Origin of the sequence: Halobacillus sp. BAB-2008 (assembly GCF_000328325.1) — a bacterium.
Lineage (GTDB): Bacteria > Bacillota > Bacilli > Bacillales > Halobacillaceae > Halobacillus.
Genome location: NZ_ANPF01000034.1, coordinates 1 through 45,809, shown reverse-complemented (window position 1 = coordinate 45,809; position 45,809 = coordinate 1). Strand labels below are relative to the sequence as shown.

General features: G+C 44.0%; 61 protein-coding genes and 1 tRNA gene. 58 read left to right on the top strand and 4 right to left on the bottom strand.

From position 1 onward, the window contains the following. From D479_RS09075 to rpsI, 44 genes are all read left to right on the top strand, one after another. The coding region (locus D479_RS09075; protein ID WP_008636075.1) for a DNA-directed RNA polymerase subunit beta at positions 1-1,861 on the top strand (1,861 nt) is incomplete at its 5' end. Between the two features lie 71 nt (positions 1,862-1,932). Continuing rightward, positions 1,933-5,544, top strand: a complete 3,612-nt coding sequence (gene rpoC, locus D479_RS09070) for a DNA-directed RNA polymerase subunit beta' (protein WP_008636073.1) — start codon at positions 1,933-1,935, stop codon at positions 5,542-5,544. A 139-nt stretch (positions 5,545-5,683) separates the two neighbouring features. Next, positions 5,684-5,935, top strand: a complete 252-nt coding sequence (locus tag D479_RS09065) for a 50S ribosomal protein L7ae-like protein (protein WP_008636072.1) — start codon at positions 5,684-5,686, stop codon at positions 5,933-5,935. 91 nt (positions 5,936-6,026) lie between these two features. Beyond that, the gene (gene rpsL / locus D479_RS09060) at positions 6,027-6,446 is read left to right on the top strand and encodes a 30S ribosomal protein S12 (RefSeq protein ID WP_008636071.1); all 420 of its coding nucleotides are present in this window, start codon (positions 6,027-6,029) and stop codon (positions 6,444-6,446) included. Between the two features lie 52 nt (positions 6,447-6,498). Then, positions 6,499-6,969 carry a 30S ribosomal protein S7 gene (gene rpsG, locus D479_RS09055; RefSeq protein WP_008636070.1) on the top strand — a complete coding sequence of 157 codons (471 nt, stop codon included), beginning with the start codon at positions 6,499-6,501 and terminating at the stop codon, positions 6,967-6,969. Between the two features lie 42 nt (positions 6,970-7,011). Further along, entirely contained in the window at positions 7,012-9,090 is a 2,079-nt protein-coding gene (gene fusA / locus D479_RS09050) for an elongation factor G (protein ID WP_008636069.1), read from the top strand. A gap of 118 nt (positions 9,091-9,208) precedes the next feature. Next, entirely contained in the window at positions 9,209-10,399 is a 1,191-nt protein-coding gene (gene tuf / locus D479_RS09045; RefSeq protein WP_008636068.1) for an elongation factor Tu, read from the top strand. Between the two features lie 309 nt (positions 10,400-10,708). Beyond that, on the top strand, positions 10,709-11,017 hold the full coding sequence (gene rpsJ / locus D479_RS09040; RefSeq protein WP_008636067.1) for a 30S ribosomal protein S10: 309 nt from the start codon (positions 10,709-10,711) through the stop codon (positions 11,015-11,017). A gap of 32 nt (positions 11,018-11,049) precedes the next feature. Then, entirely contained in the window at positions 11,050-11,685 is a 636-nt protein-coding gene (gene rplC, locus D479_RS09035; protein WP_008636065.1) for a 50S ribosomal protein L3, read from the top strand. Between the two features lie 21 nt (positions 11,686-11,706). Next, complete coding sequence (rplD, locus tag D479_RS09030; protein ID WP_008636064.1) at positions 11,707-12,330, top strand: 50S ribosomal protein L4; 624 nt, start codon at positions 11,707-11,709, stop codon at positions 12,328-12,330. Next, positions 12,330-12,617, top strand: coding sequence for a 50S ribosomal protein L23 (rplW, locus tag D479_RS09025; RefSeq protein WP_008636063.1), 288 nt, complete (start codon positions 12,330-12,332; stop codon positions 12,615-12,617). Before rplD ends, rplW begins: the two co-directional genes overlap by 1 nt. A 34-nt stretch (positions 12,618-12,651) precedes the next feature. Beyond that, a complete protein-coding gene (gene rplB / locus D479_RS09020) occupies positions 12,652-13,485 on the top strand; it encodes a 50S ribosomal protein L2 (RefSeq protein WP_008636062.1) in 834 nt (277 codons plus the stop codon). 57 nt (positions 13,486-13,542) lie between these two features. Then, positions 13,543-13,821, top strand: coding sequence for a 30S ribosomal protein S19 (rpsS, locus tag D479_RS09015; RefSeq protein ID WP_008636061.1), 279 nt, complete (start codon positions 13,543-13,545; stop codon positions 13,819-13,821). 20 nt (positions 13,822-13,841) lie between these two features. Further along, a complete protein-coding gene (rplV, locus tag D479_RS09010) occupies positions 13,842-14,183 on the top strand; it encodes a 50S ribosomal protein L22 (protein WP_008636060.1) in 342 nt (113 codons plus the stop codon). Between the two features lie 3 nt (positions 14,184-14,186). After that, on the top strand, positions 14,187-14,828 hold the full coding sequence (gene rpsC, locus D479_RS09005) for a 30S ribosomal protein S3 (RefSeq protein WP_008636059.1): 642 nt from the start codon (positions 14,187-14,189) through the stop codon (positions 14,826-14,828). Positions 14,829-14,846: 18 nt separating this feature from the next. Then, complete coding sequence (gene rplP, locus D479_RS09000) at positions 14,847-15,281, top strand: 50S ribosomal protein L16 (RefSeq protein WP_008636056.1); 435 nt, start codon at positions 14,847-14,849, stop codon at positions 15,279-15,281. After that, positions 15,271-15,471 carry a 50S ribosomal protein L29 gene (rpmC, locus tag D479_RS08995; protein WP_008636054.1) on the top strand — a complete coding sequence of 67 codons (201 nt, stop codon included), beginning with the start codon at positions 15,271-15,273 and terminating at the stop codon, positions 15,469-15,471. Before rplP ends, rpmC begins: the two co-directional genes overlap by 11 nt. Before the next feature lie 24 nt (positions 15,472-15,495). After that, entirely contained in the window at positions 15,496-15,759 is a 264-nt protein-coding gene (gene rpsQ, locus D479_RS08990; RefSeq protein WP_008636053.1) for a 30S ribosomal protein S17, read from the top strand. A gap of 42 nt (positions 15,760-15,801) precedes the next feature. Continuing rightward, on the top strand, positions 15,802-16,170 hold the full coding sequence (rplN, locus tag D479_RS08985; RefSeq protein WP_008636052.1) for a 50S ribosomal protein L14: 369 nt from the start codon (positions 15,802-15,804) through the stop codon (positions 16,168-16,170). Between the two features lie 39 nt (positions 16,171-16,209). Further along, positions 16,210-16,521, top strand: a complete 312-nt coding sequence (gene rplX / locus D479_RS08980) for a 50S ribosomal protein L24 (protein ID WP_008636051.1) — start codon at positions 16,210-16,212, stop codon at positions 16,519-16,521. A gap of 26 nt (positions 16,522-16,547) precedes the next feature. Further along, positions 16,548-17,087, top strand: a complete 540-nt coding sequence (rplE, locus tag D479_RS08975) for a 50S ribosomal protein L5 (RefSeq protein ID WP_008636050.1) — start codon at positions 16,548-16,550, stop codon at positions 17,085-17,087. A gap of 26 nt (positions 17,088-17,113) precedes the next feature. After that, positions 17,114-17,299: a type Z 30S ribosomal protein S14 gene (locus D479_RS08970; protein WP_008636049.1), complete on the top strand. Its 186-nt coding sequence runs from the start codon at positions 17,114-17,116 to the stop codon at positions 17,297-17,299. Between the two features lie 30 nt (positions 17,300-17,329). Then, positions 17,330-17,728: a 30S ribosomal protein S8 gene (gene rpsH / locus D479_RS08965; protein WP_008636048.1), complete on the top strand. Its 399-nt coding sequence runs from the start codon at positions 17,330-17,332 to the stop codon at positions 17,726-17,728. A gap of 30 nt (positions 17,729-17,758) precedes the next feature. Then, on the top strand, positions 17,759-18,295 hold the full coding sequence (gene rplF, locus D479_RS08960) for a 50S ribosomal protein L6 (RefSeq protein ID WP_008636046.1): 537 nt from the start codon (positions 17,759-17,761) through the stop codon (positions 18,293-18,295). 34 nt (positions 18,296-18,329) lie between these two features. Beyond that, the gene (gene rplR, locus D479_RS08955; RefSeq protein ID WP_008636044.1) at positions 18,330-18,692 is read left to right on the top strand and encodes a 50S ribosomal protein L18; all 363 of its coding nucleotides are present in this window, start codon (positions 18,330-18,332) and stop codon (positions 18,690-18,692) included. Positions 18,693-18,715: 23 nt separating this feature from the next. After that, positions 18,716-19,210, top strand: a complete 495-nt coding sequence (gene rpsE, locus D479_RS08950) for a 30S ribosomal protein S5 (RefSeq protein WP_201276727.1) — start codon at positions 18,716-18,718, stop codon at positions 19,208-19,210. Positions 19,211-19,228: 18 nt separating this feature from the next. Then, entirely contained in the window at positions 19,229-19,411 is a 183-nt protein-coding gene (rpmD, locus tag D479_RS08945) for a 50S ribosomal protein L30 (RefSeq protein WP_008636039.1), read from the top strand. A 30-nt stretch (positions 19,412-19,441) separates the two neighbouring features. Then, positions 19,442-19,882, top strand: a complete 441-nt coding sequence (gene rplO / locus D479_RS08940; RefSeq protein ID WP_008636038.1) for a 50S ribosomal protein L15 — start codon at positions 19,442-19,444, stop codon at positions 19,880-19,882. Next, complete coding sequence (gene secY / locus D479_RS08935; RefSeq protein ID WP_008636035.1) at positions 19,882-21,174, top strand: preprotein translocase subunit SecY; 1,293 nt, start codon at positions 19,882-19,884, stop codon at positions 21,172-21,174. Before rplO ends, secY begins: the two co-directional genes overlap by 1 nt. Before the next feature lie 42 nt (positions 21,175-21,216). Next, positions 21,217-21,870, top strand: a complete 654-nt coding sequence (locus D479_RS08930) for an adenylate kinase (RefSeq protein ID WP_008636033.1) — start codon at positions 21,217-21,219, stop codon at positions 21,868-21,870. Continuing rightward, positions 21,867-22,613: a type I methionyl aminopeptidase gene (gene map / locus D479_RS08925; protein ID WP_008636031.1), complete on the top strand. Its 747-nt coding sequence runs from the start codon at positions 21,867-21,869 to the stop codon at positions 22,611-22,613. Before D479_RS08930 ends, map begins: the two co-directional genes overlap by 4 nt. Positions 22,614-22,629: 16 nt before the next feature. After that, a complete protein-coding gene (locus tag D479_RS08920; RefSeq protein ID WP_008636028.1) occupies positions 22,630-22,965 on the top strand; it encodes a KOW domain-containing RNA-binding protein in 336 nt (111 codons plus the stop codon). After that, on the top strand, positions 22,943-23,161 hold the full coding sequence (infA, locus tag D479_RS08915) for a translation initiation factor IF-1 (RefSeq protein ID WP_008636026.1): 219 nt from the start codon (positions 22,943-22,945) through the stop codon (positions 23,159-23,161). The genes D479_RS08920 and infA overlap by 23 nt, the downstream gene beginning before the upstream one ends. A 28-nt stretch (positions 23,162-23,189) precedes the next feature. Beyond that, positions 23,190-23,303 (top strand): 50S ribosomal protein L36, encoded by a 114-nt coding sequence (rpmJ, locus tag D479_RS08910; protein WP_002509257.1) that lies wholly within the window; start codon positions 23,190-23,192, stop codon positions 23,301-23,303. Between the two features lie 23 nt (positions 23,304-23,326). After that, the gene (gene rpsM, locus D479_RS08905; RefSeq protein WP_008635973.1) at positions 23,327-23,692 is read left to right on the top strand and encodes a 30S ribosomal protein S13; all 366 of its coding nucleotides are present in this window, start codon (positions 23,327-23,329) and stop codon (positions 23,690-23,692) included. Positions 23,693-23,722: 30 nt separating this feature from the next. Continuing rightward, positions 23,723-24,118, top strand: coding sequence for a 30S ribosomal protein S11 (rpsK, locus tag D479_RS08900; protein ID WP_008635972.1), 396 nt, complete (start codon positions 23,723-23,725; stop codon positions 24,116-24,118). A 179-nt stretch (positions 24,119-24,297) separates the two neighbouring features. Then, positions 24,298-25,242: a DNA-directed RNA polymerase subunit alpha gene (locus D479_RS08895; RefSeq protein WP_008635970.1), complete on the top strand. Its 945-nt coding sequence runs from the start codon at positions 24,298-24,300 to the stop codon at positions 25,240-25,242. A 45-nt stretch (positions 25,243-25,287) separates the two neighbouring features. Beyond that, complete coding sequence (rplQ, locus tag D479_RS08890) at positions 25,288-25,644, top strand: 50S ribosomal protein L17 (RefSeq protein ID WP_008635969.1); 357 nt, start codon at positions 25,288-25,290, stop codon at positions 25,642-25,644. A gap of 177 nt (positions 25,645-25,821) precedes the next feature. After that, on the top strand, positions 25,822-26,661 hold the full coding sequence (locus D479_RS08885; RefSeq protein ID WP_008635967.1) for an energy-coupling factor ABC transporter ATP-binding protein: 840 nt from the start codon (positions 25,822-25,824) through the stop codon (positions 26,659-26,661). Then, entirely contained in the window at positions 26,637-27,509 is an 873-nt protein-coding gene (locus tag D479_RS08880) for an energy-coupling factor ABC transporter ATP-binding protein (protein ID WP_008635965.1), read from the top strand. Before D479_RS08885 ends, D479_RS08880 begins: the two co-directional genes overlap by 25 nt. Continuing rightward, a complete protein-coding gene (locus D479_RS08875; RefSeq protein ID WP_008635963.1) occupies positions 27,502-28,299 on the top strand; it encodes an energy-coupling factor transporter transmembrane protein EcfT in 798 nt (265 codons plus the stop codon). Before D479_RS08880 ends, D479_RS08875 begins: the two co-directional genes overlap by 8 nt. Before the next feature lie 17 nt (positions 28,300-28,316). Further along, positions 28,317-29,060: a tRNA pseudouridine(38-40) synthase TruA gene (truA, locus tag D479_RS08870; protein WP_008635960.1), complete on the top strand. Its 744-nt coding sequence runs from the start codon at positions 28,317-28,319 to the stop codon at positions 29,058-29,060. 189 nt (positions 29,061-29,249) lie between these two features. Next, a complete protein-coding gene (gene rplM / locus D479_RS08865) occupies positions 29,250-29,687 on the top strand; it encodes a 50S ribosomal protein L13 (RefSeq protein ID WP_008635959.1) in 438 nt (145 codons plus the stop codon). Between the two features lie 19 nt (positions 29,688-29,706). Further along, complete coding sequence (gene rpsI / locus D479_RS08860; protein WP_008635956.1) at positions 29,707-30,099, top strand: 30S ribosomal protein S9; 393 nt, start codon at positions 29,707-29,709, stop codon at positions 30,097-30,099. 100 nt (positions 30,100-30,199) lie between these two features. Here rpsI and D479_RS08855 read toward each other — a convergent pair whose 3' ends face one another. Next, positions 30,200-31,378 carry a site-specific integrase gene (locus tag D479_RS08855; protein WP_008635955.1) on the bottom strand — a complete coding sequence of 393 codons (1,179 nt, stop codon included), beginning with the start codon at positions 31,376-31,378 and terminating at the stop codon, positions 30,200-30,202. Between the two features lie 53 nt (positions 31,379-31,431). Continuing rightward, complete coding sequence (locus D479_RS08850; protein WP_008635952.1) at positions 31,432-31,947, bottom strand: helix-turn-helix transcriptional regulator; 516 nt, start codon at positions 31,945-31,947, stop codon at positions 31,432-31,434. A 154-nt stretch (positions 31,948-32,101) separates the two neighbouring features. Between D479_RS08850 and D479_RS08845 the strand changes: the two genes are divergently transcribed. Beyond that, positions 32,102-32,377 carry a hypothetical protein gene (locus D479_RS08845; protein WP_008635950.1) on the top strand — a complete coding sequence of 92 codons (276 nt, stop codon included), beginning with the start codon at positions 32,102-32,104 and terminating at the stop codon, positions 32,375-32,377. Positions 32,378-32,613: 236 nt separating this feature from the next. Here D479_RS08845 and D479_RS19890 read toward each other — a convergent pair whose 3' ends face one another. Then, positions 32,614-33,564 (bottom strand): endonuclease NucS domain-containing protein, encoded by a 951-nt coding sequence (locus D479_RS19890; RefSeq protein WP_008635949.1) that lies wholly within the window; start codon positions 33,562-33,564, stop codon positions 32,614-32,616. A 512-nt stretch (positions 33,565-34,076) separates the two neighbouring features. Between D479_RS19890 and D479_RS08835 the strand changes: the two genes are divergently transcribed. From D479_RS08835 to D479_RS08775, 12 genes are all read left to right on the top strand, one after another. Next, positions 34,077-34,490, top strand: a complete 414-nt coding sequence (locus D479_RS08835) for a hypothetical protein (RefSeq protein WP_008635948.1) — start codon at positions 34,077-34,079, stop codon at positions 34,488-34,490. A gap of 142 nt (positions 34,491-34,632) precedes the next feature. After that, the gene (locus D479_RS08830) at positions 34,633-34,893 is read left to right on the top strand and encodes a hypothetical protein (protein ID WP_039871189.1); all 261 of its coding nucleotides are present in this window, start codon (positions 34,633-34,635) and stop codon (positions 34,891-34,893) included. A 375-nt stretch (positions 34,894-35,268) separates the two neighbouring features. After that, positions 35,269-36,237 carry a S8 family peptidase gene (locus D479_RS08825; RefSeq protein WP_008635946.1) on the top strand — a complete coding sequence of 323 codons (969 nt, stop codon included), beginning with the start codon at positions 35,269-35,271 and terminating at the stop codon, positions 36,235-36,237. A 387-nt stretch (positions 36,238-36,624) separates the two neighbouring features. Next, complete coding sequence (locus D479_RS08815; protein WP_008635944.1) at positions 36,625-37,119, top strand: sigma-70 family RNA polymerase sigma factor; 495 nt, start codon at positions 36,625-36,627, stop codon at positions 37,117-37,119. Positions 37,120-37,125: 6 nt separating this feature from the next. After that, positions 37,126-37,290, top strand: a complete 165-nt coding sequence (locus tag D479_RS20180) for a YvrJ family protein (RefSeq protein WP_081594801.1) — start codon at positions 37,126-37,128, stop codon at positions 37,288-37,290. Positions 37,291-37,304: 14 nt separating this feature from the next. Further along, entirely contained in the window at positions 37,305-37,550 is a 246-nt protein-coding gene (locus tag D479_RS08810; RefSeq protein ID WP_008635943.1) for a helix-turn-helix domain-containing protein, read from the top strand. A 3-nt stretch (positions 37,551-37,553) separates the two neighbouring features. Continuing rightward, on the top strand, positions 37,554-37,811 hold the full coding sequence (locus D479_RS08805) for a glutaredoxin family protein (RefSeq protein ID WP_008635941.1): 258 nt from the start codon (positions 37,554-37,556) through the stop codon (positions 37,809-37,811). A 27-nt stretch (positions 37,812-37,838) separates the two neighbouring features. Beyond that, positions 37,839-37,910, top strand: a tRNA-Cys gene (locus tag D479_RS08800). A 120-nt stretch (positions 37,911-38,030) separates the two neighbouring features. Further along, positions 38,031-40,046: an ABC transporter permease gene (locus D479_RS08795; RefSeq protein WP_008635939.1), complete on the top strand. Its 2,016-nt coding sequence runs from the start codon at positions 38,031-38,033 to the stop codon at positions 40,044-40,046. A gap of 229 nt (positions 40,047-40,275) precedes the next feature. Then, a complete protein-coding gene (locus D479_RS08790) occupies positions 40,276-40,668 on the top strand; it encodes a hypothetical protein (protein WP_008635936.1) in 393 nt (130 codons plus the stop codon). Positions 40,669-40,746: 78 nt separating this feature from the next. Further along, positions 40,747-41,589 carry an ABC transporter ATP-binding protein gene (locus tag D479_RS08785; RefSeq protein ID WP_008635934.1) on the top strand — a complete coding sequence of 281 codons (843 nt, stop codon included), beginning with the start codon at positions 40,747-40,749 and terminating at the stop codon, positions 41,587-41,589. Positions 41,590-42,290: 701 nt separating this feature from the next. After that, complete coding sequence (locus D479_RS08775; RefSeq protein ID WP_008635931.1) at positions 42,291-43,055, top strand: hypothetical protein; 765 nt, start codon at positions 42,291-42,293, stop codon at positions 43,053-43,055. A 49-nt stretch (positions 43,056-43,104) separates the two neighbouring features. Here D479_RS08775 and D479_RS08770 read toward each other — a convergent pair whose 3' ends face one another. After that, positions 43,105-43,407 (bottom strand): hypothetical protein, encoded by a 303-nt coding sequence (locus D479_RS08770; RefSeq protein ID WP_008635929.1) that lies wholly within the window; start codon positions 43,405-43,407, stop codon positions 43,105-43,107. Between the two features lie 333 nt (positions 43,408-43,740). Between D479_RS08770 and D479_RS20460 the strand changes: the two genes are divergently transcribed. Next, positions 43,741-44,043 (top strand): hypothetical protein, encoded by a 303-nt coding sequence (locus D479_RS20460; RefSeq protein WP_152413358.1) that lies wholly within the window; start codon positions 43,741-43,743, stop codon positions 44,041-44,043. The last annotated feature ends 1,766 nt before the right edge of the window (positions 44,044-45,809 follow it).

Genomic DNA, 45,809 nt, shown 5'->3' with positions numbered 1-45,809 from the left:
TACGAACAAAGTAACCGACCAAATTGATTACCTTACTGCTGATGAAGAAGATAACTACGTCGTAGCACAAGCTAACGCGAAGCTTGGTGATGACGGAAGTTTCATGGACGAAGAAGTTATTTCCCGTTTCCGTGGGGAGAACACGGTCGTAAGCCGTGATCGTATTGATTACATGGATGTATCACCTAAGCAGGTTGTATCTGCAGCGACGGCTTGTATTCCTTTCTTGGAAAACGATGACTCCAACCGTTCCTTGATGGGTGCGAACATGCAACGTCAAGCAGTGCCATTGCTTAAACCGGATGCACCTTTAGTCGGAACAGGTATGGAATATGTATCCGGTAAAGACTCCGGTGCCGCTGTCATCTGTAGACACGAAGGAATTGTTGAGCGTGTCGAAGCGAAAGAAGTTCGCGTACGCCGCATTTCTGAAGTAGACGGCAAAGAAGTAGAAGGCGACGTGGATCGTTACCGTCTGCAGAAGTTCATCCGTTCCAACCAAGGAAGCTGTTACAACCAGCGTCCGATTGTCGCTAAAGGTGACCGTGTTACAAAAGGAGAAATCCTTGCTGATGGTCCTTCCATGGATATGGGTGAGCTGGCGCTTGGACAGAACCCGCTGGTTGCATTCATGACATGGGATGGTTACAACTATGAGGATGCCATCATCATGAGTGAGCGACTTGTTAAAGATGACGTCTATACGTCGATCCATATTGAAGAATATGAATCGGAAGCTCGTGATACGAAACTTGGACCGGAAGAAATCACTCGTGATATTCCGAACGTCGGGGAAGATGCACTTAAAGATCTTGATGATCGCGGCATCATTCGTGTCGGAGCAGAAGTAAGTGACGGAGATCTTCTTGTTGGTAAAGTTACGCCTAAAGGTGTAACGGAATTGTCGGCAGAAGAACGTTTGCTTCACGCAATCTTCGGAGAGAAAGCCCGTGAAGTCCGCGATACATCCTTGCGTGTACCGCACGGAGCCGGCGGAATCGTTCTTGATGTTAAGATCTTCAATCGCGAAGATGGAGACGAGCTGCCACCAGGGGTCAACCAGTTGATTCGTGTTTATATCGTTCAGAAACGTAAGATTTCTGAAGGGGATAAAATGGCCGGCCGTCACGGTAACAAAGGTGTTATTTCCAAGATTCTTCCAGAAGAAGACATGCCTTTCCTACCGGATGGTACTCCTGTAGACATCATGTTGAACCCGCTTGGTGTACCGTCACGTATGAACATCGGACAAGTGTTGGAACTTCACTTAGGTATGGCCGCCCGTTTGATGGGTCAGAGAGTGGCAACTCCAGTATTCGATGGTGCTCGTGAGGAAGACGTTTGGGAAACATTGCAGGAAGCTGGCATGGCACGTGATGCGAAAACGATCCTTTACGACGGACGTACAGGTGAGCCTTTCGATAACCGTGTTTCTGTCGGTGTCATGTACATGATCAAACTGGCGCACATGGTCGACGACAAGCTTCACGCTCGTTCTACCGGACCTTATTCACTTGTTACGCAGCAGCCGCTTGGTGGTAAAGCACAATTCGGTGGACAGCGTTTCGGTGAGATGGAGGTTTGGGCACTGGAAGCATACGGTGCCGCATATACACTTCAAGAAATCTTGACGGTCAAATCCGATGACGTCGTTGGACGTGTGAAAACATACGAAGCTATCGTCAAAGGTGACAATGTTCCAGAACCAGGCGTACCTGAGTCCTTCAAAGTTCTTATTAAAGAGCTTCAAAGTCTCGGTATGGACGTGAAGATTCTAAATGGTGATGAGCAGGAAATCGAAATGCGCGATATTGAAGAAGAAGAAACCAAACAATCCGAGAATTTGAACTTAGACGATTAAGATAGAAACACTGCTGTAGCTCGTGTTCTAAGCTTAGGGAAAACCTGGATACTAAAAGGGAGGTAGGCCCCTTGCTAGATGTAAACAACTTTGAGTATATGAAAATCGGCCTCGCTTCACCGGATAAGATTCGTTCTTGGTCTTATGGAGAAGTGAAGAAGCCGGAAACCATCAACTATCGTACGTTGAAACCCGAGAAAGACGGTCTTTTCTGTGAGCGTATCTTCGGCCCACAAAAAGACTGGGAATGTCACTGTGGGAAATACAAGCGCGTCCGCTATAAAGGCGTCGTTTGTGACCGCTGTGGAGTAGAAGTAACGAAAGCAAAAGTACGTCGTGAGCGTATGGGGCACTTGGAATTAGCTGCCCCTGTCTCTCACATCTGGTACTTCAAAGGAATCCCTAGCCGGATGGGTCTTGTCCTGGACATGTCCCCAAGAGCGCTGGAAGAAGTTATTTACTTCGCAGCCTATATCGTTACAGAACCGGGCGAAACATCTCTTGAGAGAAAGCAGCTGCTTTCTGAGAAAGAGTATCGTACGTACCGTGAGAAGTTCGGTCAAGGTTTCCAGGCCGCTATGGGTGCAGAAGCCATCCGTAAATTACTTTATGATATAGATCTTGACGGTGAAGTTGAAGTGTTGAAAGAAGAGCTCAAAACAGCTCAGGGACAACGCCGCACACGTGCGATCAAGCGCCTTGAAGTGCTTGAATCTTTCCGTCACTCAGGAAACGATCCATCTTGGATGATCCTTGACGTGCTTCCGGTCATTCCACCGGAACTTCGTCCGATGGTTCAACTGGATGGTGGTCGTTTCGCGACATCTGATTTGAACGACCTTTATCGTCGTGTTATCAACCGTAACAACCGTTTGAAACGTCTGCTTGACCTTGGAGCACCTACGATTATCGTTCAAAACGAGAAACGTATGCTTCAAGAAGCTGTCGATGCTTTGATTGATAACGGCCGTCGCGGCCGTCCGGTAACAGGACCGGGTAACCGTCCGCTTAAATCCCTTTCTCACATGCTGAAAGGTAAGCAGGGTCGTTTCCGTCAAAACCTTCTTGGTAAACGTGTTGACTACTCTGGTCGTTCTGTAATCGTCGTAGGTCCATCTTTGAAAATGTATCAATGTGGACTTCCGAAAGAAATGGCGCTTGAGCTGTTCAAGCCATTCGTAATGAAAGAATTGGTGTCCCGCGGATTAGCACATAACATCAAATCTGCGAAACGTAAGATCGAACGCGTTCACCATGAAGTATGGGACGTCCTCGAAGACGTCATCAAAGAGCACCCGGTTCTGCTTAACCGTGCACCAACGTTGCACCGCCTCGGAATCCAGGCCTTTGAACCAACGCTTGTAGAAGGACGCGCAATCCGTCTTCACCCGCTCGTATGTACAGCATATAATGCCGACTTCGATGGTGACCAAATGGCGGTTCACGTACCATTGTCTTCTGAAGCACAGGCGGAAGCACGTATCTTGATGCTTGCTGCACAGAACATCCTTAACCCTAAGGATGGAAAACCGGTTGTAACTCCTTCACAGGATATGGTACTTGGTAACTACTATCTATCTCTTGAGCGTGAAGGCGCAATTGGAGAAGGTATGGTAGTGAAAGACTTGAACGAAGCGTTGATGGCTTACCAGAATGGATATGCTCATCTGCACACACGTGTAGCCGTTCAAGCGAGCTCCTTGAACAATGAAACATTTACAGAAAAACAAAACGGTCAGCTTCTTCTTACTTCCGTTGGTAAATTGATTTTCAACGAAATGCTTCCGGCTTCGTTCCCATACATGAACGAGCCTACGAAAGAGAACTTGGAAATCAAGACACCAGATCACTACTTCGTGGATAAAGGAACGAATATCCGTGAAGAGATTGCTAAGCGTGAAGAAGTAGCGCCGTTCAAGAAAGGCATCCTTGGAGATATCATCGCAGAAGTATTCAAACGCTTCTCCATCAGTGAAACGTCCAAGATGCTTGATAGAATGAAGGATCTCGGTTTCGCTTATTCTACGAAAGCGGGTATCACTGTCGGTGTATCCGACGTCGTCGTACTTCCTGAGAAACAAGAAATTCTTGATGAAGCTCAGGAGAAAGTCGACAAAGTCTTGAAACAGTTCCGTCGTGGTCTAATTACGGAAGAGGAACGCTATGATCGTGTCATCGACATATGGTCAGCAGCGAAAGATGATATTCAGGGCCGCTTGATGCAGTCACTGGATCCGCGTAACCCGATCTTCATGATGAGTGATTCCGGAGCACGTGGTAACGCATCTAACTTTACGCAGCTTGCGGGTATGCGTGGTCTTATGGCCAACCCGGCTGGTCGTATCATTGAACTTCCAATCAAGTCCAGCTTCCGCGAAGGTCTGACTGTACTTGAATACTTCATCTCTACTCACGGTGCACGTAAAGGTCTTGCCGATACAGCCCTTAAGACTGCCGATTCAGGTTACCTGACTCGTCGTCTTGTTGATGTAGCGCAGGACGTCATCGTACGTGAAGATGACTGTGGTACAGACAGAGGTCTTCCTGTTACAGCTCTTAAAGAGGGTACAGAAATTATTGAACCCCTCATCGACCGTTTGATCGGACGTACTTCCTTCCAGAAAGTGAAGCATCCGGAAACAGGCGCTGTCCTTGTGGGTCGTAATGAAGTAATCTCTGAAGATGCTGCTCGTCAAATTGTCGAAGCAGGCGTTGAAAGAGTGGTTATCCGTACAGCGTTCACGTGTAACACGAAACACGGAGTGTGTAAGAAGTGTTACGGACGTAACCTGGCAACAGGGGATGAAGTCGAAGTGGGTGAAGCAGTTGGAATCATCGCAGCGCAGTCCATTGGTGAACCAGGTACTCAGCTTACAATGCGTACCTTCCACACAGGTGGGGTAGCCGGAGATGATATTACGCAGGGTCTTCCACGTATCCAGGAGATCGTTGAAGCGCGTAACCCTAAAGGTCAAGCTGTCATCACGGAAATCGACGGAACCGTCCACGAAGTGAATGAAGTGAAAGAGAAGCAGGAAATCGTCATCCAAGGTTCTGTTGAATCACGGTCTTACACAGCACCATACGGCGCTCGTATGAGAGTTGCTGTCGGTGATGAAGTGAAGTCCGGGGAGGCACTTACAGAAGGTTCCATCGATCCGAAAGAGCTTCTTACAGTCAAAGGGCTTGACGGTGTACAGGAATACCTTCTTAAGGAAGTACAGAAAGTTTACCGTATGCAAGGGGTAGAAATTTCTGATAAGCACGTGGAAGTAATGGTACGCCAGATGCTTCGTAAAGTGCGTGTTCTTGATTCTGGAGATACAGATGTATTGCCAGGATCCCTTCTTGAGATACACCAGTTCAAAGAAGCCAACCAAAAAGTGCTTCTCGAAGGCGGACAGCCGGCTGTTGGTCGTCCGGTCATCCTTGGTATTACAAAAGCATCCCTTGAAACAGACAGCTTCTTGTCTGCCGCATCCTTCCAGGAGACAACTCGTGTCTTGACTGATGCAGCAATCAAAGGTAAGCGTGATGAGCTTCTTGGACTGAAGGAGAACGTAATCATCGGTAAACTTGTCCCGGCAGGTACGGGTATGACTAGATACCGTAAGATTCAAGCTCAATCCGAGGCTCAGAAGCAGGGTGCTTCCGAACCAACAGAAGAAGTAACACACTCTTAATAGAGATATACAGGTTAACAAAGGGTAAATTTTAAAGAAGCACCAAAAACTCACCCAGATGCAGTTGACATGCATTTGGGTGAGTGATAATATAATCAAGGTGCTTCCATTTATCCTTGTTACTTTGGAGGATATGCAGATGTCTTATGATAAAGTAGCACAGGCTAAATCCGATATAATCATTGGAACCAAACAGACACTGAAAGCCATGAAAAATGGTGAAGTGGATGAAGTCATAACGGCTGAAGATGCAGATCAGTCGATGACCTTAAAAGTAGCTAAACTGGCCAACCAACTGAACATTCCCCATACGACGGTTCCGTCTATGAAGGAGCTAGGGGATGCGTGCGGTATTGATGTTGGCGCGGCTACAGTGGCGATAAAGCAATAAAGTTTTGGCGTTTTGGCGCGAAAACTTTGTTTTTTGCCTTTTTATGAACCACCTGGATGTGTGGTATTAAGAATGAAGGGAGGATACAATCATGCCAACAATTAACCAATTGGTGCGTAAAGGACGCGTGAGCAAAACGAAGAAGTCTGGTTCACCTGCTTTGAACAAAGGCTACAACAGCTATAAAAAGCGTATGACAGATCTTTCTTCTCCACAAAAACGTGGTGTTTGTACACGTGTTGGTACTATGACACCTAAGAAGCCGAACTCCGCCCTACGTAAGTATGCGCGTGTTCGTCTAACTAACCAACTAGAGGTTAACGCGTACATCCCTGGTATCGGCCACAACCTTCAAGAGCACAGTGTTGTTCTTATCCGTGGCGGTAAAGTTAAAGACTTACCAGGTGTGCGTTACCACATCGTACGTGGTGCTCTTGACACTGCAAGCGTTGATGGGCGTATGCAAGGCCGTTCTAAATACGGTACGAAGAAACCTAAAGCTAAAAAATAATCGATATGTAAATATCGCTTAAATAAACCATTTGAGGAAGGGAGGGGAACGTATGCCACGTAAAGGTCCTGTAGCTAAGCGTGATGTGTTGCCTGATCCGATGTACAACTCTAAGCTTGTTACTCGCTTGATCAACCAAATCATGGTCGATGGGCAGCGCGGAAAAGCTCAAAAAATCCTTTATAAAGCGTTCGAACTTGTTCAAGAACGTAGCGGTAACGATGCTATGGAAACATTTGATCAAGCTATGAAGAACGTCATGCCTGTATTGGAGGTACGCGCTCGTCGTGTAGGTGGATCCAACTATCAGGTTCCTGTTGAAGTTCGTCCAGAACGTCGTCAGGCTCTAGGTTTGCGCTTCATTGTTAACTATGCGCGTCTTCGCGGAGAGAAAACAATGGAAGAGCGTCTAGCTAACGAAATTCTAGATGCAGCAAACAACACTGGTGCTTCTGTGAAGCGTCGTGAAGAGATGCACAAAATGGCAGAAGCGAACAAAGCTTTCGCTCACTACCGTTGGTAATAACCACAAAAATAACTGTTCAAACAGGAAGGAGAAAGATGCATGGCTAGAGAGTTCTCCTTGGAAAAGACTCGTAATATCGGGATCATGGCTCACATCGACGCTGGTAAAACAACGGCGACAGAGCGTATTCTTTTCTACACAGGACGTATCCACAAAATTGGTGAAACTCACGAAGGAGCTTCCCAAATGGACTGGATGGAGCAGGAACAGGAGCGCGGAATTACAATTACTTCCGCTGCGACAACTGCTCAGTGGAAAGGCCACCGTATCAACATCATTGACACTCCTGGACACGTAGACTTCACTGTTGAAGTTGAACGTTCTCTTCGTGTACTAGATGGCTCCGTAGCCGTTCTTGATGCACAGTCTGGTGTTGAGCCTCAAACAGAAACTGTTTGGCGTCAGGCTACAACTTACGGTGTTCCACGTATCGTATTCATCAACAAGATGGATAAAATCGGCGCTGACTTCATCTACTCCCTTGGCACGTTGAAAGACCGTCTGGGAGCTAATGCAGCTGCTGTTCAACTTCCTATTGGTGCGGAAGATGACTTCGAAGGAATCATTGACCTTACAACCATGGAAGCATATTTCTACATGGACGATTTGGGAACTCGTGCAGAAGCGCGTGAAATTCCTGATGAGTACAAAGATCAAGCCGAAGAGTACCGCGGCAAGCTTGTAGAAGCTGTTGCAGAACTTGATGAAGACTTGATGATGCAATACCTTGAGGGAGAAGAAATCACGAACGATCAGCTGAAAGAAGCAATTCGTAAAGCGACTCTAAGTGTTGAATTCTACCCTGTGTTCTGTGGTTCTGCCTTCAAGAACAAAGGTGTTCAGCTGTTGATCGACGGTGTCATCGACTACCTTCCATCTCCACTGGATGTTCCTCCAATTGAAGGACACGTTCCACAAACAGAAGAAGAAGTTGTCCGTAAGGCTGACGACAAAGAGCCATTCTCTGCATTGGCTTTCAAAGTCGCAACAGACCCTTACGTTGGTAAACTTACATTCTTCCGCGTGTACTCTGGTACACTTAACTCTGGATCATACGTTCAGAACTCTACGAAAGGTAAGCGTGAGCGTGTAGGTCGTATCCTACAGATGCACGCCAACTCTCGTGAAGAGATCTCTACTGTATATGCAGGAGATATCGCTGGTGCGGTAGGACTTAAAGATACTGGTACAGGTGACACTCTTTGTGACGAGAAGAACCTAGTTATTCTTGAATCAATGGAATTCCCTGAGCCTGTAATCTCTGTAGCTATCGAACCTAAATCCAAAGCAGACCAAGATAAAATGTCCATTGCCCTTGGTAAACTTGCTGAAGAAGATCCAACGTTCCAAACAGAGACTAACGTGGAAACAGGACAAACAATCATCGCTGGTATGGGTGAGCTTCACCTTGATATCATAGTTGACCGTCTGAAGCGTGAGTTCAAAGTTGAAGCGAACATTGGTGCTCCACAAGTTGCTTACCGCGAAACATTCCGCGGAAGTGCGCAAGTTGAAGGTAAGTTCGTACGTCAATCCGGTGGTCGTGGACAATTCGGTCACGTATGGGTTGAATTCGAGCCTAACGAAGAAGGCGCTGGATTTGAATTCGTCAACAAGATCGTTGGTGGTGTTGTACCACGTGAATACATTCCATCTGTAGAACAAGGTATTAAAGAGTCTATGGAAAATGGTGTATTGGCTGGTTACCCTATGGTAGACATCAAAGCGACTCTTTATGATGGTTCTTATCACGATGTCGACTCCAACGAAATGGCCTTTAAAGTTGCCGCTTCCATGGCACTTAAAGAAGCTAAAAACAAGTGTAAGCCTGTTCTACTTGAACCGATGATGAAAGTAGAAGTTGTTATTCCTGAGGAATACATGGGCGATATCATGGGTGACGTAACATCCCGTCGTGGACGTGTTGATGGTATGGAAACTCGTGGTAATGCACAAGTGGTTAAAGCGTATGTTCCACTATCTGAAATGTTCGGTTACGCTACAGCATTGCGTTCCAACACACAAGGTCGCGGTACGTACACTATGCACTTCGACCACTACGAAGAAGTTCCTAAGAGCATCTCTGAGGAAATCATCAAGAAAAATGCTGGTCAATAATTGATTTTTTAAACGAGTTAAAGTATAACTTGTATTGTAAGCACAGGAGTGGCTTTCACTCCTTTGCTTCATCATAAATCAAATGAACTTTCACTTATTTTAAAGGAGGAAATATACAATGGCTAAAGAAAAATTCGACCGGTCCAAGTCCCACGTTAACATTGGTACTATCGGACACGTTGACCACGGTAAAACTACTCTAACGGCAGCGATCACTACTGTACTTCACAAGAAATCTGGTTCTGGTGAAGCTATGGCATACGACATGATCGACGGTGCTCCAGAAGAGCGCGAGCGTGGAATCACAATCTCCACTGCACACGTTGAGTACGAAACAGAAACTCGTCACTACGCACACGTTGACTGCCCAGGTCACGCTGACTACGTTAAGAACATGATCACTGGTGCTGCTCAAATGGACGGCGCGATCCTAGTTGTATCTGCAGCTGACGGTCCAATGCCACAAACTCGTGAGCACATCCTACTTTCTAAAAACGTAGGTGTTCCAGCTATCGTTGTATTCTTGAACAAAGTTGACATGGTAGACGACGAAGAGCTTCTTGAACTAGTTGAAATGGAAGTTCGTGATCTTCTTTCTGAGTACGACTTCCCTGGCGATGACGTACCAGTAATCAGCGGTTCTGCTCTTAAAGCCCTAGAAGGCGATGAGAAGTATGAGCAAGCGATCTTCGATCTAATGGATGCTGTTGACGAAAACATCCCAACTCCAGACCGTGACACTGACAAGCCATTCATGATGCCAGTTGAGGACGTATTCTCTATCACTGGTCGTGGTACAGTTGCTACAGGTCGTGTTGAGCGTGGACAAGTTAAAGTCGGTGACGAAATCGAAATCATCGGTATGGCTGAAGAGTCCAGCAAAACTACTGTAACTGGTGTTGAAATGTTCCGTAAGCTTCTTGACTATGCAGAAGCTGGAGACAACATCGGTGCACTTCTTCGTGGTGTAAGCCGTGAAGATATCAACCGTGGACAAGTACTAGCTAAGCCTGGTTCTATCACTCCACACACAAACTTCAAAGCTGAAGTTTATGTACTAGCTAAAGACGAAGGTGGACGTCACACTCCATTCTTCTCTAACTACCGCCCACAGTTCTACTTCCGTACTACGGACGTAACTGGTGTTATTCAACTTCCTGAAGGCGTAGAAATGGTTATGCCTGGGGACAACGTTGAAATGACAGTTGAACTTATCTCCCCAATCGCGATCGAAGACGGTACTCGTTTCTCTATCCGTGAAGGTGGACGTACAGTAGGTTCAGGCGTAGTTTCTACAATTACTAAGTAATTAGAAGCTATGAATACAAGCGAGCATAGGCCTTGGCCTTTGCTCGCTTTTTCTATTCGTGCGCATGTGCTGTCGGGGTTGAATTTGACGCGGTTCGCTAGTATAATGTGAAAAGTGCTTGCGGATAAATTAAATGTTGATTTATCCTTGCAATGACCGCATTTCTTCTATATAATGAATAATGTTGGTCATAAAAGGCGATGAAGCGAAAGGTTGTTGACACACCCGGCCCCTTTGCCATGGCGGGTAGTCAAGTTTTTTTCGCGGAGAATGTCTATTTTAAAAATGGGCGAAGAAGGAGGGAACATAATGGCAAAAGAGAAAATTCGTATTCGTTTAAAAGCGTATGATCACAGAGTGTTGGATCAGTCCGCAGAAAAGATCGTAGACACAGCGAAGCGTTCCGGTGCTAACGTATCAGGTCCGATTCCGCTTCCTACAGAGCGTTCTATCTACACAGTACTTCGTGCGACGCACAAGTATAAAGACTCTCGTGAGCAGTTCGAAATGCGCACACACAAACGTCTTATCGACATTGTTAATCCGACACCACAGACAGTTGATTCATTGATGCGTTTGGATCTACCATCTGGTGTGGATATCGAAATCAAACTATAAATTAATCTGATAAATAATAGGAGGTGTAACGGATGACGAAAGGAATCTTAGGACGTAAAGTCGGTATGACTCAAATCTTCTCCGAAGATGGCGAATTGATCCCAGTAACAGTTGTTCAGGCTGAGCCGAACGTTGTTCTTCAAAAGAAAACAACTGAAAACGACGGTTACGAAGCGATTCAACTAGGTTTTGCTGACGAAAAGTCTAACCGCTTGAAGAAAGCTGCTCAAGGGCACGCTGATAAAGCAAGCACAACACCTAAGCGCTACATTCGTGAATTCCGTAATTCTAACCTTGACGACTTCGAACTAGGTCAAGAGGTTAAAGTAGATATTTTTGAAGCTGGTGACGTAATTGACGTTACAGGAACTTCCAAGGGTAAAGGTTTCCAAGGTGCAATCAAGCGCCACAACCAATCCCGCGGACCAATGAGTCACGGTTCCCGCTACCACCGTCGTTCCGGTTCTATGGGACAAGGTGCAGACCCATCTAAAGTATTCAAAGGTAAAAACCTTGCTGGACAAATGGGTGGCGAACAAGTAACTCTACAAAACCTTGAAGTAGTAAAAGTGGACGCTGAGCGTAATCTACTACTTATCAAAGGTAATGTTCCAGGCGCAAGAAAATCTTACGTTAAGATTACAAGTGCAATTAAGGCTAGCAAATAATAAACGAAGGGAGGATATGTCATGCCTAAAGTAGCACTATTAAACCAAGGCGGATCCAACGTTGGAGAAATCGAACTGAACGATGCCGTTTTTGGTATTGAACCTAATACTCACGTATTACACGAAACTGTGTTGATGCAGCGCGCGAACCTTCGCCAAGGCACACACAAAGTAAAAGGACGTTCTGAGGTATCCGGCGGTGGCCGTAAACCATGGCGTCAAAAAGGTACAGGCCGTGCACGTCAAGGGTCTATCCGTTCACCACAATGGGTTGGCGGTGGAACTGTATTCGGTCCTACACCACGCAGCTACAGCTACACAATGCCTAGAAAAGTACGTCGTCTAGCTCTTCAGTCTGCTTACTCTTCTAAAGTGAAGGAAGAGAACATCATCGTTCTTGAAAGCCTTTCTCTAGAAGCTCCGAAGACTAAAGAGGTAGTAAACATGCTTAAAGCGTTGGACGTCAATGAAAAAGCATTGATCGTAACGGCTGGCAAAGATGAAAATGTTACTCTATCAGCTAACAACATCCCTACAGTGAAAAGTCTTCCTGTAGAAGAAGTAAGTGTGTTAGACTTGCTAACGCATGACAAGCTGATCCTAACGAAGGAAGCAGCTGAAAAAGCAGGGGAGGTGCTCTCATAATGAAAGAACCACGCGATATTATTAAGCGCCCTGTCATTACTGAACATTCTGCTGATCTTATGGGAGAAAAGAAATATACGTTTGAAGTTAGCACAAAAGCTAACAAGACTGAGATCAAAGATGCAGTCGAAGAAATCTTTGGTGTAAGTGTTGCTTCTGTCAACACAATGAACCTTAAAGGTAAATTCAAGCGTATGGGTCGTTACGGCGGCTATCGTTCTGACCGTAAGAAAGCAATCATTACTTTGACTCAGGACAGCGAAGAACTAGAATTCTTCGAAGTTTAAATAAAACATTTGACTAAAGAAGGAGGGAAAAAAGATGGCGATTAAAAAGTTCCGACCAATTACAAACGGTCGTCGACACATGTCAGTATCTGATTTCGCTGAAATTACAACTGATAAACCTGAACGCTCCCTTGTCGCTCCACTTCACAAAAAAGGTGGACGTAACAACCAAGGTAAGCTGACAGTTCGTCATCAGGGCGGTGGCCACAAGCGTCAATATCGTATCATCGACTTCAAACGTGATAAAGATGGAATACCTGGACGCGTTGCTACAATCGAGTACGATCCAAACCGCTCCGCTAACATTGCACTAATCAACTATGTTGATGGTGAAAAACGTTACATCCTTGCTCCAAAAGGAATCAAGGTAGGAACGGAAATCATTTCTGGTGAAGGCGCGGATATCAAACCAGGTAACGCACTTCAACTGAAAGACATTCCAGTTGGTACTGTCGTACACAACGTAGAATTGAAGCCAGGACGCGGAGGACAGCTTGTACGTTCTGCAGGCGCTTCAGCACAAATCCTTGGTCGTGAAGAGAAGTACACACTAGTACGTCTTACTTCCGGTGAAGTTCGCTTGGTACTAAGCACTTGCCGTGCAACAATCGGTCAAGTTGGTAACCTTGAGCACGAACTTATCAGCGTAGGTAAAGCAGGACGTTCTCGTTGGAAAGGTAAACGCCCTACAGTTCGTGGTTCTGTAATGAACCCTAACGATCACCCACACGGTGGTGGTGAAGGACGTGCGCCAATCGGTCGTCCATCTCCTGTATCTCCATGGGGTAAACCAACTCTTGGATACAAAACGAGAAAACGCAACAAGCCGTCTGATAAATATATCGTACGTAGACGCGGTAAAAAATAACGGGATTGTCGGGCGGGCAATTAAACCCGTCTTCCAATCGCGAAGGGAGGTTATTTCATGGGCCGCAGCTTGAAAAAAGGACCTTTTGTAGATGATCACTTGATGAAGAAAGTCGAAAAGTTGAACGAAGATAGCAAAACACAGGTCGTGAAGACATGGTCTCGCCGTTCTACTATCTTCCCTAACTTTGTGGGACACACAATTGCCGTTTATGACGGTCGTAAACACGTGCCAGTTTATGTGACTGAAGACATGGTAGGTCATAAACTTGGTGAATTCGCGCCAACCCGTACGTTCAAAGGACACTCTGGCGACGATAAGAAAACAAAACGTTAATATAGAGAGGAGGCACTCTAATGCAAGCTAAAGCAGTTGCTAAAACCGTTCGAATCGCTCCTCGTAAAGCTCGTTTGGTAATTGATTTAATTCGAGGAAAAAATGTAGGTGAAGCTCTGGCTACACTTCGTTTGAACAACCGCGGCGCTTCTCCGGTAGTTGAGAAACTTCTTAACTCCGCGATCGCCAACGCAGAACACAACTATGAAATGGACACGGAAAACTTGTACGTTTCCGAAGCGTTTGTAAACGAAGGCGTAACTCTTAAACGTTTCCGCCCTCGCGCAATGGGCCGCGCAAGCCAAATCAACAAACGCACAAGCCACATCACAGTGGTCGTATCAGAAAAAAAGGAGGGATAATCAGTGGGTCAAAAAATTAATCCGATTGGTCTTCGTATCGGCGTAATCCGCGACTGGGAATCCAAGTGGTACGCTGGCAAAGACTATGCAGACTTGTTACATGAAGACATTAAGATTCGTGAATATGTTGAAAACCGTCTTAAAGATGCTGCCCTTTCCAAAGTCGAAATCGAACGCGCAGCTAACCGTGTGAACATTACTGTACACACAGCTAAACCAGGAATGGTTATCGGTAAAGGTGGTTCCGAAGTTGAAGCACTTCGTAAAGCACTAAATCAACTGAGCGGCAAACGTGTTCACATCAACATCGTTGAAGTGAAAAAGCCTGATCTTGACGCTACTCTTGTAGCTGACAATATCGCACGTCAATTGGAAAACCGCGTATCTTTCCGTCGTGCTCAGAAACAAACAATCCAACGCGCTATGCGTGCAGGAGCGAAAGGTATTCGTACTCAAGTATCTGGCCGTCTAGGCGGAGCAGACATCGCTCGTGCTGAATATTACAGTGAAGGAACAGTACCACTACACACACTTCGTGCAGATATCGATTACGGAACTGCAGAAGCAGACACAACTTACGGTAAGCTTGGTGTCAAAGTGTGGATTTATCGTGGCGAAGTCCTTCCAACTAAATCAAACAAGTAAGGAAGGGGGAAAAGCATTATGTTAATGCCTAAACGTGTTAAATATCGTCGTCAACACCGTACAAGCTTAAAAGGCCGTGCAAAAGGCGGTACTGAAGTAGCTTTCGGTGAATATGGTTTGCAAGCAATTGATCGTGCTTGGATCACAGCCCGCCAAATCGAGGCAGCGCGTATCGCGATGACTCGTTACATGAAGCGTGGCGGTAAAGTATGGATTAAAATCTTCCCAGATAAGCCTTATACTGCTAAACCCCTAGAAGTACGTATGGGTTCCGGTAAAGGTGCTCCAGAAGGTTTCGTAGCTGTAGTGAAACCAGGGAAAATTATGTTCGAGATCGCAGGTGTATCAGAAGAAGTTGCACGCGAAGCGTTGCGTCTTGCTTCACACAAGCTGCCGATCCGTACGAAGTTCGTAAAACGTGAAGAAATTGGTGGTGAAATCAATGAAGGCTAATGAGATCCGTGAATTAACCACTGCCGAAATTGAACAAAAAGTTAAGTCTCTTAAAGAAGAACTTTTCAACCTACGCTTCCAATTGGCAACAGGTCAACTTGAGAACACTGCACGTATCCGTGAGGTTCGTAAGTCTATCGCTCGTATGAAGACTGTTGCTCGTGAACGTGAGCTAGGCGTAAATAACTAATAGATGAGAGGAGGTCACCCTCACATGACTGAACGTAATAATCGTAAAGTTTATACTGGCCGTGTCGTATCTGACAAAATGGACAAAACGATCACAGTTTTAGTAGAAACTTATAAGTTCCACAAGCTTTACGGCAAGCGCGTAAAGTACTCTAAAAAGCTTAAAGCACATGACGAAAACAACCAAGCTAAAAACGGCGATATCGTGCGTATTATGGAAACTCGTCCACTATCCGCATCCAAGCGTTTCCGTTTGCTAGACGTTGTTGAAGAGTCTGTCATTATCTAATAAAAGTTCGCTCGGATTTAATCCGAAGGGAGGTTACATGGTATGATTCAACAGGAATCTCGTCTTAAAGTTGCAGATAACTCCGGCGCTCGTGAAATCCAAACCATCAAAGTTTTGGGTGGATCAGGTCGTAAAACAGCCAACATCGGTGATATCATCACTGCTACTGTGAAACAAGCAACACCAGGGGGCGTTGTTAAAAAAGGTGAGGTAGTTAAAGCCGTCATCGTCCGTACTAAGAGTGGAGTTCGCCGTAAAGATGGTTCTTACATCCGTTTTGATGAAAACGCAGCAGTAATCGTGCGTGATGATAAAGGCCCACGCGGTACTCGTATCTTCGGACCGGTAGCTCGTGAACTTCGTGATGCTAAATTCATGAAGATTGTATCTCTAGCTCCAGAAGTATTGTAAAACCTGAATGAAATGCCTTGTTAAGGAGGTGCGCGAAGCATGCACGTAAAAAAAGGTGACAAAGTAATGGTTATTACTGGTAAGGATAAAGGCAAGCAAGGTACAATCCTTGAAGCTTATCCAAAGAAAGATCGTGTCCTTGTTGAAGGTGTGAACGAAGTTAAGAAACACGCTAAACCTTCTCAAGATAACCCACAGGGGGGTATCTTGACACAAGAAGCACCGATCCACGTATCAAACGTTATGCCAATCGATCCAAAGACTGGCGAGCCAACACGTGTTGGATACAAAGTCGAGGACGGCAAAAAAGTTCGTATCGCGAAAAAATCTGGTGAAGCGCTAGATAAATAACCCATAGAGGAAAGGAGGGCCACACGATGAACGAACTAAAGAAACAATATAAAGAAGAAATTGTTCCATCGTTGATGAACAAATTTGAATATGAATCTATTATGCAAACACCTAAGATCGAGAAGATCGTTATCAACATGGGTGTTGGTGATGCGGTTCAGAACGCAAAAGCACTGGATACAGCAGTAGAAGAGTTGACTCTAATCACTGGTCAGAAGCCAGTTATCACTAAAGCTAAGAAATCAATTGCAGGATTCCGTCTGCGTGAAGGTATGCCGATCGGTGCGAAGGTTACACTTCGCGGTGAGCGCATGTACGAATTCTTCCACAAGCTAGTCGCAGTATCTCTACCGCGTGTGCGTGACTTCCGTGGTATTTCTAAGAAAGCTTTCGACGGTCGTGGAAACTACACACTAGGTGTTAAAGAGCAATTGATTTTCCCAGAAATCGACTACGATAAAGTAAGTAAAGTGCGCGGCATGGACATCGTTATCGTTACAACTGCTGATTCTGATGAAGAAGCGCGCGAACTATTAGCTCAATTCGGAATGCCGTTCCAAAAATAATGAGCTAACATTAAGGAGGGAAAATAGTGGCTAAAAAATCAATGGTCGCGAAGCAACAGCGTAAATCGAAGTACCAAGTACAAGAATACACTCGCTGTGAACGTTGCGGACGTCCACACTCCGTACTTCGTAAGTTTAAGCTTTGCCGTATTTGTTTCCGTGAACTTGCATATAAAGGACAAATCCCTGGTGTCAAAAAAGCCAGCTGGTAAACCCCTAACAGGGAAGGAGGTAAATGAGTTATGACAATGACAGATCCAATTGCAGATATGCTGACACGTATTCGTAACGCTAACATGGTGCGTCACGAGAAGCTTGAGCTTCCAGCTTCCAACGTGAAAAAAGAAATCGCTGATATCCTTAAGCGTGAAGGTTTTGTACGTGACTACGAATTTGTTGAAGACAACAAGCAAGGCGTCCTTCGCATCTTCCTTAAGTACGGTCAAAACAACGAGCGCGTAATTACTGGTGTGAAGCGTATCAGTAAACCAGGTCTTCGCGTTTACGCTAATGCTGAAGAACTTCCAAAAGTTCTTAACGGTCTTGGTGTAGCCGTCGTATCTACTTCTAAAGGTGTATTGACAGACAAAGAAGCTCGTGAACAAGCCATCGGTGGCGAAGTTCTAGCTTACGTCTGGTAAAAAAACAGATCAGACAGGAGGTGCAACAATATGTCTCGCGTAGGTTTAAAAACACTTGAAATTCCTGAAGGTGTAGAAATCACTCAGGATAACAATACAATCACAGTGAAAGGTCCTAAAGGGGAATTGACTCGTACATTCCACCAGGACATCACAGTTAAGATCGAGGACAACGTACTAAGCGTATCTCGTCCAAGCGATCATAAAGATCACCGTGCACTTCACGGAACTACACGCAGCCTGATCGGAAACATGGTTGAAGGTGTATCTAAAGGTTACGAAAAGAGCCTTGAAATCATCGGTGTAGGTTACCGTGCACAGAAACAGGGTCAGACAGTAGTCATCAACGCTGGTTACTCTCACCCGGTTGAAGTGGAAAACCGTGAAGGCATCGAAATCGAAGTACCGACGAACACGAAAGTAATCGTTAAAGGTATCGATAAAGAACTAGTCGGCGCTGTTGCAGCGAAGATTCGTGCAATCCGTCCTCCAGAGCCTTACAAAGGTAAAGGAATTCGCTACGAAGGCGAACATGTACGCAGAAAAGAAGGTAAGACAGCTAAGTAAGTCTTAATGTAACGTATAGAAAGGAGTGACCCAGATGATCACGAAGGCAGACAAGAATGTCGTACGTAAGAAGCGTCATGCTCGCGTACGTAAGAATGTTTTCGGTACAGCAGAACGTCCTCGTTTGAACGTGTACCGCTCTAACAACCACATTTACGCTCAGCTTATCAACGATGAAGCACAGGTTACAGTTGCTAGCGCATCTACTGTAGACAAAGGTTTCGATCTTGATAACACAAGCAACGTAGAAGCTGCACAAAAAGTCGGTGAAATGGTAGCGAAACGTGCGATCGACAACGGTTTTAAAGTTGTTGTATTCGACCGTGGCGGTTACTTGTATCATGGACGTGTGAAAGCTCTAGCTGAAGCCGCTCGCAAAGCAGGCCTAGAATTTTAATAGCCAAAGGAGGGACATAAATGATTACAAACATCGACCCTAACAAACTTGATCTTGAAGAACGCGTAGTTACGATCAACCGCGTAGCTAAAGTAGTAAAAGGTGGACGTCGCTTCCGTTTTGCTGCACTAGTAGTAGTCGGAGATAAAAATGGTCATGTAGGTTTTGGTACAGGTAAAGCCCAAGAGGTACCAGAAGCTATCAAGAAGGCCATCGATGACGCGAAGAAAAATCTAATTACAGTTCCAGTTAAGGACACGACAATCCCACACGAAATCACTGGACGCTTCGGCGCTGGAAGCATTCTTATGAAACCAGCTGCAGAAGGTACAGGAGTTATCGCAGGTGGACCAGTACGTGCGGTACTTGAGCTTGCAGGTGTTCAAGACATCCTTTCTAAGTCACTTGGTTCTAACACACCAATCAACATGGTGCGTGCTACAATCACTGGACTTAGCGAGCTTAAGCGTGCGGAAGACGTCGCTAGACTTCGTGGTAAGTCTGTAGAAGAACTGTAGGATAAGGAGGGAAATAAAATGGCTAAACAGTTAGAAATTACCCTCACGCGCAGTGTTATTGGTAGACCGCAGGATCAGCGCTCTACTGTCAAGGCGCTAGGTCTGAATAAGATCCGTCAAACTGTCGTACTTGAAGATAACCCAGCGATCCGAGGTATGGCTAAAAAGGTGTCTCACCTAGTTACAGTTAAAGAAGTATAATCAAACAAAAGTAATAAGGAGGTGCAACGAATGAAACTGCATGAACTTAAACCTGCTCAAGGTACTCGTAAAGAACGCAACCGTGTAGGACGCGGAATGGCTTCCGGTAACGGTAAAACTTCTGGACGTGGACATAAAGGTCAAGGTCAACGTTCTGGTAGCAAAACACGCCCAGGCTTCGAAGGTGGTCAAATGCCATTGTTCCAACGTCTGCCTAAGCGTGGTTTCACTAACGTTCACCGTAAGGAATTCGCGATCATCAACCTTGATGCATTGAATCGTTTTGAAGAAGGCACAGAGGTTACTCCAGAACTATTGCTTGAAACTGGCGTGGTAAGCAACCAAAAAGCCGGCATTAAAGTACTAGCTAAAGGAAGCATCGAGAAGAAACTTACAGTGAAAGCTCACAAATTCTCTGCTTCTGCTAAAGAAGCTATTGAAGCTGCGGGCGGTCAAACTGAGGTGATTTAATGTTCCGGACAATCTCCAATTTTATGCGCGTAGGTGATATTCGACGCAAGATCATCTTCACTTTGTTGATGCTTGTAGTATTTCGCCTTGGAACATTCATCCCGGTCCCTTTTACCAACAGAGACGCCATCAACTTCATGGATGATCAGAATGCGTTCGGATTTCTGAACACATTCGGAGGCGGGGCATTGCAGAACTTCTCCATCTTTGCTATGGGGATCATGCCCTACATTACTGCCTCCATCATCATGCAGTTATTGCAGATGGACGTTGTTCCGAAATTTGCGGAATGGAAGAAACAAGGTGAAGTTGGCCGTCGAAAGTTAGCTCAGTTTACCCGCTATGGAACCATCGTTCTTGCCTTTATTCAGGCTATTGGTATGTCTATCGGTTTCAATGCTCTCGCAGGTGGTCAATTGATCACAAACCCGGGAGTAGGGAAATTCTTAGTCATTGCCGTTGTTCTGACTGGCGGAACGGCATTCCTTATGTGGCTTGGTGAGCAAATCACTGCACATGGTGTCGGAAACGGGATATCCATCCTGATTTTCGCAGGAATCGTTGCAGCAATCCCGACGGGTGTCAATCAATTGTATGATCAGTACATTTCCGGTGCCGGAGAAGAGCTGTTCATCAATCTGATTATTATCGCGTTGATTTTGCTTGTCATCGTGGCGGTCATTGTCGGAGTTATCTTCATCCAACAGGCCCTGCGTAAAATACCGATCCAATATGCTAAACGATTAGTAAATCGTTCACCTGTAGGCGGGCATTCCACCCACTTACCGATAAAAGTGAATGCGGCAGGAGTTATTCCCGTTATCTTTGCGATATCCTTTATCATCGCACCGAGAACGGTCGCTGGATTCTTCGAAGACAGTGAAGTAGCCTCCGTCATTCAATATATCTTTGATTATCAAAACTGGCCTGGAATGATTATCTATGTTGCGTTAATCATTGCTTTCACTTATTTCTATACATTTGTTCAGGTAAACCCGGAACAAATGGCGGATAATTTGAAGAAGCAAGGCGGCTACATCCCGGGGATCCGTCCTGGTGCCAATACGGAAACGTACTTGACACGTGTGATGTACCGATTGACTTTCGTAGGTTCCATCTTCCTAGCAGCTGTTGCTATCCTTCCAATCATATTAGGTTCTGTGGCTAATCTGCCTGCGAGCGTACAAATTGGAGGCACCAGCCTGCTCATCGTAGTCGGGGTTGCCCTCGAAATGATGAAGCAACTGGAGAGCCAGCTTGTGAAACGCCATTACTCAGGATTTATTAAATAATTAGCTTCAACCGCTAATGAAAATGAGAGCGAGGGGAACACGTTGAATTTAATTCTGATGGGTCTCCCTGGGGCAGGTAAAGGTACTCAGGCTGAGAAGATAGTCGAAAAATATGACATCCCTCATATCTCAACTGGAGATATGTTCCGTTTAGCTATCAAAGAAGGAACAGCACTTGGCAATGAAGCCAAATCATATATGGACAAAGGCGAATTGGTTCCGGATGAAGTTACCATCGGAATCGTTCGCGAACGTCTGAGCAAGCCGGATTGCAATCAAGGCTTCCTGCTCGATGGTTTCCCTAGAACCATTGCACAGGCAGAAGCTCTTGAAAATCTGCTGAACGATATGGATGCATCATTGGATTATGTGCTTCATATCGATGTTCCACAAGACCAACTCATCGAGCGTCTGACTGGACGACGCGTCTGCCCGACTTGCGGCGCTACGTATCACGTAATCTTCAATCCTCCACAAGAGGAAGGGAAATGTGATCACGACGGCTCCGAGTTGATTCAGCGTGAAGACGACCAGCCGGCAACTGTGAAGAAGCGTTTAGAGGTTAATGTTGAACAAACTCAGCCACTCATCGATTTCTACCAGGATAAAGGCTACCTCGTATCCTTTGAAGGTGACAAAGATATCAACGAAGTTTTTCAGGACATCGATCAGAAGCTGGGAGCCCTGGCTGAATGATTATATGTAAAACACCACGGGAGTTAGACATCATGCGTGAAGCAGGCAGAATTGTTGCCTTAACGCACCAAAAGCTGAAAGAAAACATTCGACCTGGTATAACGACGGGCGAATTGGATAAGATTGCAGATAAGTTCATACGCAGTATGGATGCAATCCCTTCTTTTAAAGGTTATAATGGATTCCGTGGCAGTATATGTGCATCTGTTAACGAAGAACTTGTTCATGGTATTCCTGGTGACAGGGTCCTGAACAACGGAGATATCATCAGCATCGACATAGGTGCGAAGTATAAAGGTTATCACGGGGATTCGGCCTGGACGTATCCGGTCGGTACCGTCGATGACGATACAATGGAGTTGCTGAGAGTTACAGAACAATCACTGTTTAAGGGACTTGATGAAGCAAAACCAGGTGTACGCCTTTCAAATATATCGCATGCCATTCAGAGCTGTGTAGAGCCGGAAGGGTTCTCCATTGTTCGTGAATATGTCGGGCACGGCGTCGGCAGGGAACTTCATGAGGATCCGCAGATCCCTCATTATGGTCCGCCGAACAAAGGCCCGCGTTTGAAACCAGGAATGGTTTTGGCAGTTGAGCCGATGGTTAACGCAGGTTCACGCTATGTGAAGACACTGGGTGACCGTTGGACGGTAGTTACTCAAGATGGAAAGATGTGCGCACACTTTGAGCACACCATCGCGATAACGGATGAGGGTTATGAGATTTTAACAAAATCCTAAATGAAGGTGATCGTTTTTGAACGAATCTGAGTCGAGTCCTCGAATAGGTCAAATTGTTCGTATTGTGCAGGGGCGAGAGGCAGGACAGTATGCGGTTGTGATCGATGTGCTGGATGGCCGCTTTGTGCTGCTTGCCGACGGAGAGAAACGTAAGTATGATCGACCAAAGAGAAAGAATTTGCAACATGTTGAGCTTATGGATTTCATCTCTCCGGAAGTCCAGGACAGCCTTCTGGAAACTGGTCGTGTCACAAATGGCAAGCTTCGATTTGCCGTATCAAAATATGTCAATGAAGCAGTGACTGATTTGAAGAAGGGAGATCAACTCGATGGCGAAAGACGATGTAATTGAAGTAGAAGGGACCGTCGTTGAAACCTTACCGAACGCACAGTTCAAGGTTGAACTCGAGAACGGTCACTCCGTTTTAGCTCACGTATCCGGTAAAATTCGCATGCACTTCATCCGAATCTTACCAGGAGATAAGGTAACGGTAGAACTTTCCCCTTATGATTTAACTAAAGGACGTATTACGTACCGTTATAAATAAAACTCCGATCTAAAAGGAGGTATGGATGATGAAGGTAAGACCTTCTGTAAAACCAATTTGCGAAAAATGCAAAGTCATCAAACGAAAAGGTAAAGTCATGGTTATCTGTGAAAACCCTAAGCATAAACAAAAACAAGGCTAAACTGAAGGAGGTGCACGTACCATATGGCACGTATCGCAGGAGTAGATATTCCGCGTGACAAACGCGTGGTAATTTCATTAACTTATGTATATGGAATCGGTAATTCCCTTGCTAAAGACGTACTGGCTGAAGCCGGCGTATCTGAGGATACACGTGTTCGCGATCTTACAGAGGACGAACTAGCGCAAATCCGTCAAGCAGTGGAACAGTACAACGTTGAAGGTGACCTTCGTCGTGAGAACTCTCTAAACATCAAACGTTTGATTGAGATCGGTTCTTACCGTGGTATCCGTCATCGTCGCGGTCTTCCACTTCGTGGACAAAGAACGAAAAACAACTCTCGTACACGTAAAGGCCCACGTCGTACAGTGGCTAACAAACGTAAATAATAAGCAACACAAAGGAGGTAAGCAAACTATATGGCACGTAAAGGAAACACTCGTAGTCGTAAACGCCGCGTGAAAAAGAATATTGAGTCCGGTGTGGCACACATCCGCTCTACATTCAACAACACAATCGTAACGGTCACTGATGTCCAAGGTAACGTAATCAGCTGGAGCAGTGCTGGAGCTCTTGGTTTCAAAGGTTCCCGTAAATCTACTCCATTCGCTGCTCAAATGGCTTCTGAAGCTGCAGCGAAAGATGCTATGGACAACGGTATGAAAACTCTTGAAGTTACAGTTAAAGGCCCTGGTGCTGGTCGTGAAGCAGCAATCCGTTCTCTACAAGCAGCAGGTCTTGAAATCACGGCAATCCGTGACGTAACACCAGTACCACACAATGGTTGCCGCCCACCAAAACGTCGTCGCGTATAATAAGTTCTGAATAGAATTTGTCACCCTGTCTATAATGGGTTATGATAGCTTTTATCATCACCGCAGTAGACAGAGAAAATATGCAGTTGTCTTTTTATCGGGACTGCCTACCTGAGGAATTTCGGTTAGACCGTTTGTCTAACCGGGGTTTCGACGTTTTGAAGGAGGGTTTAGTGTAAATGATCGAAATTGAAAAGCCAAAGATTGAAACGGTCGAGATCAGCGATGAGTCTACTTTTGGTAAGTTCGTCGTCGAACCGCTTGAGCGTGGGTATGGTACAACTCTAGGGAACTCCTTGCGTCGTATCCTATTATCCTCACTTCCTGGCTCTGCAGTCACATCTGTTCAGATTGATGGTGTTCTTCATGAATTCTCCACTATTGATGGAGTAGTAGAAGATGTTACAACTGTCATTCTGAATCTGAAGAAACTAGCTTTGAAGGTTTACTCCGACGAAGAAAAGACTTTGGAAATTGATGTACAGGGTGAAGGAAAAGTTACAGCGGCTGACATCACGCACGATAGTGATGTGGAAATTCTTAACCCGGATCTCCATATCGCTACACTGGACAGCAGTGCCAGCTTCCGTGCGCGCATCACTGCGGAACGCGGCCGAGGATATCGTCCGGCAGAAGGAAACAACCACGAGGATCTACCAATCGGCGTTATTCCGGTTGATTCTATCTTTACACCGGTATCCCGTGTAACGTATCAAGTAGAGAACACAAGAATTGGTCAAACGTCTAATTTTGACAAGTTGACATTAGACGTGTGGACGGATGGCAGCATCCGCCCAGAAGAAGCAATCTCCTTAGGGGCTAAAATCTATATGGAACACCTCAATATCTTTGTCAGCCTTACTGATGAAGCTCAAAAAGCTGAAATCATGGTTGAGAAAGAAGAGGACCAAAAAGAGAAAGTCCTTGAGATGACGATTGAAGAACTTGACCTGTCTGTACGTTCCTATAACTGCTTGAAGCGTGCTGGTATCAACACCGTGCAGGAGCTTGCGAATAAATCTGAAGAAGATATGATGAAGGTCCGTAACCTTGGTCGCAAGTCACTTGAAGAAGTGAAGCACAAGTTGGACGAGTTGGGATTAGGTCTAAGAAAAGAAGATTAATCGATATAGAACATCTAAGAGATTCAGTTAAGGGAGGGATTATCAATGGCTAGAAAACTAGGACGTACAACAGATCAGCGCATGGCGTTGCTTCGCAACCTGGCGACTGACCTGATTGTTCACGAACGTTTGGAGACAACAGAAGCTAAAGCGAAAGAACTTCGCTCTGTAGTAGAGAAAATGATTACTCTTGGTAAACGCGGCGATCTTCATGCCCGTCGTCAAGCTGAAGCATTCCTTTACAACGTGAAGGCGGAAGGCGAAGAGCAAACAGCTTTGCAGAAGCTATTCTCTGAAATCGGCCCACGCTACGAAGACCGCCAAGGTGGTTATACTCGCGTGCTTAAGCTAGGCGAGCGTAAAGGCGATGGAGCGAAAATGGCGATCATTGAACTAGTTTAATGAATACCATTGGGGTAAAAGGGCAGGAGTGAATCTCATCGCGAGGTTACATCCAGCCCTTTTTTTATACACAATTATCGCTTGCTGACGAATAGGAGACTACTCGTCAGCAGTCGTTTGCGGGGAATAGTGTCATATTTCCTGGGAAATAGTCAGTTGAGCAGAGGAGGAACACAGATGGGAGAGAGACAAGTCGAGTTTCGGAATGTATCCTTTCGTTATCAGGAGGACATGCCGTGGGTTTTAAATGACGTCAGCTTCACGCTTGGCCCGAATGAATGGGTAGCCATTATCGGACATAACGGCTCCGGGAAATCGACGATTGCCAAGCTTATGAACGGGCTATTATTTCCTCAAGAAGGGGAAATATTAGTGGACGGTCAGGCGGTAACGCAGGAGAGCGTATGGGAAATCAGGAAGAAGGTCGGTATGGTCTTCCAAAACCCTGATAACCAATTCGTTGGAACCACGGTTCGTGATGATGTCGCTTTCGGGATGGAGAATCACGGTATGCCCAGAGATTTGATGCAGCAGAGAATCAAAGACAGCCTTGCTTCAGTCCGTATGCAGGAGTATGAGCGTCACGAGCCCCACCGTTTGTCCGGAGGGCAGAAGCAGCGCGTGGCGATTGCGAGTGTGCTTGCTGTATCACCGGCTTTCATCATCCTGGATGAAGCGACCGCTATGCTGGATCCGAAAGGTCGGAAAGAGATCATGGAAACGGTCCGTGATGTTCAACGGGAAAGAGACTTATCCTTGATCACTATAACGCACGACCTTCATGAGGTGACCCAGGCATCCCGGGTAATCGTCATGAATAAAGGACAGGTATGGATGGAAGGAACTCCGAGAGAGGTCTTTTCAAAGAAAGATAACTTAACCGAAATTGGCTTAGATACTCCATTTGTCAGTAAATTGGCAGATCACCTGAAGACAGAAGGTGTGATGCTTTCTCGTGAGCCACTCAATCACCAGGAGTTATTGGAGGAATTATGGACATCACGTTCGACCATGTAAGTTACGTCTATCAACCGAACAGCCCGTTCGAGCATAAAGCATTGGATGATCTATCCTTCGAAATACCTTCCGGCTCTTTTGTCGCCGTCATCGGTCATACAGGATCTGGGAAATCCACGCTGATCCAACACTTAAATGGACTGCTTCAGCCTACGAGCGGAAACGTTCAAATCGGCGACTACAAGCTTACGGCTGGAGAGAAGAATAAAGATTTGAGAAATCTGCGGGAGAGTGTCGGAGTTGTGTTCCAGTATCCCGAACATCAGTTGTTTGAAGAAACGGTTGCGAAGGATATCGCGTTCGGTCCCCAGAACTTCGGGGTGGAACAGAAAGAAATCGATCGCAGAATCAAGGAAGCTGTAGAAGCTACCCATCTCCCGGAGGAATTGTTGGAACGTTCTCCTTTCGATTTAAGTGGTGGACAGATGCGCAGGGTGGCCATATCCGGGGTGCTCGCAATGAATCCGCGTGTCCTTGTATTGGATGAACCGACGGCCGGGCTCGACCCGCGCGGGCAGAAGGAAATTATGAATATGTTTTCCAATCTCCATAAAGAGAAGGAATTGACGACGATCCTCGTCACTCACAGTATGGAAGACGCGCTCTCCTATGCGGATTACATTCTTATTATGAATCACGGGAAGCTCTATATGGAAGGTGCCCCGTTGGATATATTTAAGCAGAAGGACGCTTTGGAGCAGGTGCAGCTCGATGTACCGGAAGTGATTCAGTTCCTTGCCAAAGTTAATGAGAAGTTCGGATGGGATATGGAATACAAAGGAGAAACCATGGAGGAATTGGCAGCTCTTCTTGCTGATAAAGGGAGAGGGGGTGCCGCTCGTGAGTAGTTCGATGATCATCGGGCAGTACATTCCTACGGATTCCTTTATCCACCGGCTGGACCCCCGCTCGAAAATCGCGTTGATCTTCTTTTTTGTCATCGTTGTATTTTTTGCTAATTCTGTTTGGAGTTACGGGGTTCTTGCTGTCTTTGCTGTCGGGAGCGCTCTCCTGTCTAAAGTGCCGTTTCGGTATATTATGAAAGGGTTGAAGCCGGTTTGGTTCCTGATTATTTTCACGTTCCTGCTCCACTTGTTTGTCACGAGACAAGGGGAGGTCGCTTTTTCTGTGTTCGGATGGAACGTGTATGAAGAAGGATTGATCCAAGGGGCAGCTATCTCTCTTCGATTCTTTCTTTTGATTCTGGTCACATCCCTGCTTACATTGACAACGACACCGATTGAAATAACCGATGCTATTGAAGATCTACTCGGTCCATTAAAGAAGGTTCGATTCCCTGTCCATGAGCTGGCGTTAATGATGTCCATTTCCCTGCGTTTTATCCCGACACTTATGCAGGAAACAGAAAAAATATCAAAAGCACAGGCTTCCAGAGGAGTAGACTTCCGCACAGGTCGTTTTAAGGACCGTGTAAAGGCTGTCGTCCCTTTGCTTGTCCCACTATTCGTCAGCGCTTTTAAGCGTGCAGAAGAGCTCGCTATGGCGATGGAAGCGAGGGGATATCAGGGCGGTGAAGGCAGGACGAAGCTGAGGGAACTCCGCATCGGCCGAATCGATGTCTTTACGTATGTCGTTTTTGCTGTTGTGGTCCTTGTGCTCTTCCTCACCAGAAGCTGAAAAGGGAGGACTGGAAGATGCAGCGTATGAAGTTCACCCTGCAGTATGACGGTACGGCCTATGCCGGGTATCAGGTACAGCCGAATGGTAATACGATTCAGGCGGAGCTGGAGAAAGCACTGGCTAAAATCCATAAAGGAGAAACGGTCAAAGTGACTGCCTCCGGAAGGACCGATGCCGGCGTTCATGCCATGGGGCAGGTTATACATTTCGACACACCGCTTTCCATTCCGGATGAGAATTGGAAGAGGGCCGTCAACTCTCTGCTTCCGGATGATATTATGATCACTCATTCAGAAGCAGTTCCGGAGGATTTCCATGCCCGTTACGGGACCGTAGGGAAAGAATACCGGTACTATGTATGGAATGACAGGGACAGACAGCTGTTCAAGCGCCATCATACGTATCACGTGAAGGCAGAGCTTGATATGGCTGCGATGAAGGAGGCGTGCCGGCTGTTGGAGGGAGAACATGACTTTACGTCTTTTTGTTCTCCGAAGACAGATATTAAAGGCGACAAAGTCCGGACGATTTATGAAGCATCCATCCGGAAAGAAGGGGCAGAGATCGTGTTCCTGTTCCGAGGCTCCGGCTTCCTTTATAATATGGTCCGGATTCTTGTCGGTACACTTTTGGAGGTAGGGCGGCATGAGAGAGAGCCTGCTTCCATCCCAAGAATTCTTGCTGCAATGGATCGGGCTGCCGCCGGGAAAACAGCTCCTCCACAAGGGTTATTTCTCTGGGAAGTTTTTTACCAATAAAAGTTATTAAAAAAACAACGATTCCAGGTGTGCACGCCCTTGACATTTGGCTGTAGGGTGTTATATTATATTCTATGGCATTTTATTTCTATACCACGGTTAGCCCCGGAAATCTAATCGTATTTGAGATAAATGATAAAGTAGTTACGAAGTCTATGTGAAATTAAACAATTCAGGAGGGAAACAGATATGCGCACAACTTTCATGGCAAATGAAAACAACGTTGAACGTAAATGGTATGTTGTGGATGCTGCAGGGCAAACACTTGGCCGTTTAGCGAGCGAAGTTGCTGCGATCCTTCGCGGTAAACATAAACCAACTTACACACCACACGTTGATACAGGTGATCATGTCATTATCATCAACGCAGGTGAAATCCAACTTACAGGTAACAAGATCAACGATAAGATCTACTACCGTCACTCCAACCACCCAGGTGGATTGAAGTCCCGTACAGCTAACGAAATGCGTACGAAATACCCTGAGCAAATGCTTGAGCTTGCTGTTAAAGGTATGCTTCCTAAAGGAAGTCTTGGACGTAAAATGGGCAAGAAACTTCATGTTTTCGCTGGAGCTGAGCACAAGCATGAAGCACAAAAACCAGAAGTTTATGAACTTCGCGGATAATTAAAGGAGGTAATCTAAAGTGGCACAAGTACAATATACAGGTACTGGACGTCGTAAGAGCTCCACTGCTCGCGTACGCCTTGTTCCAGGAACTGGTCGTGTAGTAGTAAACAAACGTGATGCTGAAGACTTTTTCCCATACGAAACACTTCGTGTAATTCTGAAGCAGCCTCTAGCTGTTACGGAAACAGAAGGTAACTACGATGTACACGTAAACGTACATGGTGGTGGATTCACTGGACAAGCTGGTGCGATCCGTCACGGAATCGCTCGTGCTCTTTTACAAGCGGATCCTGAATACCGTACAACACTTAAACGCGCTGGTCTATTGACTCGTGACGCACGTATGAAAGAACGTAAGAAATACGGTCTTAAAGGTGCACGTCGCGCTCCACAATTCTCCAAGCGTTAATAAACCTTGTATGCCAAGGATTTACCCTCTTTGCTCTTATAGAGCAGAGAGGGTTTTTAATGGCCAAAAATGGAATTGAATACCCATTGAATACCCCACACTAAAATTTCATGTATTTCTGGAACATCTCCGCTGTTTTTTCCTTCGCATCCTCCGTCACATGAGTGTAAATATCCATCGTAGTTTGAATGTCCGTATGACCGAGTCGAGCTTGAACATCTTTAATAGAAGCACCGGCCGCAAACAACAAACTCGCATGTGTGTGTCTAAATGCGTGAACATTTATTTGTGGGAGAGTTGGGTTCTTCTGATAAACTCGGTTTAGCTTCTCATTCAAGTAAGCTAAGCGGCAATAATCCATCTCCCGTTTTAGGTGATTATAGACTGTGAAAATGGGCTGCTTATCATTCGATTGAAAGGGATCATCAAGCTCTAACGTCAAATAGCGCTTGATTTGCTTGCTACGCCATTTCTTCAAAATCCCTAGGGTTTCATCATCGACGCTAACAACACGCCGAGAAGCCTTTGTTTTTGATGTCTGAAGCTGTTTTTTACCGCTCGTGTGAATCAATGTCTTTTTAAAACTGATTTTCTTTTGATTAAAGTCTACATCTGACCAATGAAGGGCACACAATTCACCCTTGCGAGCTCCTGTGAAGGCGAGTAAACGAAACATAGTATAAGCCATGTCATCCCACTGAATAGCCTCTAAGAAGCTCTTAAGCTCTTCTCGTGTATAGTAATATTTTTTCTCTTCCAGTTCTTCGTTATATTCCATTTCGTGTTTTAGTTTCGGCAATGTGACGTATTCCATTGGATTTCGTTTAATAATATCCATTTTCATAGCGTATCGAAAGACCAAGTTTGCTTGTATCTTATAATCATTGAAAGTTTTAAGCTCCTGTGCCCAAGCGTTGATAGCTTTTTGACAATATGAGGGAGTGATGTCTTTCATTTTATAAGGACCAAACAAAGGGAGGATTCTGCGTTTGAATTTACTTTCCATCGCATACACCGTAGTTGGTTTTACTTCTCTACTGTGCTGCTTAAACCATTCCTCGAAAACATCCTGAAAGGTCATTTGCTCATTTTGACGGACCCCGTGTTCATCGACTTCCACTAATAATTTAGATAATGCAACCTTTGCTTCTTTTTTAGTCCTGAAGCCCCGCCGAGTGGTGCGTTTTTTCTTTCCAGTGAGCGGATCTATGCCTAGATACGCATTAAACATGTAAGCTGTGGTACCATCTTTCTTAGTGTACTTTTTAATATTTGTCATAATAGTTTCCTTTCCAATACGCTGGCAGGCTATATACAGGAAAGGGAAGTACTTTATTCAAAAATTAATTCAAGTATAGTTCTAACTTTTTTTCGTTTTTCCTCTGATAAAGATGCATTCTTATAATACAAGTCAATTTTCATACTTAGTAGATCATGAAGGTCAAATAACCTTCTTCTTATTTCATCATCCGATAACTCCTTAACCTTTTGCTCTCCGTACTCTGTTGCTATTTCATCAGTACAAGGAAGGGTCACATCTACACTTCTCATTTCTTGAAATGGCACATTATCTTTACCAAGGTCAACTCTTTTATATTTTACAGAACCGTTCTCTACATCTATGTAAGAAGCAGAGTAGCCAGCTATATTCAATAGATAGATGGGTGAAACGTCTAACCCTATAGCCAGTTTTCTTAATAATGCCGGTTTAGGTAAATCTTTATAACCGTTCTCAATTTGAGATAAATATGAATCCGAATAGCCTGTTCTCGCTTTTAATTCGAGTAAGGTGATATTTTTATTCTTTCGAATCTCTTTAAGTTTTGCTCCAAACTCTTTAGCGTCCATAAAAAATTGGCCTCCCTTTTTTACTCATTATCACACAATCATTTTACTTAGTAAATATTTTTCTTACTTTGATGTTGTTTGTTGGGGAGAGGTGTTATACAATAAAAGTAAGTAAATTTCTTACAAAAGTAAAGACGAGGAGGAAATAAATCATATGGAGGCTTTCATACCATTACAAGTATCAGATGAGTTTCGGAGTAAATATTATGAATTCTTTTATGAGTTGAGCAAAGAGGCTTTTGAAGCTGCTAAGAGGGATAGTGGAGTGGGAAGATTCATGACTAAAAAACAGTGCTGTGAGTTCATTGGCATTTCTTTTGGGTATTTGCAAAAATTAGAAAAGCTAGGATTACCAGTTATTGAGTTAGAAGGAAAAGTGCTATTGGATCGTGAAGATGTAATAAAATTCATGAGTAAATATAAAAGCTAAAAAAGTATGTAAAATGAATTAATCGCTGGCAGGTGAATTACTTCATTCGTCAACAAGTGAGTGTTGCATAATTACAGGAAGTATTATATTCTCAAAACACAAAAGCCGGGCATTTTTGCCCGTTTTTTATGTTTTACAATTATATTGGATCTTTAATAGAGGGTGTCTAGCTGCCAAGGAATTCTTAAATAATGTGAAATGGCCGGCAATCAATTAGAACAATGTAGGTAGTTAGTTTAAACTGCTTTATCCTGTTCTGCATTAGCTAATACACTTGTGTTATTTTCGGATGGTTTTAATGTTGGATTTGAATCAAGACTTTCAATTTGTATTAATCCCTTCTCATCAAGGCTATATATTTTCATCTCTATATTTTTAACATTCTTTAACGCTTTACTAATAACTTCATCATAGGAAGGCGCAATGGTAATAACCCTTATGTTTTCTGCTATTTCTGATTGATAATATGCAGACTGCCAAATCAAATTTTTATCATTTGTTCTAACCTTTAATTCCATAATACATTTGGTGCCATTCTTATCTTCAGCCAGCACGTCAATTAAGCCATCCTTTACCTTTACTTGTGTGTCGATCAACTTCATTCCAGTTTCAACTATTTCAATATTGTGAGCAATGTAGCTTTCAAGCACTTTTTCATTACCCTCTAGAATGGCTTTAGTAGCAAGTTCATGCTCCCAAATCTCAAGTTGGTTGATTATATCTGAGAATTTCCCATCTATTTCTTCATTACTCATGCAATTAGTACAAATATTAAAATTGACAAAACGCTTTGAAGGATTATTAAGGCTTTCAACATTCTTCCATGAAAAATCTGTTACTCCAGCAAGAATTTTATTCTGAAGTTTATTTATTAAATTATCAGGCAAATCCTTCCATGTGTTCCATCCCCAGTATTTTATATTATCTGCCCTTATACTTTCTATATCTTTTCGCGTGAAGCAATTTTCACAAATCCATTGGTGTTTATCAAAAACCGTGAAGTTTCTTTTAAGCTCATTTATCTGTACCTTTTCATCGAGTACGAATAAAAGGTCTCCATTATCAAAATCCCATTTCTCCTCATCATGCCGATATCCATATACAAAATACTTCTTACCTTCTTCTGGGCGGTAGTCCACCATGAGAACACTATAAGATTTTTTTGTTATTTCCAGATTGAATTCCATTGAATCACCTCAAGATTATATTCACCAAATAATATAAAAAAATCCATAATAAGAAAAGATTGTAAAAATGTAAAATGAATGTGATATTGCTTCGTTGATCTTACGAACGAAGCAGAGGGCTTGTTAAAATGTTCAAAAAACGCAAAGTTTAAGCTGTTGCTTTTAATTCTGAAGAACCCCCAGGGCGTGTTTAATGAAAGGTTATAAGAGCTTGACCGAGAAAGCTATGAACAAGAGCTAGTAGTTCTCAGTAATGTAAACGCTTAGCTTTGCTGGCTGAATACAAAAGAGGTGCCGGAGTGATGGATGCCACCTTTTTTTCTATATAATGGATGTATCATGCGTGACATCAGAGGGGGGGAGAATCCTGTGTTGCCTTATGCTGAAATTTGGAATAAATCACAGGCATACATAAACATTTCACGGTTGAATTCAATACTAAGAATTCTTATGACTCCGAAGATGGTGAGTTCATACACTAAGTAGCAGGAACGCAAGAGGAGTTTACATTTTTGACCCTTGAATACATACAGAAATTAGTGGACATAATGGACGAATACGGGGGGATTGATTTCACATTCCGTTATAAAGACCCCGTATCCATGATGGCCAAGATGAAGCATCAGACCATATCCAAGCCTTTGAATAAAGTGCTAAATGACGCGCTTGGGCTCCGATTCATCCTTAATTTTGATACCTCTAGTTTCCAGCGCATAGCATTAGAACTAGAGGGCGCATACCCTATAAAAGACGGAATATACCGTGTAGTGGACCAAACGACAGGGAAAATGAATGACGACGGATACAAGGGTATCCATAGCTATTCCAAGTTCGATAACAACACATTTCCTATTGAAATCCAACTCTGGACGAGAGTTCAAGCGTTGTTAAACGTATATCTGCATGATAATATATACAAAACGTGACATGCTAACAGGGAGTTGGATGAACATGCGCTTGAATTAAGGAATTGGTTGGGGGCTGTTCCTATCCTTCCGGATGATTTCGAAGTCAAATCGTATGTTGATTTCCTATATGAACGAAAATATTCAAGAGAGGGTGATCGTGATGAGTAGACTGTATATCAAGTCCAGTGCAACTGAGAACTTTTTGGAGTTGGCTTCTTCGAAAGAAGCGAAAGTGGCATATGCAGAAATCAAAGAAAGTCTCCCAGAGGTCAGTTTGGCCGTTTTTGGAGCTAAAGATCTTTCTTCTTTGCAACGTTCCCACCGCCACCTGAACACCTCCCAAATCTCGAAAACAGTTCCTGAATTCATTGCAGCACTCAGGCACCCTGTGAAGGAAAAAGAGGGAGAAGGCGCCATTTAAAAGGCGTCTTTTTTGTGCAATATTACAGTTTGCGTCCATATCGCAGGCAGATCATCGATATATCATATACCCCATGGTTTTATATTAGATTTTGTTTTTATTTCCGCTCTCCCTATCCCCGAGCGTATTCCAAGCTGATATACATACAAATATACAGAGAAAAACCGATGCGGAAATCCCGCATCGGTTTTTAGCGTTCACCCGTGTTTAGGTATTGGTTAACCATGGCGCTTATTTCTCCATACTTTCATTAAGCTACCACTCTATCTTTTGCCGGTCTTTGTTGAAAAAAATGAATTTCTTTTAAGAAAAGGTTGTGAATATTTCCCGCCATCTTTCTTTATAAGACGAGCGATTATAAAGGGGGGTGTATCTATGGTGGCGGATGAAGTGAAGTTGCTTCCAATTACACAAGAAACTCCGGTGCAAATTGGAGAAGAAGTTCCCATGAATATTGCATCCATTGGCTCTCAAGCGAAGTGGAGAAAAGGATATTATGGGAAAGGTGTGGTCACAGCAATTTTAGATACGGGTTGTGACATGAATCATCCTGATTTGAAGGATAGAATTGTCAGTGCTTATAATTTCACAGAAGATCATAAAGGGAACGTTAATATTGCAGAAGACCTTAACGGGCATGGTACGCATATAGCTGGAACCCTTGCCGGGTCCATCAACAAGAAAGGTGTTGTTGGTGTTGCACCCAGATCGGATTTATTAATATTGAAAGTGCTCAATCGAAATGGCGGTGGAAATGTTGACGCATTGGTTTCGGGTATAAACTACGCAGTTGACTGGCGCGGTCCAGATGGAGAGAGAGTAAGAATAATATCGCTATCCCTTGGTTTAAAAAGGTCTTATAAACGGTTGCAAGAAGCAATCAAAAGAGCCGTGGATAATGACATAGCCGTAGTAGCAGCTTCTGGGAATGATGGTGACGGGAGTTTTGAGACGGATGAGTTTCGTTATCCAGGCGCGTATGAAGAAGTTATTCAAGTAGGCGCCGTGAATAATATAGAAAATGACGTGGCTTTCTTTAGCAACACAAACGATGAAGTGGATCTATTCGCTCCGGGTGTGGGGATTTATTCTACCACCCTTGATGGTGAATATAAAAAACTGACAGGAACCTCTATGGCCACGCCGCACGTTTCAGGAGCCCTTGCTCTGTTAATTGAAGAATATGAATATGTACTTTTAAGAAAAATCCACGTTGATGAGTTACGAGCTATATTGCAAGAACACACTATCTCCTTTTGTGCAGGCGACAAGTATAAAGTTCGCTCTCTGCAATTGGATAGAGAGTATGCTCTTGAAAAGAAGGAGGAGGTAACTTGTGAGTAGAGAGAATCTCATTAAGTGCTTCTGTGAAGCTAGAAAATCGCAGGCCCTTTACACAAAATGCCTTCCGAAAGCCACAACGAAAGAGGAAAAGGATCTACTTATGAGCTTAGTTGAAACCTCGGCAGCAACATCAGAGAAAATTAGAGAATTTTGTAAAAATAGCTCTATCGGGGGATAAAAATGGTAAAATTAAATAAGAGGGTGTGAACTAACGCTCATTTTTTTTCGCTATATATGCGAACGTACGTTCTTTTCGGGGGTGCTATTATTCCACATATATCCAAAATAGACTGTGAATGCTGTGAGCTAATCGAAAAATTCACAAGAGAAAACGAAGAGTTCCTTAAAAATCCTCTTATTCGTTCATTTCTAAATGAAGAGGAGAATGTGGGGCTGCTGATTAATTCCATCTGTGATCCGACAGTAGAGAATCGGGCAGAGTTGGATCAGACTTTTAAAAAGTTTTACTTCCAATTGCGATTTACTGCTTATATATCAAACACGTTGTATTTCAACGCAATCAACTTTGATAAAAAGAGCCGAAAAGTAAATTATCGTTTTCCCCTAACGGTAGACCAGCCTATCGAAGAAGAAAACGGTACTACGAACAAAGATACCATTGAAGATGAAAATGCGTCGATAACCGTAGAAAAGGTTGTACAGTCTTCTAATATTGAAGATTACATTGAAACGCCTGTTCTTGCACATGCCTTAACTTTTTTAACTCTAAGACAAAAAGAAGTCATCAGCCTAGCTTATATTTATGGTCTAAGTGACACGGAGATTGCAAAGAGGCTCGGGCGTTCCCAGCAGGCTATTTCAAAACTTCATAAGAAAGCACTTAAAAAGCTGCGATCGTGCCTTGATAACGAGGAGGTGTGATGGGTAATGACTCTCGTCGATCTTCCACAATGGATTGTGATTATAGGCAACTTTGGCTTCCCGGTTGCCATTACTTTTTACTTGTTTGTGAGGTTTGAAAAAAAGTTAGACAAGTTGGAAAACGTCATCATGAAACTATCTAGTGAAATAGAAGCGCTCAACAGAAAATAAGAGGAGTGAGGCCATTGTCTGCTTTGTATGAATTGGTGAAATCGTCCAAGTGTGATACTCAATCATTAGGTGCGGTAGTTGAATTATTTGAACCAAAGATCAAAAAATCACTTCATCTTACGAACCACAAGAATAAAGATGATTTATCACAAGAATTAAAATATAAGTTGATCAAGAGTATAAAAAACTATGACGTTGAATCAATCCCCGGCTTTTGGGAAATGCGGGATAAGATTAACGGAAATAAAAAGGAGTGCTGAAGGATGGAAGTAATCGTATTCTCTGCTAAATCATGTGGTTTCTGTCACCAACAAAGTGAATTCTTAAAACGAAATGGTGTTGAATTTATAGAAAAGGATGTCATGGCCGATAAGACGGTATTCCAAGAGTTTCAATCGTTAGGAGGGACAGGTACTCCCTTCACCATTGTAAAGCGAGATGGCGCTATTGCATCAAAAATCACAGGATTCAACAAGGATAAATTAGTACAAGATTTGGGTATTGAAGAATTGAACGGTTGATGAGGGGAGAGCGAATCCCCTCCCGGTGGTGATATAGCCAAGTGGTTAAGGCAAAGGTCTGCAAAACCTTCATCCTCGGTTCAAATCCGAGTATCACCTCTAATTACTTAAGAAGACAGGTCGAATTCAGACCTGTCTTTTTTTTATTAATGGTTGTGAATGACCTCATAAAACTGTCTATATCTAGCAGTAAGTTTTTCTTTCAGAAAGGGTGATAGTATGAAAACAACACTTAGAACCATACTTACTACTTACAAACTTCATGGTTTCTTGATTTTGATGGGAGCATTGTTATGGCTGATGTACGCGGGATTTCTTACTTACACATTTCTTTACAACAACCATGATGTAGGGAACAATCTGCAATTTTCAAGTTTTCTTATCCAGGGTGGCATGCTCTTTTTTGCAATCCTTGGATGGCGATTGGCCCGTAAGACCATGGATCAGACGTCAGTTGTTTTTATAATTAAAAAGGAACTGTGGAAAATCCATCTATTGAATGTTTTATGCTTATTAGCGACCTCTTTTTTCTTTGTATCGCTACCAGCTCTAGGTTTTCAATTATATTACATGTCTTTTGAGGGCGGAGGTTCATTTGCAAAAGAAAGTCTTTTGTTTTTGTTGAATTATTGGTTGATTCCTTATCTACTCATGGGATTCATTGGTTATTTGTTTGGTATGAATTCAAAGAATAAAGTGGTTTTCGTTTTATTGTTGGGAGTGTGGGTCATTCTCTCTCCTTCCAATTTGCATTTCATCGCTACCTTAATGGATAACACTAAGTTGGAAAGCGCAGCGGACTTGTTCAGGAATTTGAACTTAGGGGTCTACGATATGAATACCCCTTATGATCCTTTTTATGGTTTTGAGTTTGAATGGGGGAAGAAAATCATACTCATTTACTTTTTGTCGTTGCTTCTTCTATTATCTACTCGGACGAGTAATAGAGGGATGAACCGACTGTTGTTATTAACGACCTCTATTTTGATTCTAATACCAGGTTTCATACCGACAAGCAGTACATTTTCCGCTTTGAATGACCCTGAAAAACTAACAGAGGATTACTTATACTATGACGATCCTCCACATATGAACGATAATCGCCTCTTCTCGTATGACATCAAGACCATGGACGTTGTACTTGAGGACAAAGGGGAAGAAGGGGTGGTTGTGGAAACGACTATGAACTTGGCGAATATTAAGGAGCGAAATATTTCCCTGATCCTGTATCGAGGCTACAAGGTTTCGGATGTCCATGTCGCAGGGGAAAGCATTCCATTTGAGCGGTCCGGTGATTATGTGGAGGTTGATTTGCCTGAAAAAATAAGTGAGGGTCCGACGACGTTGACTCTGCATTACTCTGGAATCGGCTCCAGTTCTCACCCGTCGTTAAATAATTATTTGTACTTACCAGCAAATTTTGCTTGGCTACCCAACAATCAAAACACCGCCAGCATGTATGAAGTCAATGGTGAATTTCTTACATCGGATTTGACTCCTAAAACAGAAATTGATTACACGCTTGAATATAAAGGGGGGGGTGAGCTTATTTACACCAATCTTAAAAAAATCGATGATGAAAAATATGTGGGTTCCTCCAAAGGCTTAACGGTCATTTCGGGTGATTTCACTTCAGCAAAATTCGGTCCGTCAGGTAAGGAAATCCTATACCCGCGTTCATGGTTTACACATAAATCCGAAATGAACGATTTTCTAGATACTTTCAACACCCAACTGAAAGAGTATAGTCAGATGGTGGGCGAAGAGTTTAATATGCCGGATCATGTCATCTTCATTCCTAATATGGGTGGGAATGATGTGTTCACCCATACGAAAACCACCAAGCATGATGATCATATTATTCTCCCTATTGATCCTGTGAATGCTGCGGGATATTCGGAAATGCAAAAGATGCTCCCTTACCAAGTACCGTGGGTGGACCAAAAGCATAATGAAATAGCTGGAGAAAAATCATTCAAAGACTGGTATATCTACACGGTCGTGGTGGGTTGGTACATGAGCAATGGGATTGTAGAAGAAGAAAATTTACAAAAGACTCACTTGTTGAGGATTATAGGACCAATCACCGACCATGAAGACCTATGGGAGAGAGTGATTGCATTGGATAAAGGGGACGTATCTCCGGATTTGATTCGGGCATGGAGAAGTATTCTGCTGGACGATGATGAGCGTAATTGGGAACAAGTAGAACGTCTTTTAGGTTCCATCCCGTGAGAGGGAGCTAAATTTTATGACGTGAATGATGGGTGGTTTTTACAATTCACCTGTTATTCACGTCATCTTTTTTTATAAAAGCTGCGCGCAGGGAAAAAAGAATGGCTTTTATAAAAAGATAGATTGATTGGTTGTGAAAATTCCCACATGGCCTTCTATATGTATCATCAGCTGATAAAAGCAACAGAAATTAGTGCACTGATTTCAACAATAAAGAGGAGGTTTTAGCATGGGACTAGCTTTGAGTAAAGTAAACAAAAAGATGGCAGTGCTGGGCGTTTTATTGGTAAGTGTGATGTGGGGGTCAGCCGCCTTCGCCTTACCTAGTACGTCTACGGCGAATCTAAATGGTACAGGATCGGCGAACGGGGGAAATATCAACATCTGGGATGATTACGCGGATGTAAGTGGGTACGTCACCCTGGGAGATATTTCGGCTCGGGTTAAGAAATCTGTAACCCTTCTGCCTGATCCAACCGAATGGAGTCGCCTCATTTATTCTGGAAACTTCTCTTACGATAACGTTTACATCCCTGATGCTTCCACATACTATGCGCAAGCGTCAAGAGCAAATGCTCGTGGAACGGCAAGCGGTCAGGTGAAAGTCGTATCGTTAGACTAAGTTGAAGGTGAGAAAGGGAAGGACCATCAGGTCCTTTCCTTTATTTGTATGAAAAGCATGGGAACGGGAGGAGTACATTTGATTACTATTCGGAATTTATCCAAAACTGTGGGAAAAAAAGCAATATTGAAGGACATCCAAGCTGACTTAAAGGGTGTCACAGGAATCATTGGGCCGAACGGGGCAGGAAAGACCAGTTTATTGAATATTTTAGCCGGCGTGACCTCTCATGATAAGGGGGCGGAAATCGATTTTCACGCAGGTCGTGATATGGAAGGTCGTATAGGTTTTCTCCCCCAAAACTTCAATGCCTATCCAAACCTAACGGTCTTAGAGGTCTTGCGATTGTTGGCTTCTATCAAAGGCGTAGATGATGACAGTTATATCATGGAGCTGGTTGAGGTGATGAATTTATATGGTTATAGGAATCAAAAAATGAAGCACTTATCGGGTGGGACAGTTCAGAGAGTAGGAATAGCACAATCTTTGCTAAGTCGCCCCGATTACTTAATCATCGATGAACCGACCACCGGGTTAGATGTACTGGAATGCACTAAGTTGAGAAGCATCTTGTTGACGATTAGCGACAGGGTTCAAATTATCATTTCGTCTCATAACCCAGAAGACATTGCCTTTTTGTGCAACCACCTCTTGGTGCTAAAAGAGGGGGTCAAACTTTTCGAAGGGTCAATGGAGGATTTGAAAAGGAAGTCGGCTGGCATGGTTTTTGAGAAAACTGTAGAGGGAGGAAACCTGAGCGATGTTGACGGAACGATACTCTCCTTTAAATCCCTTAGCGAGTCACGAATGCAGATTCGTTTCATCTCGCAGACACCTGTGGTGGACAATGGCGCCAGCCCGAGTTTTTCCGATTTTATCAGTGGCTACGTAGCCGTTTTAGAGGGGCTGGATGAGGTATGATGGTTGTATTAAGAACAAAATATAGATCCATACTTCCTTTTGTTGCTGTGTTCATTCTTTCTATCGCGGCCCTTCTCTCCTTAATAGCCATGAGGTTTGGTGAGACAGCTAATACTGCCTTTTTATTAGTACAGCTTGTCGCCATTCCTCTCTCGTCAACCATTTGTTTATATTTGTTCTATGACGTGTATGAAGGGAAACATTCAGCTTTGCTTCCACAAATATACAAGAATAGAGTGAACCGAATCCTTCTTTCACACGTCACTTTATTTATGGTCCCCCTACTTATTTGTGGTTTGTATATAAAGATACAATACGGTCATTTTGATTTGCTAGCTTCGTATGCCTTGTTCGTTTCCCAGTTGTTTATGCTGAATGGCTCTATGCTGCTTTTCTACATGTTGGTAAAGGATATACAGATAGTTATCGCTACTCTTGTTTTATATTTGTCGGTAGAAATCGGCACGTTCGGATCGGTACGGCACATCTATCATTTTCTATATTTTAATCTTGATGTAGCTGTTTCTTTTTCTTCGGTTTCGTACTTGATTGTCTCTAATACCTTAGTGGGTGTCATTGCGTACATAGGTATTAAGATAAAATCCCAGCAAAAAATCGGGTGAAAGGTTGTAATAAATCACCTTTTACTTTCTTTATAGAGTGTCAGGCTGACAAATTACGTTTTACTAGGAGGAACAAATATGGAAGTAGGTTATTTTCTAACAGAGCAAGAGATTGCGGACTTATTGAATGGATTTCAAGGCAACAAAAAATTTCAAAATTTAATTTCTGAAATGAACAGATATGTGAATTTCGAATTAGATACGAACGCGCCGTTGAGCGTAGAGGATCATTTGAAATTTGACATGGCGCAAAATGGAAGAGTTGTGACAGCGAAGTCGTTGAGGGTAAAAGTGAAGGAAAATGTTTTTATTCACTTCTTCACACGTTACTTCGATGGTAAAAAAGAAGAAGAGGAAAACTTCTTTGTTGCTCACATCATTGATGAAGAGGACGAAACCAAAGTAAATCAAAAAGTATTGCGTGCTGCTGATGAGAACGTGGTCTCTTTGCTGGAGAGCTCACATGAGAAAGAGGCGGTAAGCGTCCAGAGCATTGAGGAAGAAAATGAGCGTTTTGAGCAAGAATTCAACTATGATCAGAATTATCGTCCAGGTCAATTGCTGGAGGAAGACGTGGAATCTCAGGCGGAAATTAAAGGGTGTATCGCAGGAGGCTATATTTACTGCGGCGCTGCCTGTGGTGGATCTCCGGCTTGTAAAGGCTCAAGAGCTGGTGTAAACGAACTGGATGAATGCTGTAAGACACATGATTGTTGCTATGGTTCCCGCGGCGGTTACCCTAACTGCTATTGCGACCAAAGACTTTGCGACTGTTCTCAAGCTGCTCCATGGTACATTAAAGCGAAAGTTTTGGTTCAAACCGCTTTCTGCTTCGTATGTTAATCATAAAAAAACCAAGTCACGGGTTAAACCTACGTGACTTGGTTTTTTCTCATACTTGGGTATTTTTATTACCATATTGTTTTCCAATTGTTAAGGCAAGCCCAATCAATAAATGAACTATTCCATTACCGACTATGACAAGACCTATAAAAGCTGCCATCAGGCCTCCACCTTGGCCTGAATCACCAGCTATAAGAATTGCACCGACAGCAAAGCCGATCACAACACCAAGGATTGCTAGAAGAAGACCAGAAGACCAAAGAGGTAATTTCCCACTTTTTTGCCACTTTATCATGAATATATTCGCTGGGATTAACAATGCCGCAAGAAATAAATACATTAATACATCCATAAAATCCCTCCTAAAAATATGTCTATGTCTAATATAAGCTAAATGGCAATAATTTTCAAAAAAACATTTCCATTATTCTGCGTTTTATGGTACTTCTGTTGCACAATCAGCCGAAGCCATAACCCCCATCCTTGAGCCGCTTGGTATGATGGCTGCTATCCAGGATAAGAATATTGCGGCGCCGACTGTGGTGTTCGTGGTGATTCTGGTTGAGGGGTTCCTCGAAGTTCTTACGATGAGTGCTGTTTGGCACACGATAATTTGGGATTATATGTGGAATATTATCCCTTTATAGCCTATACCCTTTGAATCGTTCGGAAAATACATATCTGTTTGTTGCAAATGATTGCTCTGCTTTTACTTGGCAATTTGACTATCGAATGTACGACGGAAAACGCACTTTCTGATCGGTGTGAGCAGGCGAGCACCGGGACGTATTCCCAACCGGCGTACATACAAATATTCTTTTCGTGTGCGTACGAACAAAGCGGCAGAGCTTTGTGCAGGGAGCATACGGCTCAGGAAGATGCTTTTTACCGAAGCGGACGCAACGATCCAGATGGATTGCTGCGGGAGGGAAGGAGAGGGGCTTGGCACTTCATAAATAGAAAGCGACGAACAGGAGCTTTCGAATGAGCACCCTGAAACGAAGTGGAAGGGCAAGGAGAGGGATGCGCGAGCATTCCACGACGCAGTAATGGGGACGGTCAGCTATGCTGACTGACAAACGAGCGTAGCGAGGCTTGTCATACGTCCCCCTTATGCTCTTTCCCCTACACGTCCCGAGACGTGAACACCGGGGCGCGTACTCCGATTAAACCCCGGCGCATCAACAGATAGCACATATCGGGGCGAACCCCACCCCGACTATGCCGCATCGTCCGCCCCCGATAAGCCGCGTCGTTACAGCATCGCCCGACTATGCCGGCTCCGACAGGGCAAAAAAGGTGTATGACGGCATAGGGGGCGTCTCCCGGCTCGGTTTCCGTCCCGACAGCGGCAGCCGAGGGATGGATTTCGAGCCGGTGTTGCGTCGCGGTGTTCGCATCTGATTGGGATAGGAGGGCGTGGCGAAGGACGCCCGGAAAGACCGGATGCGAAAGCTCGGAAGCAGGGGAGCTGCCAAAAAAGGGTGGAGGGGAAGCTGTCCAAAAGGTGTTCGAGAAGCGGCAGCGGATCGGCAGGAAAAGACTTTCAACAAAGGCTCCTTTTGTCCGACAGCGCGGACGACGCGAGGCGGTTGTATGTCAAAAAATCTCTTGCTGTACGTACCGATTCGGAGAAGAGGGGCGAGCTAAAAAGGGCAGGAAACACCACCGGAGCGGAGGAAGGCTCCGCGCTCGTTGGCCAAAAGGATCTTGCGTGTCTGAAAGGCGGGAAGCCCGGAGCGGTTATACGAGCGGAAGCGAGAGAATCAACAAACACCACCGACGGGCGCGGGACCCGCCTTGAAGGCACGGGTTTTCTCTTGAAACGTTGTCCGGACAAGGATTTACGCTCTGGTATTCCCAGGCGAACGACCCTCTGCTGACCGAAAAAAGACCGTCATCCCTTTGCGGGATGACGGTCCGGGGGTCCCGCTGCGTCAGACGATAGCCGTCTGGTCCTCAAAGAGAGTCGGTTTGGTCTGGTGATTCAAAAAAGAGAGAGGTTTTCATGACGTGTGACATTCCACGCGAATCCAGGTGCGTATCCTGCACCCTATGAAATGCACACCAGATGCGACAACTCTATGCATGTGCATCCCGTAACGCCCTTTACACACACGAAATACGCACGCCATATCGCACCGCATGCGCATAATCGATGTATTTACGATATGTCGCATGAGATACCCACACCATGTGATATATCGTGTGAGAATACAATAATCAACGACCTTACGCATGGTGTTTCATATGAAATGCGCATAACGTGCTACACGTCATAAACAGAACCAAGCGGTGCGGTATCCTGTGCCGACAGCCTGTGCGTGGTTTTCGTCACTGTGTTTCGCATCGTGTGTCGCGTATCGTGCTCTTTCTATTCGTGCGTATGGTATATGGATCAAAATTCGACTACAAAGAAAAGCTTTCCACCTACAAAAAGTTGTGAAAAGTCATTTGTGTTTAGTGACTCAGTCAATCATATAAGGTGTGTTACTCGAAATAAAATGAATAGAATGTCTGTCCAACTTTATTGTTATTTGATACACTTGTTGAAAGCATAATTTTTAGAATTTTCACCGATAGTAAAGATAGGGGTTTTGCAATGAAATTATTACAGAATTTATTAATGGTATTAATTATAATTACAGGCTTAATAGCCCTTGTTACCGAAAGTAATTATGTATTTTATGGCTTGTCAATAGCTTTATTTACTTGTTTTATTGATTTACAAAAGTAAAGATTCTTTATGGAAAT

Excerpts from the sequence above, each read along its gene's own strand:
- D479_RS19890 (WP_008635949.1), bottom strand. The coding sequence starts at position 33,564 with ATGGAATTCAATCTGGAAATAACAAAAAAATCTTATAGTGTTCTCATG.
- rplO (WP_008636038.1), top strand. The coding sequence starts at position 19,442 with ATGAAACTGCATGAACTTAAACCTGCTCAAGGTACTCGTAAAGAACGC.
- D479_RS08830 (WP_039871189.1), top strand. The coding sequence starts at position 34,633 with ATGAGTAGACTGTATATCAAGTCCAGTGCAACTGAGAACTTTTTGGAG.
- D479_RS08880 (WP_008635965.1), top strand. The coding sequence starts at position 26,637 with ATGGACATCACGTTCGACCATGTAAGTTACGTCTATCAACCGAACAGC.
- D479_RS09065 (WP_008636072.1), top strand. The coding sequence starts at position 5,684 with ATGTCTTATGATAAAGTAGCACAGGCTAAATCCGATATAATCATTGGA.
- rplF (WP_008636046.1), top strand. The coding sequence starts at position 17,759 with ATGTCTCGCGTAGGTTTAAAAACACTTGAAATTCCTGAAGGTGTAGAA.
- D479_RS08805 (WP_008635941.1), top strand. The coding sequence starts at position 37,554 with ATGGAAGTAATCGTATTCTCTGCTAAATCATGTGGTTTCTGTCACCAA.
- tuf (WP_008636068.1), top strand. The coding sequence starts at position 9,209 with ATGGCTAAAGAAAAATTCGACCGGTCCAAGTCCCACGTTAACATTGGT.
- infA (WP_008636026.1), top strand. The coding sequence starts at position 22,943 with ATGGCGAAAGACGATGTAATTGAAGTAGAAGGGACCGTCGTTGAAACC.
- fusA (WP_008636069.1), top strand. The coding sequence starts at position 7,012 with ATGGCTAGAGAGTTCTCCTTGGAAAAGACTCGTAATATCGGGATCATG.
- D479_RS08850 (WP_008635952.1), bottom strand. The coding sequence starts at position 31,947 with ATGGACGCTAAAGAGTTTGGAGCAAAACTTAAAGAGATTCGAAAGAAT.
- rpsK (WP_008635972.1), top strand. The coding sequence starts at position 23,723 with ATGGCACGTAAAGGAAACACTCGTAGTCGTAAACGCCGCGTGAAAAAG.
- rpmD (WP_008636039.1), top strand. The coding sequence starts at position 19,229 with ATGGCTAAACAGTTAGAAATTACCCTCACGCGCAGTGTTATTGGTAGA.
- D479_RS08855 (WP_008635955.1), bottom strand. The coding sequence starts at position 31,378 with ATGACAAATATTAAAAAGTACACTAAGAAAGATGGTACCACAGCTTAC.
- rplV (WP_008636060.1), top strand. The coding sequence starts at position 13,842 with ATGCAAGCTAAAGCAGTTGCTAAAACCGTTCGAATCGCTCCTCGTAAA.
- rpsS (WP_008636061.1), top strand. The coding sequence starts at position 13,543 with ATGGGCCGCAGCTTGAAAAAAGGACCTTTTGTAGATGATCACTTGATG.
- D479_RS08845 (WP_008635950.1), top strand. The coding sequence starts at position 32,102 with ATGGAGGCTTTCATACCATTACAAGTATCAGATGAGTTTCGGAGTAAA.
- rpsM (WP_008635973.1), top strand. The coding sequence starts at position 23,327 with ATGGCACGTATCGCAGGAGTAGATATTCCGCGTGACAAACGCGTGGTA.
- rplW (WP_008636063.1), top strand. The coding sequence starts at position 12,330 with ATGAAAGAACCACGCGATATTATTAAGCGCCCTGTCATTACTGAACAT.
- rpmJ (WP_002509257.1), top strand. The coding sequence starts at position 23,190 with ATGAAGGTAAGACCTTCTGTAAAACCAATTTGCGAAAAATGCAAAGTC.
- rplC (WP_008636065.1), top strand. The coding sequence starts at position 11,050 with ATGACGAAAGGAATCTTAGGACGTAAAGTCGGTATGACTCAAATCTTC.
- rplN (WP_008636052.1), top strand. The coding sequence starts at position 15,802 with ATGATTCAACAGGAATCTCGTCTTAAAGTTGCAGATAACTCCGGCGCT.
- rplP (WP_008636056.1), top strand. The coding sequence starts at position 14,847 with ATGTTAATGCCTAAACGTGTTAAATATCGTCGTCAACACCGTACAAGC.
- D479_RS08770 (WP_008635929.1), bottom strand. The coding sequence starts at position 43,407 with ATGGATGTATTAATGTATTTATTTCTTGCGGCATTGTTAATCCCAGCG.
- rpsQ (WP_008636053.1), top strand. The coding sequence starts at position 15,496 with ATGACTGAACGTAATAATCGTAAAGTTTATACTGGCCGTGTCGTATCT.
- D479_RS08895 (WP_008635970.1), top strand. The coding sequence starts at position 24,298 with ATGATCGAAATTGAAAAGCCAAAGATTGAAACGGTCGAGATCAGCGAT.
- D479_RS08885 (WP_008635967.1), top strand. The coding sequence starts at position 25,822 with ATGGGAGAGAGACAAGTCGAGTTTCGGAATGTATCCTTTCGTTATCAG.
- secY (WP_008636035.1), top strand. The coding sequence starts at position 19,882 with ATGTTCCGGACAATCTCCAATTTTATGCGCGTAGGTGATATTCGACGC.
- rplX (WP_008636051.1), top strand. The coding sequence starts at position 16,210 with ATGCACGTAAAAAAAGGTGACAAAGTAATGGTTATTACTGGTAAGGAT.
- rpsJ (WP_008636067.1), top strand. The coding sequence starts at position 10,709 with ATGGCAAAAGAGAAAATTCGTATTCGTTTAAAAGCGTATGATCACAGA.
- D479_RS08795 (WP_008635939.1), top strand. The coding sequence starts at position 38,031 with ATGAAAACAACACTTAGAACCATACTTACTACTTACAAACTTCATGGT.
- D479_RS08790 (WP_008635936.1), top strand. The coding sequence starts at position 40,276 with ATGGGACTAGCTTTGAGTAAAGTAAACAAAAAGATGGCAGTGCTGGGC.
- rplB (WP_008636062.1), top strand. The coding sequence starts at position 12,652 with ATGGCGATTAAAAAGTTCCGACCAATTACAAACGGTCGTCGACACATG.
- rplD (WP_008636064.1), top strand. The coding sequence starts at position 11,707 with ATGCCTAAAGTAGCACTATTAAACCAAGGCGGATCCAACGTTGGAGAA.
- rplM (WP_008635959.1), top strand. The coding sequence starts at position 29,250 with ATGCGCACAACTTTCATGGCAAATGAAAACAACGTTGAACGTAAATGG.
- D479_RS08825 (WP_008635946.1), top strand. The coding sequence starts at position 35,269 with ATGGTGGCGGATGAAGTGAAGTTGCTTCCAATTACACAAGAAACTCCG.
- rplE (WP_008636050.1), top strand. The coding sequence starts at position 16,548 with ATGAACGAACTAAAGAAACAATATAAAGAAGAAATTGTTCCATCGTTG.
- rpsG (WP_008636070.1), top strand. The coding sequence starts at position 6,499 with ATGCCACGTAAAGGTCCTGTAGCTAAGCGTGATGTGTTGCCTGATCCG.
- truA (WP_008635960.1), top strand. The coding sequence starts at position 28,317 with ATGCAGCGTATGAAGTTCACCCTGCAGTATGACGGTACGGCCTATGCC.
- rpsL (WP_008636071.1), top strand. The coding sequence starts at position 6,027 with ATGCCAACAATTAACCAATTGGTGCGTAAAGGACGCGTGAGCAAAACG.
- rplR (WP_008636044.1), top strand. The coding sequence starts at position 18,330 with ATGATCACGAAGGCAGACAAGAATGTCGTACGTAAGAAGCGTCATGCT.
- D479_RS08775 (WP_008635931.1), top strand. The coding sequence starts at position 42,291 with ATGGAAGTAGGTTATTTTCTAACAGAGCAAGAGATTGCGGACTTATTG.
- rpsH (WP_008636048.1), top strand. The coding sequence starts at position 17,330 with ATGACAATGACAGATCCAATTGCAGATATGCTGACACGTATTCGTAAC.
- rpmC (WP_008636054.1), top strand. The coding sequence starts at position 15,271 with ATGAAGGCTAATGAGATCCGTGAATTAACCACTGCCGAAATTGAACAA.
- D479_RS20180 (WP_081594801.1), top strand. The coding sequence starts at position 37,126 with ATGACTCTCGTCGATCTTCCACAATGGATTGTGATTATAGGCAACTTT.
- rplQ (WP_008635969.1), top strand. The coding sequence starts at position 25,288 with ATGGCTAGAAAACTAGGACGTACAACAGATCAGCGCATGGCGTTGCTT.
- map (WP_008636031.1), top strand. The coding sequence starts at position 21,867 with ATGATTATATGTAAAACACCACGGGAGTTAGACATCATGCGTGAAGCA.